The following is a 57,671-nucleotide window of genomic DNA, read 5'->3' on the forward strand; positions in this document are numbered from 1 at the left end:
TGTGATGCACCTTAAAAACGATGGTTTGTTTTTCAAGGGTTCATCACCTTTCCTCTTTTGGCAATACGTTCAGCGATTCGGCATTGAGCATCGTGCCTTTTATTTGGCCTAAATTTAGGTAATTAATGGTCCCAACAAAGAAATCAGTCCTCAACGGCAATTACCACCTTCAGAAAACAGTCCAATTGTCCCTACGCGTCAATCATCGCCAACTAGCAGAGCTTTAGGGACATCTGATTTCCCCACAAACCGTGGACAAACCAACCATATCTTCGGTAGTGCCCTGAAGGCAAGGATAGCTGAAACTCAATTTTAGAAACGGTTTCAAGGATTTACCGCTTCGTGGACAGAGCTAAGTACTTGAGTAAGGCAGAGGCTGAAACGCCTATTCCGTTTTTCATGCTTTGGTTGCATAGTGGAAAATCCCTGGAAATCGCCCAGATACTTGGAGGCTATTTCAGCGATCTATATCCTTGAAAGGTTTTTATCGTAAAGCTTTTGGCCATCTTTTCCTAAAATGGACTATCCGTAACGGTGTCATTAATGAAGGAGGGGGCAATGTAACACCCAGATCATTTAATTCTCAAACAGGGCTCAATCGAAGTACACGACCTCAAGGAGGCAAATAAGTATGGAAGTTTTGTTGAGTGAGAGAGAAGCTTATACAGCAATGTATGCTTTCTTAGTCAAGCTATATGATAGAACTCAGTCTGATAGAGATAGAAGAGGAAAAAACACAGTAGTGGATAATGTTCATATTATAGAGTGAACCATTGAACCTTTAGATTTTACATTTTCGGTGATTAATGATGACGAAAAAATTTGAGTTTGAATTTGAAGATTATTCGGCTAAAAACAGAATAAAATTTGATTTTAGCGAAGATATGAGTGAGGCGATGGAAATCGCTATTGAGAATGGAATTCCAGTTATTTATGCAAATAGGTTAGCTTATTTGATGCTTGCAAAAGCTTTCATCAGGATGGCTCTTTGTGATTACTCATCTGACTTTCACTTTCACATCCGACAAAATTTTGATGCTCAGAGAGAAGATGCTGCTCGCTTCCATTTTCTAGAATCTGAAGATGAGTGAATGCATTCCTCATTTCAGAGCCAGGTAGGGTAGGCAGTGGCCACTAACACTTTCACAAGACTCCAAATCATCTATTCATCGAGCATTTCTGCCCTATATCAACAACTTTCTCTATCTTTCTCGCAACCTAATGCGATGACCAGCGAGTGTATGTCATCTAACCCAGTTAGTCACCTTATGTCATGGGTGACCATAACCACATTCTAGATGACGGCACCTACACCTACGAAGAAGCCTGTCTCAATGGGCTCGGTGGATTAGCAGCAAGCTTAGGGTGTGTGAGTCACGCATCACTTCCAAGAGCTAAAGCAATACTCCAAAACCCTTGAATTTGTGCGTGACAACGGGTAAACGCGACAGTTTACCTACGACACTCTCGACCATCGCATTGGTGAGCAATGGCTAAGAAGGCTTGGGTCGATCAATTACCTAACAGTTGTCGCAACTGCTTGATGATGTTGCCAGAGGGGCAGGCAGTATCGGTGATGACATCGGCAGAGCCTTAGCGGGCTCCGGGAATGAACTTGTTCCGGCATTGCCCCGTGGAGGCAGACTTCCCACTGGGGCAGTCGATGACCTTAATCCTGCGACTCCGCTACGATCTCAAGGTAATCCAGGTCCCAATAGAGCAGTAGATGCAGATAGTATAGTTGGTAGTTCTCGTAAAGGCCAACAGTCTATATCAGAAGGTAGAAAAATTTCTGCTAATAGTAATAATACATCTGATGCACTAAATAGAAAATTTAGAATTGCTGAAAATGCCCAAGAACGATCTGTTAGAACGAGACAGCTTCCTGACGGTCGAGTTCGTTGCTATGAAGCCGAGGTACCAGCAAGTAAACCTGGACCATCACGAGGTAGATCTCATGTAACAGAATATAATCCACGAACAGGTAGAGTAAGAGAATGGGAAGAAGTTTATGATCATGCTGGCAATATGAATAGAGTGCACCCCAAGACAGAAAATGGACTTCCACTAAACTCACCCCATTTTCCACCAACTGGAAATGAATTAGGACTATGATTTATTCAAAAAAGAACTTTGCAGAAGATTTGAAGAGAAAACTTCAGGGTGATTATAGCGCTGAAGAGCTTTCACAGTGGGCTCACTTATTACGAATAGATAGATATCGTGAAATCGATTTTGAATTAAATTCAATAATTAGACAAATTGACGGCATGGATATGGGGCCAGAATTTGAGCTATCAGAAGAAGAATTGTGGAATCTCGTTGAGGAATTGGAGTCTAATTCATAGATTGATCTTTCAAAACTAAAGGTCCTGAAGTGCCTCCCTTCATTCGGACAGCCAGGAAGGACGCGTGACTAACGCCACTTTTCCAAGGGGACTTCATCCCCCTCTCCATCAACGGCGCAATCATTGATTCTGCTAATGCGTTGCAGGCCTACCCCTGACCCTTCCTGACCTCTCCCTAAAGTCCCTCTCCCAAACTTGGGAGAGGGACTTTGATGTCGGCTCATTATCGGTGATGACATAGGCAAGGCCTTGGCGGGCTCCAGGGATGAACTTATTCCAGCATTGCCCCGTGGAAGTAGACTTCCAACTGGGGCAGTCGATGACCTTAATCCTGCGGCTCCGCTACGATCCCAAGGTAATCCAGGAGTTGGAAGGGCAGGAGATTTACTGGAAGGAGCATCCTCTCCTAGTGTAGGTTCCGCTGGAAACAATATTCCAAATCACTCAAGTCCAGCAGCGAACACCCCTCCTTCTTTACCCAGTCAGAAAACCCAAGAAATATTCGATAGTATTCAGGAAGGCATCGAAAGTGGTGATTTTTCTGTCACAAGAAACCGTCTAAATCCTGATACTTTACAGGAAACGAACGTTACTATTGATTTTGGAGGTGGAAGATCGGTAAACCTAAGAACAGAAACTTATCCTCTTGTTAATGGAGGTGACCCTATACGCCATACTAATGTTGAGGCTCTGAGGAGAAATGCTAGAGGAAAAAATAGACGGATTTTCAATAAGCATATTACGGAGTAGCAAAGAAAGTCTCGAAAAGCCAAACACTCTTTTGACACAAAATAAAAAAGGTATCGCTCTAGAAGATGATGAAAAAATTTGAGTTTGAGTTTGAAGATCTTTCATCACAAAATACAATTGAATTTGATTATGATGAAGAGATAGATGAAGAGTTGAAGATTGTGATTGAAAATGGTATGCCAGTTCTATACGCTAATAAGCAGGCTTATATAGCTTTAGCCAAGACCTTTATAAGGATGGCTCTTGGTGAATACTCTAATGGATTTCATGTTCACCTTAATCAAGACCTTGACGCAGACGAACAGGAGATTATGCGCTGCCATATATGAGGGTAGGTACTGAACATCTCCAGCATCCGAAAGAGCTATCGCTTCTCGCCGTAGGATGGGTTGATGCCAAGAAACCCAGCACTACACATGTATGCTGACGGATGGTCAGGGTAGCGATCGCAGGCAGTGAAATGAGGGCAGCGATCAAGAACATTGTGACTCTCAGTGCGATCGCCCCTTGCCGTATGGGGGGTTAAGGCCAAGAAACCCACCATAATAGATTGAGCGAGTGTCCGCGAGCGGCAAAATTCTCAACCGCATCGTTGATAACAGCTTTATCTACGAACCAACAAGCAGCTGTAGGGTTTGCAGTTGACCCAGGAAGCTATGTGTATGAAATCACTCCACCACCACATGGAGTGAATGTCCAAGCAGCTCTAAATGTTCCTCCGGGACCTTATGGCAAAGATGAAATTACCTTTTATGATGGAATTGACCGTAATTATATTGAAGACTCCAGACAGATTGTTCGTGAAGTAACGACAAACAAAGGAACCGTTTTTGTACTGGGTCCTTACGTCCCATTTTTGTGATAGGGAGAGTAGAAGAAAATGCAGCAACATTCAAAAAGTTTTCAACCCCAAAAAATCGAAGTCACGGATCAAGTGAAGGAAACCGCAAAGCAAAATCCTAATGGATGGGTATATACAGTTGATGCCGAATATGACAAAAATGGTGATGTGCCTTTTGTTGGGATTATAGGCTGGTGGAAAGTTAATACATCAGGAAAGATTTGCAGTGAATTTATTCATAATTCCGAATATCAGCCGCTCAAAAAAAACGAGAAGTGAAACAAAGGCATGTTTAATTGTTCTTACGCCTGGACTGGTCTCGGCAGAATATATAATATTTGGCACGGGTCCGAGCATGAACCTTTTTTCTCTGTAGAGCAAGTCTTTTCTGAAAGTTCAGAAAAATATAAAATTACTGAATGCAATTTTCTTGAAAACGCTCCTCAGAAAATCACAATTAAAGGAGAATTTGAAGATTCTACATTTGTATCTCTTTCCCCAAAGGCAAATCTTATTATTTCCCATGATGGAAATATGATTAGGGTTTGGGATATATCTTCAAAAGATGAGTTGTCTAAGTTTAACAGGACAAGTAAAGTAGTCCATTCATCGTTTGTAAGTGATGATGGTTCAAGACTCTTTGCTAGCTTCAATGATGGATTAACCTATGTATGGAGTCTAGACGAATGTGAATTAGCGTATGCCTTTAAAGGGCTGCTCTCAATACATAAAAGATGCTTTATCCTTTCCCTTGAAAAAAGGGTCATAATATTCACAGATCAGGAATTCAGGAATGTCATAAAGATATTAGACTATGCCACAGGACAAGAGATAAATCGCATTGATTTGTCAGATTACTCACTAGATTACGTTATGTCTTTGTCCATTATTGAAAGGCATAATTTACTTGTAATCGGTAGTCCTAATGGGACTGTAGCTATTTTTGACATGGCAACCAATCAGAGAATTGAATCTATTCAAACAGGTGAAGCTATTGAAACAGTCAAACTAAGTGAAAATGGCAATCTCTTAATAATTGGAAACCGGTATGGAAATATTCGTGTCCTTAATCTTAGCAATGATGCAAACTTGTCTTTGATTAGTGCTCATGGGCGGTCAAGGGTCGAAGCGATTTCGATACTCGATGAGCAAAGGTTTGTCAGTGCTGGATGGGATGGCCGTTTGAAATTATGGACTAGGCAGTGACTGGAATTGATCTTCTTCGGTAGTGTGATACAGTGCGATCGCTCCTCATTAAGATCAGAAAAGCCAGCACAATAACGTGCTCTGAGCCAGCATCACGGCAATATCCTCAACCGCATCGTCTATGACAGTGAACCCCCTAAGACTTTGCTCAGTGGTGTCTAGAAACTGTCACTGGCGGCTACAATCCCGACTTCGACCCCAACCGCCCCATCTTGGACAATCTGCCTCTGCCAAAAGTCGATTGGGGTGAAATCTTACAGACACCACCCGTCAATCTCGAAGATCCGTACCCTGGTGGCTTTGGTGAAGGGCTGCAGCCGGAAGTTGATGACTTTGATGCTGATCCAAGATCTCCTAATCCAGAGCTTGAAAAACCGTTTTTTGAGCCTAATGACTTAGCTGCTCCAGGGATTGACCAACTTTTCGGAACTGGTAATCCCCCCAATGCTAGCGATATTAGAAATCTTGCGGAAAGCCAAAATTTTACGCGAGTTCAGAATCCAAATGGGCCAATAAAATATGTTGATGGCAATGGAGTCATAAGAATAACTATCAAACAGGGTAGTCAGAGAGCACAAGGTAGTGGATCTCCTCATGTTGAGTTGCGTAACGCATCTGGTCAAAGAGTAGATCCATTTGGCAACCCTGTCACTAGAAAAAGCCCTGGCAATCACACACCTATAAACTATGATCTATAAAAACTCTAAGGAGGAGAAATGAAGTTATCCCATTACTATGAATTGCCAGATCTTGAACATGTTTACTTGGAAGACAGCTATGTTCTCAACATAGAAACCCTTGAAACTTGTGTAAAGTTCTTGCTGGATGTTGTCTTAACAAAGGAACATCCAGCATATCGAACTCCACCACATGAAGAACAATATTGCTATAAAAAAGCCTATCTGGAGTTTAATCAAGTAGATAAGGTGAAGTGGATAAATAAGGTGATGATTCCATATTCGGATGCCAGTGGCGAGATCGATTATGGCAATATAGACACTCTAAGCTGTTCTCATGGAAATTACCACTTATCTGGAGATTGGGGAGAGATTGAAATAATCTCTTCTCCTCCAACTATTGAATTCTTGGCTAGTGACAAAAATGAGAGCAAGTAACGCACCGCCTACAATGGCTGTACTCTCCTAGATTGTTACCGCTTGCCCCCAGTTGCAGGAAGTTTTGTCTCCAATAGCAGTCTAGTTCTGAATCTTCCACTTTTCAACGAAGACTGATCAAACGGACGATAGTCAACTATGCTCGACTCAATTAGCTAAACAGGTGTGCTTATGGTAAATCTATATATAATCGTTGTGGACGTGATACTCTCAGGCCTGGGTGGGTTTGGAGCTGGAGCATTATGTATCCTTCTTTTCTTTGGTGATACAACCCCCGAGCACAGGTGGTATATCCTTAGCGTATCATCAGGAATATTCGCTGCAGGCGGTTTTATGAAGGCATTGGACGAAATCCAGTTCTTTCCCTCTCTACTGAGAGTTTTACTATCTCTTTTCAGGAGAAGGTAGCAAATTTCAAGCAGCAGGTAGTATAGGCATTACCTACCTACATTCTTCCGCTCCGGCTACACCGGCAGAGAGCGAGATGACGCGACTGGGTTGATATACTACCGGGCACGCTATTACGACCCGACGGTGGGACGGTTCCTCTCGGAAGATCCGCTGGGCTTTGATGCAGGCGATGCCAACCTTTATCGCTATGTCTTTCATAGTCCCACCAACTACACCGACCCCAGCGGGGAAGCCGCCCTTGTTACTCTAGCAGCCGTAGGCGGCGTCAATGCCATTAAAGCCGTAGGCGGCGCTGTACTCGCGCTAGGGGCAGTCCATCTGCAATAACCAACTGCAATCAGAAGAGACCCGCGAGACCCTTAAAGACTTTGGTCAGAGGTGTCTGGAAACTATCATCACCGGCGGCTATAACCCTGACTTCGACCCCAACCGACCCATCTGGGACAATCTTCCGCTGCCGCAAGTCGATTGGGATGAAATCTTATAGACGCCACCTGTCAATCTCGAAGATCTATACCCTGGTGGCTTTGGTAAAGGACCACAACCAGAGGTTGATGACTCTGGCCCAATGCTAGGTGTCGATTCTAGACCTAACTTTGAACAGCCTTATTTTGAAACTGCTTCAGAGCCTTAAATTCGTGGTGATATAACTTTGAGTGGAGGACGTAGTGGTAACAGAGTAAAAAATCTGACTGGGCCTCCAAATAGTGCAATCAGAGGCAGCGGGGAACGGATTTATGTAACCAATGAAAAGGGTGAGGTTGTTCTTGATATTACGAGAGATAGAGTTAAGCCTGTTATTCCAGGACAAGGGTTTGGGGACAAGCGAGCACCTACACTAAAGGAAATCTCGTTACTCGAAAAAGTCATAAGAGGTGGCTAATGACAAGTTTATTTATGGAAAGTTCTGAGCTTAAGAAATCTCTTCGTATTCTTCGATACTGTTTTACTGCATTGATCCCATTTATCGAGCGTATGAACATTACTTGGATGGAACATGATGCCTATGACGAATGGGAGGCAATAGCATCCACACTTTATGAGCAAATTGTTTTGAGCTACATTCGCTATTCTGTCAAGGAATGTAGTGAAAAAAAATTTCCTGTTTACGATCTTAAATATTCCTCCTATCGGGAAATGGCCTACATTGAAGTAACTTCAAAGGACTCTGATTTGCCTCCTGGTCCATTTGTTGGTTTTCTGGCAACAGAGCCAACTTTCGAGAAGCTAAAGTTTATTGGGCTTCAAGATAGAGAAAATCCACATAGCAATACTATTTTGACAGCAACCTTTGAAGAATGTGAGTTTCAATTGAAGGTACCTGTAGAAGATAATCAGTCTCGACCGTCGCACGAGTGAGCAATGGTTGAGTGCGACAGATGCCGTGCAGCGCACCGTTGGCTATGGCTTTGACGAGCTGGGGCGACTGACCCAGGTGCAAGATACCGATGCGATTACCAGCACGGTGTTGAGCCTTAACACCTATAGCTTTGACGCCCTCGACCGGCTCACCTCCGAAAGCATCACCACGGCACCGTCGGTGCCCCAGGTAGTGTTTGACTACACCTATGATGCGGTCGATAACCTGACCCAGACCACCGACACGATTGCCGGTACCCTCACCGGGACAACGGACTATACCTACGATGCCCTGGACCGCATGACCCAGGTGCAGCAGGGGGGCACAGCGGTGCAGCCCAAGCGGGTCGAGATGGGCTACAACGTCGCCAGTGAGTTGACTTCCCTGGCGCGGTTTGCGGGAGCCGATGGCAATACCCCCATTGCCAGCACTCGCTACAGCTATGACGATAGCGGGCGGCTGAGTCAGCTTACCCATGCCACAGATTAAGTTATTCAGGCATTGTAGTTTTTATCCCTTGAACGAATTCTCCCTGATAAGATACCCCACTAAGATTACTCAGTCATTGCTTGTTCTGTAAGAATATGGAAATAATTCTATCCACTGACATTTCTGATCTAGGGAAAATAACAACCAGCTCAAAATCAATTATTGTAAATATTTTAAATGAAACACTCGCATCAATCCACGAGTATGAATTTTCTTCCCGAATTGGATGTTCACTCGACGAGTTTAAGGAACTAATCAATGATTTTCGTAAGTGGGAAAAACCAAGGCCAAGTGGAGAAGAGTACCTTAAAAAGGGTATTAAAATAGTTTTACCACTCGAAAAGTGGATAATATTTTCGCAAGCAATGAATGCTATCTGCTATGGGGTTAATATACTAAACTTTGAGGAAAAGATTGGTATGAAAAAAAACGCATTAAGAGTTATTCTCGATGATCTCTTAGAGTGGATAGACCATTATGAAAGTTCTGAAAACAGTAGTGGCGATGCTCAGTGATAGCACTGTTCTTGAGGAAGCAGTGTGTACCTATAATGCCTATGGCCAGCGGATTGCTAAGGTAGTCGATGCGAATGGGGAGGGTAGCCATTACCGTGTTCCGCATACACAGCAGGCCCATCAAACACATCAACCACTTCACCATATTGGTCAGGGGCTCACTTCAAACTGATAGTGCCCATCCAGCTTTGCTCTGGTAGCTTCCTGCTCAAACTGGGCTCTCATCTCTGAAAATGACTGCGCTGAATATCGCTCGTCATGAATAAAATCAGCGGTCGATGGAGACGGGGTTGACGCGCCCACAGAAGAGAATTTTGTCTATAACGGTGACCACATTGCTCTGGTCTTTGATGGGGAGGGTAATCAGACTCATCGCTATCTCCATGGGCCGCAGGTTGATCAGGCGCTAGCGGAAGAAACGCAGTGGGTGAAACTCGCTGGACGCTCACGGACCATCAGGACAGTGTCTGCGATGTGATCGCCAACAGTGGCAACATCCTCAATCGCATCGTTTATGACAGCTTTGGCCAGGTGACAAGCGAAACGAATCCCAACTTCGACTTTCGCTTTGGCTACACCGGCAGGGAGCGGGATGATGCGGCGGGGTTGATGTACTATCGGGCGCACTATTACGACCCGGCGGTGGGACGGTTCCTCTCGGAAGACTCGCTGGGCTTTGACGCAGGCGATGCCAACCTTTATCGCTATGTTTTTAATAGTCCGACTAACTACACCGACCCCAGCGGGGAAGCCGCTTTTGCTCCTCTAATAGTCGTAGGCGGCGTCAAAGCCATTAAAGCCGCAGGCGCTGTACTCGCGCTAGGGGCAGGAGGTGTCCTTCTCAATAACCAACTGCAATCAGAAGAGACCCGCGAGGCCCTTGAAGATTTTGCTCAGCGGTGTCTGGAAACTCTCACCGGCGGCTATAACCCTGACTTCGAACCCAACCGACCCATCTGGGACAATCTGCCTCTACCATAAGTCGATTGGGGTGAAATTTTGCAGACGCCACCCGTCAATCTCGAAGATCTGTACCCTGGTGGCTTTGGGGAAGGATCACAGGAAGATTTATCAGACATATTGGGCGAAGCAACAAATCCATTCCCTATACCACAGATAGATCCTAGAGACTTTATTTTTGGTTCTTCTCTGCCACAACCCTCTCTTGAAGATATTACAGTGGGTCCACATGGACCAGATAGACCAATTAGCGACGTCATAGCAAGAGCAAGAGGAGATAGAAAGCCACAAGGAAGATGGTTATCAAGCGAGGCAGGTGAACGCGCTGTCAGTAGTCTTGATACATCTAAAATGAGAGTTGGCCAAGCTTTTTCCGTGCCGATTGCACCAGGAGATGGAATGGTTATTAGAGCTTATAATGATTACCCACCTAGTAATCTTCCAACAAGTGAAAAATATATATCTGATTCAGCTCATAAAGCTGTAGTCATTCTGAGAAGGGATGGATCAATTCATACATTTCCAATAGGATCAGAACATCCTGCATATAATAGACCTGCACCAATGAAATAATCTTATGACAAAAAAGATTAGTCTTCATGTAAGTTATGAAATAAATTCTCTTGGAACATTAGGAGAACTAAATCCACATGGGCTAATGAATGAGCTATTAAGGAAAAACTACAAACATATCGAAATATCTGGGAAGCCAATAGCCAAGATTGCAGATATAATTCCACTTGCTGTTGAATGTGATGCTGAGTTTTTGGTTGAAGGTTATCTTTCATTGAAAGATAACCTTATAAAGGGAACACACAGCTTCGAACATTTTTGTTATCTAAACGATGGAGTTTTAGAAATTCAAGCAAAGATAGATAACTCAAATGTAACGGTGACATATAGCTATTGCCCTAAATTAGATATCATTAATTTAGTTACTCATACCGAGAAGATAACCATAGAACAATATCAATATTTATGGAGGGGAATTGTTTGTGATTTATTATCTGTTCTTAAGAGTATTTAGCTTGCATTAGATTTAATTCGGAATAAATTCACCATTTGACCCAGAAATCGGCAGCCAGCAGGTAGATACTGTTCTAAATCCTACTTGTCAAGCAGGTAGGGTGGGCATTGCCCACCAACATTCCTCCACTTTAGCTACACCGGCAGAGAGCGGGATGAAGCGACGGGATTGATGTACTACCGGGCACGCTACTACGACCCGACGGTAGATCGCTTTATCTCAGAAAACCCGCTGGGCTTTGACGCAGGCGATGCCAACCTCTATCGTTACGTCTTCAATAGTCCCACCAACTACACCGACCCCAGCGGGGAAGCCACCTTTGTTCCTCTCATAGTCGTAGGCGCTGTACTCGCGCTAGTGACAGAAGGCGTCCTTCTCAATAACCAACTGCAATCAGAAGAGACCCGCGAGGCCCTTGAAGACTTTGCTCAGTGGTGTCTAGAAACTGCCACTGGCGGCTACAATCCCGACTTCGACCCCAACCGACCCATCTGGGACAATCTGCCTCTGCCAAAAGTCGATTGGGATGAAATCTTACAGACGCCACCCGTCAATCTCGAAGATCTGTACCCTGGTGGCTTTGGTGAAGAGATTCAAGATCTTGGGTCATTTTCATTACCTCCTTTTGGAAGTGGATTAGATTCAGTTGATCCAACAGATTTTGTGTTTAATGCAAGTGAATGGGCTGAGGGAGTGGCTCAGCATTCATGGGAAAGACATAATGGTGCAGATTTCAGAAATATAGGCATTAACTCTGAAAGTCAGCTAGCAGAGTCAGTAGATAGCACCATCAACTTTCCTGATTTAATAGCTAATGACCGAGTAAGAGATGATGCTACTGGATATTGGAGTGGAGTAGAACGTATAATTGTGATCGAGCATCCTAATAGTTCTAGTAGTCCTTCAACCGCTTTTCCTAAGACTTCTGAAGCTGAGGCCCAAAGTATTTTATTCGCGATGGCTTCCAAGATGTGGGGCCAGGGTATTAATTCATTTCACTTAAACTTGAATTAGAATAATTAAGGCAGGCAAGAAAATGAAATTATCAAGGCAAGAACTTGAGCTTTTAGAAGACATTCAAAGTGTAATGAAAGAGTCTTCTATAAATGAAGATTTTCTAGGGCGAACGGGATTTTCGCTCGACGAAATGAAGATTGAGGTTTCAACTGGAAATCAATTAGAATCTCAAAGTGAGATTCAGTTTATTCTATCCCTTCTGAATGTGTTTCTAAGTGACTATGAGTGGCTCCCAAAGGGAGAAGGAAAATATTTAGAAAAGTACTCTGCTGACAAACTCATGCAAAAAATTGAGCAAGTTTACAAAAGTACTCATCAGAAGACTAAGCAAACCTTACATAAATCTTGGCCATTCATGATTACGGAGGAAATTATAGTCTCCCTGAATTTAAGTTCATCAGCTTTAGACTCAGATGAGTTATATTTTTCGTTTAGAATCTCGCCTGTAGGAGATAAAAGGCTCTATTATGTAGACTCTCACAGAGTTCTTATAGGTAAAAGTTCAGACTTTAATCGTGAAGTAGAACACTTGATGGATTTCTTCAGTGCTATTTTAGAGCATGATATAAATGTAGAAATGATTCATACTATACATGGTTATAATGCTCTTTATTTTGTAAAAGTGCAATTTGCAGATGATTTTTTTTCACATTTGTTAGGTTCTCGTGAACTCCTAATGAACTTTATGTTTCTCCCGCATAAGCTTAAAAAGCTATCGAGAAAGTCCTATATGGGTTGTTTGATAGTAATAACTTTTGAGGATATCGCGAGAGCCATAAGAGCTTTGAAGAATATTTTAGAAGAACGTATAGAACAACCGTAGATAGCAAGTGTAGCTGGATAAGGTGTGCACGTTTAGCAGACAGTAGTAGATACTGTTCTGAATCCTAGTTATCAAGTAGCTGGCAAAAGTTGATTGGGGGCAAAGGGTTTTCCAGATTTGAGTACCCCATAAATGGCTCTGATAGGCTTATGCATCAGTGCTCCTAACATTTGCATTTGCGCTTGCCTGCTGCCAATAGACGCTCACGAAATGCCTGTGAGCTTGGAGACAGCGTTGCAACAAAACTAAAGCCGGAAAATACAGCCAGGTAGGGAGCGTGACTAACGCACTATTTCCAAGCAACAGCCAGGTAGTGCGATGAACCTTTTCCGGCACTGCCCCGTGGAGGCAGACTTCCAACTGGGACAGTCGATTACCTTAATCCTGCGGCTTCGCTACGATCTCAAGGTAATCCAGGGCTAAACAATACTCCCAATCTCCCCGTAGGAGGCACGGGAGGAATAAACACAAGATCCATAGATGAATTATCGAATGCAGGAAAAGTAACGGATCCTAGGCGTCCCAATTTTACTAAAGCAGGAGGGTCTTTAAATAAACATGGACAAGGTAAGAGGGCTGGCAATAGTAAGTTTCCTGCTCCAAAAGGGAATCCATCTAAAATCAACCCAACAGTACAAGATCAACTAAATGAAATTTTGACGGATCCTGGCACAATGTGGTTTTTAATGAGACAGGTGATTTTCTGTTCTTCAAAGAGTAGTTGAATTAAAATAAGGAAATTTAAAGTGGTGCTTAATGTTTCAATTTCAAGTCCTCCTGATTAGAGAATATTTGGTTGCGGACATAATGTTAGATGATTCACTTCAAATTGCAGAAGTCAATATTGGATCAGGAACTTTAGAAATTGAGATCTATGAACACCCTGAAAGAATTCCTTGGTCTCTCGACTTTGAGGAATTTTACACAGCCATGAAACAGGCAAAATTAAGCCTACAGGAAGTGTATGAGAAAAATGATTAAATCTCTCTGAATAGTGGATACTCTGGTAGGGTGGGCATCGCCCACCAACATTTCAGCCAGAGCGGCGACCCTGGGCTACAAACGGGCATCACGTAGCCAATACTCAGGCACAATAACTGGCTATGACGCTGATCAAGGGAGAGCGATGGTGGGCATTCCGACTGGTGGAACGGTGTATGCAAAAAGCATTACCACCAGTGCCCAGCAAAGTGTAGCGGTGTCCCTGCCCTTGCTCCTCCCGACTGATAGCACGGATGCTAAGCCAGTGCTATAGCCATCCCCCTAACCCTCGCCCCGGACAATACGCTGGGGGTGGGGCTGAAGGTCATATTTAAGCCACAATAATTAAAAAGATGCAGACTCCTTTCTGTGTATGCTTTTGCTTACCAAGGACTGCCAATCATCGTGAAGCCGGACCAATAGTAGGGGTGAGAAAAATCAATATGTTCTAACTGACTCAGTTCGGCAGGTAGAGGCACGACACTGCGAGATGCCTCACTGAGTAACTGGCCCGACTCGATCCGAATGTCAGCCTTAAGCATGGCTAACTGACTTGCGCGTAAGGCTTCTGACTTTATTGAGGTTTGCTGTAGCTGATGATAAAACTCATTCATTAATGCGAGGGTCCCCACATCACTCACTGTCCAAAGGCTGGCCAGGGCTGAATTTACCCCTGCTGCCACAGCTAAACCAGCAAATCCCATCTCAGCATTGGCATCCCCCAGGGCGGTACGACAGGCGGAGAGAACAAGTAAATCGACCGTTGGTTGATCCCAACCCAGGGTGTGGATGTCGCTTAAATGAAGCTGTTCATCCCAAAGCTGAATATACGATTGGTCAGCATTCCCAGCGTTGAACTCAGCATGGGTGGCTAAATGAATAATTTGGGCAGGCGTTTGCTGCTGCTGATCGATAAGATTTTTACGGGTGAACGTTTCATTGAGAAAGCCTCGACTTGGCCATAGCTGTTCAATATTTTCTAATTCCGCAGGGACAGCAGGGAGAGGCTGTAATTCTTGAAATAAGCTTGCTCCCATGGCTAATACCTGAGCTTTGCCCAAGGGTTGATAATTGGAGCGCATTAGCCCCAGGGATGGCACCATGCCTAAACTATATTTTTCAATCAAAAACTGCTGGCCATTGTGCAGAGCCGCAATGGGTAAACTCCGCAGGCCCGAGTCCATAGAAAATAGAATAGTATCGATTTGCTCGGAACCCAACTCATCTTCAATCGGTTGAATCAACCATTTATAAAGTTTTTGCGCCGATGGTAAATACCGTTTAGATCCCGTTCTTGCTGAAGCAATTAAAGCACGTCGAAACTGTTCAACTGTTGTGAAGAGTTCTTCTTGACTGACATTAGAAATCTCTAAATTAATCGGCTCCCCAACAGATTTAAAAATCAGGAGTTCTAGCTTTGTGGAGGTTTGCTTGGCAATATCTATCGCGAGTTTTGGCGTCTTAATATAGACAACCACTGATTGATGCCCCGTTTCCCCATGGATCTGGGTTAACAGATGTTGAATTTCCGGTAGTGTTAGTTGTTCAGCTTGTAGATCACGACCAAAATAGTTGGAGAAGTCTTGAGTACGCTGGTCTTCCACATCGGCTAGTGCTGCGCTGGCGTTGGCGGTATTTAATACAGTGCGATGAAAATGATGTGTAGCGATCCTCGATTGAGAGGGTGCCCGGTGATTCTCACCAGGTTTGGCGGTGGTAGTTGATTGATGGGATGGGGCTTCTCGATTATAAATGTCGCCATGGGGAGAAGAGTCACCTAGATTGGCAGATAAGGACGATGATTCTGAGGGGTGATGCGCGAATAAATTAGTAGGGTTTAAAGCGTGCCCTGGTAAGGCTGTGGGCAGAGATGAATCAGTTAAGAGAATCTGGCCATCAGTGTTGGTAATAATTTGACCCGCATGCTCCGCCCTACCACTTGTCAAAAGGTTTGGTAGCATTGTCAGGCTACCGTTAACCGAGTTGTCCTGAAATGCTTCTCCAGAAAGCTCCAGACTTAGGAGAGAACCTGCCTGGCTGACTTGAATTATCTGTCCTTCAGAGATTTCTTGGATTTGAATATTGTCGGCGGTGAGAGTGCCAGTTTTAATAACGGTGCCTGCCAACAGGGTAAGTGATTGTCCAGGTAATAGGGTTAAATCTCCCTGGTTGTGAATCGTGCCTGATGGACCAAAGGCAAATGCAGTAGGATTACCGATCAATGTACCGTAGCTATGAATGCCTGTGGCATTAAACCGGCCATGATTAAATTCGATATGGTTTGCAGTTGTTGCCGTCAGGCTTGCCGGTAAATTTAAGGTAGCATCAGGGCCAAAGATAATTCCAGCAGGGTTGAGCAAAAAGAGATCTGCTTGGCTTCCTGAAATTTTTAATTTGCCGTTAATAAAAGCTGTGTTACCTCCACTCACCCGCGCAAAAATTCTCTGAACTGACGGGTTGGTTAGAAAGTTAGCCGTATTTTCACTGGCCAGCTGAAACGTCTGAAAACTATGGAACAAATTACTGCCATCTACAGATAGACTACCTGATTCAATATCAAAAGATTGGCCATTGGGGGTGACAGTGGTGCCTGTGCCATCGGTTGCAGGGGTAATACCTTGTGCGCTTACAGCATTAGGCTGCACTATTCTCAGCAATAGGATGACCAGGCACGTAGTAGGTCCTATTGCTGTGTATCTGCCTAAATGTATCATGTCACCCTAGGATGGATTGCTGCGTACAGCGGCCTCCATGCTAAGGTGCCCAGCTCTCAAAAGGGGTCAACACTAACTAGGGTTTGCTATCTTGGTTATGGTCTGAAACCACATCCAATGTGATGCAATTTAATCGCATACAGATTAAACTAGCTCTGACGGTTAAGAGTGGCCAAAATCTGCTCTTTGATGAGCCCCCAACTTCTTCGCTGCTAGAGACTCATATAATCCGTAATAAAGAAAGCCAGATAATAGATGCTGTATAAAGATACCTCTAACCATAACACCAATTAAACTTAAGCCTACAAGAATAGATAAAGGCCGTAAAAAATTATAGTTTACTGTTTTTACATTGCGATCAGCATAAAATACCCCTAATCCAATGACAACAATTTGGACAAAATAAAGCAAATAAAACTGAGTACTAATGCCGAACCAATTAATAGGATCTATAATCAGCATTGAGCAAATCAGGAAGTATATAGACAGCATAAGCCATGGTAAATGCCTGTCAGATATTGGCTCTAGATAGCACCAAATTAAGGCGCAGAACAAAAGAAATGCAACCATTGATGGATAGTATATCGCTGGATTCCCTCTAAAAATAAAATCTGAAGCCGTTAAAGCAGAAACAACATATAGACTGATAACAAAATGAAAAGCTGTTCCAGCCAGCAAAATAAAAGATAAAAATTTCATTCGCCATGGATTAGGGACAACGACCATAAGTGATGAGGACGAAAGATAATTTTGACGTTGACGAACAAGGGCAAGAAGGCATAAAAACATACCGACAAGTTCAGAGCCTTCTTCCATAGCTACTCTGATACCTGATAGCCAGTAAGGCCATTCAAGGGCATGCTCAAAGTATTCCTGAACAGCAACTAACCCGAATATTGTAAAGCCCAGCAAAATGCAAGTTGCCGAAAAACGAGATTGCTTCTCTCGAAAAAGTAGTATTAAGGCATAGGTCAACAAAGCAACCGCGGCAATGGCATACGGCAGGAGATTAAACCAACCTCCCACCCTTTCATGAAAAGAGCCTAATTCATCTGCAGATAGAGCAATGAATAAAATTGCCAAAACCCACCAGGCACTACGGGTTTTTACCCTTAGATGGCAAGAAACTTCATAGGCCAGGCATCCTACAACAAATAAATTAATACTGCTCCACCAGACTGCTAGGTTGTTTTCTCCCCACAACAAGAAATGGCCTAAGTAGCCTCTTGCTGAGAAATCAGGCAAATACTTGTATATCCCTGTGTTTAAGATCAGGAGAAAATCAACACCTAATACCCATACCCACCAATTTATTGGTTTCTTTTGAATCGCTGATATTGTCATCTTAGTTATTTATGTTGAGGTGATTTCTATCGAGAATTAGCCTTGGCTCATAAAACATAAAGCAAGTAACTCTGGCAGGCTCAACATGCTCACTAACGTCAAAAGACTTGAGCCATTAACCCTTTTAAAAATTGTTCTTTTATGGAAAAGCTGTTAGTTCTCAGCTATGCACTTTTTTCTTGATTCTTGCCCATTGACTCGCAAAGCTTTAAACCTTGCAGAAAATATACCCTTTTGAACAGAGGTTAGCATTCATCTTTTAACCTCAATTTAATGTTTATATAAAGTTGCTTTAAACTTTTCTTAACCTTAGATATCCAGACCTACTACAGCTGTGTATTCACTTTGAACAACAGCTGCTGACATAGATGGCTCAAGGGTTATGTATGCTTCAAGTTTGTCAGTACTACAACATCTGTATGGCTCTACTCATTGACTGGGTTGAACACTTCAGTAATGTCCGCCTTCCTCCAACGGTGATACTCACTGATGTGCTCATTAAGGGCTTCAGAAACGGCGAACATATCCCTACTCCAGCGCAATGTTAGTTAACACTCCACTGGAGTATTGTTAAGAAATTAAACAACCAAGGTTTGCTACTTTAGCTGTGGTTTTAGTTTCTTCCTTATTCGTCATCATCCCCTAACTCAGTTGCCAGCTCAGCAGAAAATCGGGCAAACGAAATCAACGCTTCTAGCTCATTTTCATGGGGGCCATCCTGACATTCACCCCACTCCCATTCCCAAAACCAGCTACCCGGATTATCGTTGTCTTCAAATATCTCCAGCCCTGGAATCGCATCAGCCGTTTTAGCCGGAATTTGTTCATAGGCTGTACGTAGCAAGATATTGTTGATGGTAGTCGCATTATCATCTGGCTGATTTTCGTCGATATCTTGCTTGAGACTCATGGCCTGGCTCAAGATGCTATTGAGGGTATCGTTAATATCTGCCTGATTTGCGCCTGTATCTTGATTAGGATCCATTAGATATTTAGCGAAGGTACACTATCGAAAATTAGACAACACAAAGCTTAAAATCTGATTTAAACCCTCCGTTTACACCATCAGAGATTAACTTAAATCGAGGGATCTTGCCCCAGTGAGGAGTCAAGAGCTCAATGGGCAATTCTGTAGGGGAATCCTTTGTGAATGCCCTTCGATTCGGGACACTATCAACCAGGATTTCCTATGATGGCTATCCTCAGAAAATAGGCTGTTAAAACTGACGTGACCATTCTTTAGGCCAGCGTTCAACAACAACTTTTGTTTGGGTGAAGAACTCTACAGCATGTTGACTCTGGCCATGGAGATCTCCGTAGAAACTCTCTTTCCAGCCACTGAATGGAAAAAATGCCATGGGTGCAGCCACACCGATGTTGATGCCAACGTTGCCGGCCTCTGCCTCATAGCGAAACTTACGAGCCGCTGCCCCGGAGTTGGTAAACAGACAGGCCATGTTGCCCCAGCGGCTTTGGTTTACTAAGGCAATGGCATCATCCAGGGTATCGGCATGGAGCATGCCTAGCACTGGACCAAAAATCTCCGTGGTAGCAACTTCACCTTGCAGGGGAATATCTTGCAGCAGAGTGGGGCGAACAAAGCTGCCCTCCTCGTAGCCAGGAATTTTTGGATTACGACCATCAACTAGGAGTTTACCGCCTTCATCAATGCCTGTTTGGGTTAGGGATTGAATGCGATCGCAACTGCCCTGATTGATGACCGCCCCCATCTGCACGCCATCATCCAGGCCATTGCCTACTACACGCTGCTGGGCTGCCTCAACAATGGCATCCGTAAAATCAGCTTTTACCGAACCCACAGTAATCGCCAAGGATGCCGCCAAACACCGCTGTCCCGCACAGCCAAAGGCACTATCTGCCACAATCCGCGTCGTCATTTCTAAATCGGCATCGGGCAAAATCACCACCGGATTTTTTGCCCCACCCTGGCACTGTACCCGCTTGCCGTTCTCCGCTGCTCGGCGATAGATATACTTGGCTACGGGACTCGATCCCACAAAGCTAATGGCCTTGACTGTGGGGTGGTCTAACAGAGCATCCACCACCGTCTTACTACCATTGACCACATTCATCACCCCTGCTGGTAATCCTGTCTGGTCAACCAGGTCCATGATTTTTTCCATGGTCTGGGGCACCTTTTCAGAGGGTTTAATGATGCAGGTGTTACCGCAGGCAATGGCATAGGGAAAAAACCAAAATGGAATCATGGCTGGAAAATTAAACGGGGCGATGACACCCACCACACCCAGGGGCTGACGAATCATACTCTCGTCAATGCCACGGGCAATATCTTCTGAGTTGTAGCCCTGCATGAGGGTGGGGATACCACAGGCCACTTCAACATTTTCAATGGCTCGCTGTAGTTCTCCCTGGGATTCTTTGAGGGTTTTGCCACATTCTTCTGTGATAGTTTTGGCAAGATCTTCGCGGTGTTCTTCTAAAAGAGTTTTGAGTTTAAACAGATACTGAATTCGTGAGGTGGGTGGAATGCGTCGCCAGGAGGAAAAAGCTTCGCTGGCAGCTGTTGCAGCCTGGTCGAGTTCATTAGCCAGGGATAGAGGGACCTCTGCAAGGAGAACATTGGTGGCAGGGTTGATCACCTCAAGGTAGTCAGTGGTTTTAGATTGTTGCCAGGTACCGGCAATGTAATTTTTCAGTTGTTTCATGGAAGCTAAACCCTAGAACTTTAAATGTGAATCGTTCTCTGACACCGTTTACTGAGTCCCAAACATTCGATCTCCAGCATCTCCTAGGCCTGGCAGGATGTAACCATGCTCATCAAGTTTGTCGTCAATGGCGGCGGTGAAAATGGGCACGTCGGGATGTTCCTCATGGAAGCTTTTGATGCCCTCTGGTGCGGCGAGAAGACAGACAAACTTGATGGACTGAGGTTGGGTTTCTTTGAGGCGGTGGACGGCTGCGATCGCAGTATTACCCGTCGCAATCATGGGGTCAACAATCAGCATATCCCGCTCACTGACATCCCTGGGCACCTTAAAGTAATATTCCACTGGCATCAGCATTCTAGGGTCGCGATAGAGACCAATGTGGCCCACCCGTGCCGAGGGAATAAGCTTGAGCATCCCGTCTAAAATTCCCTGGCCAGCCCGCATGATGGAAATTAACACCAGTTTCTTACCCGTCAGCATGGGGGCTTTCATGGTGGCAAAGGGTGTTTCGATGGGCACCTGCTCCAGGGGCAGCCCACGGGTTACCTCGTAGGCCAACAACAGACTAATCTCTTCTAACAACTGTCGAAACTTAGCCGTACTCGTATCTTTCTGACGCATCAGAGTCAGTTTATGCTGAATCAGGGGATGTTCAATTTGCGTTACCAATTTTTCCATTAGGTAATCCCATAGAAGCCACAACGGAGGGTGGACAGGGACCACCCTGAGAAGAATTAAGAATACCCCTAAAAGACAGTGCCATCGCTTTGAATTGCAATGGGCGGCACACCTGTCGGTCGTAGTTGTTTGGCAATACGTCGTCCAGCGGCCCAGGTGCCACCCTCTAGCACTTTGATTAACGGCAATTCTTCAGAAGATTTGTTAAGCAACTGGCGAACACAGTCACCAATCTTGTCCAGCATCACCACCGTTAAAGCTCGCCATTCAACCACAACGGGTGAGCCCGGCAGGTGGGGTTGACCCATAACCTCAGAATGTTTAGGCACCAGTAGCCCTAAATCTACACACAGACCACCATTGCGATACTCGGCTAACCCCGTCAGTGCATCTAAGTTGCTGATGGTTATCCCTGCTGCGGTTAACGGCTCTACTAAAGAATAGGTCAACCACTGGGAGAGCTTATGAAACGGCACCAAGGTTGTTCCAGGACCTTGGTCAGTAAATGCGGGGTGAGACCACACATCCCCCAAGTTGGTATCTGCCAAAGCGACTCGACCGGGCCAAATTGAGCCAAAGCTTTCGATCACTTCAGTGAGCAAAATACCCGCGTCGAGAGTTTGACCATAGCGCTCAGTCAAATAGTTTAGTAAATTGCCAGGCCTAGCTGGGTTGGCCCCAAACCGCTCCGGTTGAGTTGCCAAAGCAGCGCCTAATTGTTGCAGCAACCTCAGTCGACCGGGCAGCCCCACCAAAGGGTTCTCTTCGCTCACCTGAAAAGCCTGGGCTAAATCTGCTTCCGTTAGATACTGCAACGCTGCTGCATCTACCTGATTTAGCAGCGTTGGCTCAGTGGAGAAAAATCCCTGCTCAAATGCACGCAGGCTGGCAACCGCTAACCCTTCTGAACGTCCTAAGGTTTGATTTGTCGCAAAATCCTGATACTGCCACTGACTGCCCGCACCGGCATCTAGAAGCACGCTAATAATGGCCAGGTCTAGCTGTGATCTAGCGGCCTCTATCTTGGCTGTTGGTGCCGTTTGAGGCGGCAGTTCCCCTGGGGCGGGGCGGGGAACTAGTAACGGGCTCAGCCGTGGACCAAAGTGACGCCAGCGGCTGTGAAACGGTACGTCAAAATCAGGGTATAGCTGCTGGGTCGTCTCGACAACATACTGCGCTACGACTCCTAACTTGGAGAGATCGCAAGCGAAATGGTCAAGCTGATCGGCCTGGCAAAGATCAAATAGTTGGTGGGTGCGATCGCGAATTGCCTGGGGCTTTCTCAAATAGGCAATTGCCGCCTGTTCTTCAGGGGTCATTAGGCATCCTCATACTGGCGACCAATGGTTTGAGTGAGAACGGTCTCATCAGGCACGTCACCCTCGGTGTAGTATCCAGCTGCTTTTTTCGCTTTCATTTCCACTTGGGCATCGGCTGGAATCAGGCCTTCCGGAATGGAAATGCGTTCGACAATTTCAATTCCAGATTGGGTAACCGCGTCGTATTTAAGGTTGCTCATGGAGACAAACTGATCAATCCGGGTAATACCCAGCCAATGCATCACATCGGGCATCAGTTCTTGAAAACGCATATCCTGCACCCCAGCCACACATTCGGTACGGGTGAAGTACGTATCCGCACGATCGCCGCCTTCCTGACGCTTGCGGGCGTTGTAAACCAGAAACTTGGTCACTTCACCCAGGGCCCGACCTTCTTTACGGGCATAGATAATCACACCAGCTCCCCCAGCTTGGGCTGTTTCGAGGGCTACCTCAATGCCATGCACCAGGTAGGGACGGCAGGTGCAAATATCTGAGCCAAAAACGTCTGAACCATTGCACTCGTCATGGATGCGCACAGCTAAGGGACGGTCTGGATCAGTAATGGCCTCAAGATCGCCCAGAATGTAAACCGTGTGTCCGCCAATGGGGGGTAAGAATACCTGCAGGTCCGGGCGGGTCACCAGCTCTGGAAACATACCACCGGTCTGCTCAAATAGGGTGCGACGCAGGTCACTTTCCTTCACGCTAAACCGCTTAGCAATGCCTGGTAGATGCCACGCCGGTTCGATGGCCGCCTTCGTAACCAGTAGCTCACCACCGTCTTTCAGAATTTTGCCATCAACGTGAATACGGCCCTGGTTAACGGCCTCTTGCAGTTCTGGAATATTGATGTGGGCCTTCGTAATGGCAATGGATGGGCGAATGTCGTAGCCTTCTGCTCTGAGGTCCGAAAACAGCTCCTGATCCAATGCACCAAACGGATCGAGGGAAATAATTTTGTCCGGCACGGTCCAACTGGCATGGGGACCAATGGACACTGTTGGGGCCGTATTGGTTAAATCAGCACGGTGATCCCGCTCTAAACTACCACTGGCAACGGCTAATGCTCGATATACGGCATAGCCACCGGAATGGGTGCCAATCACATTTCGATGGGCGCGGTTGCCCAGGGTGGCAATGATGGGACCGCGCTCATTTGGGTCTGCCTCACCCCATTTAATCTCGATGGAATCTTGGCCAAAATTGCCAGGATGAGACGTTAGAACAATATGCTTGTGCCGAGGAGGCTGTACTGTTGCCATGGTAGAACCCGTTTGTCAACGAATCCTAAAATTATCCTATTTTTCGGTAAATGGGACTGTAATTGAAGTATCAGTCTAACAATGGAGTAACGTTTGGTTTCAAGAATAGAGATTTATAAATAGTTGGCTCGGTTTATGCTTAAATCTCTTATTTAAATCGATATCGGTCTTCAAACCCACGAATCGCTGTTTTGAGCGTCGGGTAGATGCGTTCATTACCAATGAGATCTCGCAGTCCAGAACGTTTGAGCTGACTATACAAATCTTGTTTTACCCGCGCCAGGGCAAAGACAATCCCCTGGTTACATAACTCTTGGTGAAGCTCTACCAGCATATCGGCGGCAGTGATATCGATTTCGGCAATGGCTTCTGTATTCAGCACAAACCACTCCACCCGTTCTTGTTCAGCTTCAATCGCCGCCATCGCTCGTCGTTTAAAATTCTCAACATTGGCAAAACAAATGGGGGCATCATAACGATAGATGACCAATCCTGGAATCGTTGTCGCATCGTCCCAATCGTCAATGTCATGCCAGCCTGCCAGGCCCAGCACTTGACCCAAAACAGCATCATGGGGTCGGGCGACACGGGCAAAAAGATCAACGACAGAAAGACTGATTGCGATCGCAATTCCCACCAACAGATCCGTTGCCAGCACCCCCAGGGTGGTAATTACAGCCAGGGCAAATTCAGTGCTCCTAAAGCGCAGCAGTCTAACAAATTCTGACATCTCAATGAGTCGAGTAGCCGCATAAATCACCAAGGCCCCGAGGGCGGCCTGGGGAAATAGCGACAACACTGGTCGCATAAATAACAACACCCCAACCACGGTCACCATCGCCACCAGGGAAAAGAGCTGGGTTTTGTTACCAAGAGCATTGCCCAGCACGGTGCGACTGCCGCTGCTGCTAATGGGAAATCCCTGCATGAGACCGGCTCCAATATTGACAGCTCCTAAGGCAAGTAGTTCTTGGTTAGCGTCAATTTTATAGCCATTACGGGTGGCAAAGGCCCGGGCAGTGAGCACATTGTCGGAATAGCCGACCACAGCAATACCGATAGCTGCCGCCATTAGGGGTGTCACCTCATTCATCGACAGGTTGGGAATGTTTAGCTGGGGCAACCCCGCTGGAATATTGCCCACTACAGCCACCCCAAGCTGGTCAAGCCGCAATACATTCACAGCCACTGTTGCTAGCAACACCGCCAATAAGGGCCCTGGTGCATTGGGCCATCGCGCCTGCACAACAAATAAAAAGACTAAAACGGCAAGGGACAAAATCAATGTGGGACCATGGTACTGACTGAGATGGGTGACAAACGCCTGAATCTCTCCCAAAACAGTGTCTGCATCAGTGGGAACACCGCTCACTTTGCTCAGCTGCCCCGCCATCATAATCACGGCCACACCGGCCATATAGCCAATCAAAATAGGTTTAGACAGTAAATCAGCAAGAAACCCCAGTCGTGTCAGATAGCCCAGAATATATATCCCCCCCACTAGCAGGGCTAGTAAAGCGGCCAGGATAGCATAGTCGCTACCGCCGGGCGTTGCCAAAGGAGCAATGGCAACCGCTGTCATCACAGCGGTTGTGGATTCTGGGCCGACCGATAACTGTGGCGATGACCCCAACAAGGTGTAAATCACCATGGCAGGCAGAATCGCCCATAGCCCAGCCACAGGTTGAACTCCAGCCAATTCACCATAGGCCATACATTGGGGAATTAAATAGGCCGCCACCGTTAGCCCAGCCAATATATCTCCCCTTAACCAGGCTGACTGATAAGACAACAATTGCTTGAGGCCCAATGGCATCTCCATAGTTCATTTCACGTGTACTGGTAGATGTCTCTATCCTAGGAAATTTCCATAATTCCCATCATGGTGGCCATGGTGGCTGCTGGTGGTTAAAAATTTAACTTTTCAACACTCGTCCAGCATTTAAGATAGCGAGCAGGGCCACTCCAACATCGGCGAATACTGCTTCCCACAGGGTGGCCACCCCCATGGCTCCGAGGGCAATAAAGAAAAGTTTTATCACCATTGCTAACGTGATGTTTTGCCAAACAATCCGCAGGGTTTTTTGAGCAATTTGAATGGCCTCCGCCACCTTCGAGGGGGCGTCGGTCATGATCACGACATCGGCGGTTTCAATGGCAGCATCGGAACCTAGACCGCCCATGGCCATGCCCACATCAGCTCTAGCAATCACGGGGGCATCGTTAATGCCATCGCCCACAAAAGCCACTTTGCCTTTTGTCTGATTTGCACGATGTAAAAACTCTTCTAGGGCATCCACCTTATCTTCAGGCAACAGCTTTGCGTGATATTGATCCAGACCTAGCGTGTGAGCAATGCTATCGGCAACAGATTGACTGTCCCCTGTCAGCATGGCCGTTTCTAACCCTTGGCAATGGAGCAACCGAATTGCTTCAACGGCATCCTCCTTCAGCTCATCCGCAATTATGATGCGTCCACTGTACTCACCATCGACGGCCACATGGGCCACAGTCCCATCAACAACACAAACATCATGGGCAATCTGTTCTCGATGCAGCAGGCGATCGTTACCCGCTAATATCGTACTGCCTTTCACCTTGGCACGAATACCATGGCCCGAGATTTCTTCATAGTCTTGAATATCGGTAACATCAATCGATTGACCATAGGCCTGTCGAATGGATTGTGCCACCGGATGATTGGATTGAGATTCCGCCTGGGCAGCCAGTTCTAGTAACTGCTGCTTACTCCAACCATTATGGGTAACCACATCAGTCACCCGAAAATTTCCCTGGGTCAGGGTACCCGTTTTATCAAAAACAACTGTCTTTACCTGGGCCAGGGCATCCAGAAACTTTGAGCCCTTTACCAAAATGCCGCGTTTAGCAGCTCCACCCACACCTCCAAAGTACCCTAACGGAATACTGATCACTAGACCACAGGGACAAGAGATCACCAGCAACACCAGGGCGCGATAGGTCCAAACCGCCTGGGTTGCCCCTGCCATAAACAGAGGTGGCAGGATCGCCACGGCCAACGACAGAAACACTACCGCAGGGGTGTAATAGCGGGCAAAGCGGGTAATAAACTTTTCAGTATCCGCCTTTTTACTACTGGCATTTTCCACCAGGTCCAAAATTTTAGCGATCGATGACTCCCCAAAGCGTTTTGTCACCTTCACCGTCAAAACACCAGACTGGTTCATCATGCCCCCCAAAACTGGTTGACCAACCGTAATGGTTCGGGGCACGGACTCTCCAGTCAGGGCCGAGGTATCCACTAGAGATGTACCCCCTAAGACATCTCCATCCAACGGCACTTTCTCGCCAGGACGTACGACAATAATGTCGCCCACATTAACAATCTCAGGGGAAACGGCACGAATAACACCATCAACCTTGAGATTAGCGATGTCTGGCCGCACTTCTAGTAGAGCCTTGATTGAGCGGCGGGAGCGCCCCACAGAATAATCCTGAAACAGCTCCCCCACCTGGAAGAATAGCATCACCGCTACCGCTTCTGGCACCTCATGGATGGCGATCGCACCCAATGTCGCAATCGCCATTAAAAAGTTCTCATCAAAAACCCGCCCTTTGAGAATATTGCGCCCTGCCGTAGTCAGCACCTGCCTACCACTGATGAAATAAGCTGGCAGCAGCACCGCATATTCTGCGATCGCAAATGGCGTATTGTGAAGTGGCTGATAAAAAACAAAACCAATCAAAAAAAGAATGGCCGCAGCCACAATAGGCATCAATGCCTGACGCACATTGAACTCCTTTAAATCATGATCGTGGCCATGGCCACAACACCCATGGGAATGAGATCCCGCCATAGTAGTCACCCAAGAACCCTGAATATCTGAACGAATATTCATATATTACACAATAAAAATAAATCTGACGCCTGGCCTCTGGCCTCTAACGTCTATCTCCCCCCGTTACTCATCTAAATGGTCAGCAACTTCCTGATAAAGCGCGGTAACATGTCCATCCGCCAAACTATAAAAAACATTACGTCCCTGGCGACGATACTTAACCAACCGATGAGACTTTAACACTCGCAGCTGATGAGAGACTGCCGATTCCCCCATTTTCACCGTTGCCGCTAAATCACACACACATAGCTCCTGCTGAGCCAGAGCTGACAGCAGTTTTAAGCGATGGGGATCGGACAACACAGTAAAAAACTCTGCCATCCGCTGGGCCTTTTCCGTTGCCAGCACCTCCGGCTGCACCTGACGCACACTCTCTAAATGCACAAGAGACTGGTCACAGCCAGGAGCATCAGCTGTCGTTCCGTTATTTTTTCGACTTGAAGCAGGCATGTAAAGGGTAACCCTCAGCATCATACTGCTATGATACTGAGAATCATTACCACCTGAAAGCCTGTTCAACTATTCTTGGTTTACTTGGCTAAGGTTGGGCGTCCATCTGCCGCTGCACCTGATCCATGAAACCCAGAGTCCTCTGATAGCTTTCCTGGTCTCCCCGATTTTGAAATAGAGTCGCCGCCTGTTGTAGATCGGCCATGGCCTGTTGAGAGTTACCAAGGTGGTGGTTTAACAAACCACGGGTACCATAGGCTTCTGCCAGCTCAGGATCTAAACGGATGGCCGTATCAAAATCAGCCAGGGCTGTCTGTGCATCCCTGAGGCCAATGTAAACCTGGGCGCGATTGTAATAGGCATCAGCATTATCCGGCTCCAGGGCAACCGCTTGCTGGAAATCAGTCAGGGCGAGGGAAAACTGTCCAAGTTCAGCTAAAACCGTACCGCGATCCATATAGGCTTGGGTAAACTCTGGGTCTAGCTCAATGGCCTGGGTCAAGTCCGCAATGGCTGCATTCACATTGGACGTATGCAGATAGGCTTCACCTCGATGGTAGAAGGTTTCTGGGTGATTGCTACGGAGTCGCAGAGCTGCTGAAAAATCATCAATGGCCTGGTTAATGTCGCCGACATCATGGTAAGCAATGCCCCGTTGCAGATAGGCTTCAGCATTATCAGCGTCGGTTTCAATCAGTTGGGTATAGGTTGCGATCGCAGCCGCTAACTGTCCTTGCTCCGCCTGTTGCTGACCCCGTTCCAACAATTCGTCAGCATTAGTTGTTGCCAGCAGCGGCACTGCGTGAACAGGCTGCACTGCGTGAGCGGGCTGCATCGCCAGGCCTTGATAGACTGATGTTACCGCTAAGGTTGTCCCTAAAATAACTGCAAAACGTCTGTGATTTACCATGGCCAACGATCCCAACTGCGGTGTACTATCCTTAGCAAATAATTGCTCTTTTTCAGGGTAGGGTAGATTTTTCTATTTAGGAGATTTCCACAATGCCCATCATGCCCTGATCTTCATGATCCAGAATATGGCAGTGATAGACTGTGCGCCCCACAAAGTCTTCAAACCGAACACGGATAACAACTGTCTCATACCCTTGAAGACTCACGGTATCTTTCCACGCGAGCAGCGGTTCAGGCTGGCCATCGCGTTCAATCACCTGAAAACGGTTAGTGTGTAAATGAAACGGATGATCAATACTGGCCTGGTTAATAAGTTTCCAATCTTCTATCTGATTTAGACGAACCTGGGTATCCACCCGACTCATATCGAAGGATTTGTTATTGATAATAAAACCACTGGAGCTATCACCGATCCCATGGTTCAACACAAATTCTCGTGTGGTAACCGGTGTAGACAAGGCCTCAACGGGAATTAAGTTCTGAGGTAGCGGTAGCGGCTCAGCGTAGTCGCTGGGCTGATAACGCAGGGTGGCAAGAGTGGTTTGGGTAGGCTGAACCACACCTGGCATGTATTCAACAGAGTCCCCCAGTGCCTCCACCACAGCGCCAATACCGCGATCATCAGGGAGGCTAATGAGCTGATAGTCTCCGGGTTCTTGTTGACCCGGTATGAGGAGTTCGGCACGTTCACCGGGGGAGAGTCGTAGGATCTCAATTGCGGTGGGAGTTGCGATCGCGCCTCGATCCGTCGCGATCAAAAACCAGGGATGATTTTGCAGTTGCAGCTGATAAATCCGAGAGGCTGACGCATTGATCAACCGTAGTCGCAGCAATCCATTTTGAGGTATGGTCACCGTAGGATTATGCTGACCATTGGCTAACAACCATGAACCCTCACGCCCCCACTTTTTGCCCAGAGCATGGAGTTCCAATGGCTGCAGTGTAGGCTCAAAATCCTGTAGTACCAGCACAGTCTCATCCGCCTGCTGTAGCTCAGGAACCTCATCCAGGTCTCCGCGAACAATCAACGGACCTGCTAAGCCGCCAAATACTTGTCGCGCCACATCCAGATGGTAGTGAGGATGATACCAAGCTGTAACAGCCGGATGGTTAGATGGGATTTGAAATTCATAGGTGTAGCGCTCACCAGGGGCCACCTCTCGAAACACATTATCAATCTCAGGTGAGATGTGTAGGCCGTGATAATGGAGATTGGTGGGTCTATCTAGCTGGTTGACTAAGGTCAAACGCACCGTATCCCCAGCCCGTACTTCAATCATAGGGCCAGGCAGTTGACCATTGTAGGCCAATAAATGGGTACGCTCATCTGCGATGACCTGTGTTTGAGCTTGGGCTGTTAACGATAGCTCTAACACCCCATCCTGACTCGTGACACGACGTGGAGCACGGGCACATTGCGAAAACAATGGCGCGCTAGCGGCAATGGCCATACAGCTAAGAAATTGACGGCGATACATACAACTCAGTCCAATAGACACAAATTGCCATTTAGATATCGAAGCCAAATGGTAGCATCTATTCACAATACCGTTGCGTTTGAAATATAAGTGCACTGTGCAGTGGCCTGAAGTCTCATAGCTTCAGGCCACTGTGTGAACTTTAATCAGCTCTCTTTGAAACAGAAAGATTCTCCAAAAGCTGATAGAGACTAAATTTCTAGCCTACAGTCGTGAAATCTTCAGCTGTCAAACTTCCTGTGAAAGAGGTTAGGCTAGCCAAGGTATCATTACCTGCCGACAGCCAGGTTTTACCATTTCTAGTCGACTGGTTCAGATCATCAAAGCTCAGGCTACCGATTTCGATCTTATCGATACCTTGTTCAAAGTCTCGGATGATCAAATAACCGCGACCTTCGTTCAACACAAATGTGTCGCTGCCGCCTCGACCAAAGGCAATATCGTATTTTTTAGCCGTACCCAAGTTCAGGCGGTCGTCACCGGACCCTGCTTTCACCCGGTCATCGCCTGAACCCGTGAGAATGTCTTTAGACCCATCGGACCTCCCATTATGCTTGGTCATGTAAATAAAGTTATTGCCATCACCCGCATCAACAGTATCGATCCCTGTGCCTAGACCAATTTTGTCATGGCCTGCCCCAGCGAGAATGGTATGGTTGCCACGTCTGAGCTTAATTTTGTTGTTGCCATTACCCAGATCAAGAAGGGTACTGTTACCACCACCGGGGTTACCAGGATCAGGTGTATCAGGATTTGAGGGTGTATCCGCGATATCAGATACGGTCACGCTGAGATTTTGAGTTGCAGTTAAGGCATCAGAGTCAGTGACGGTAACCTTAACCTTATAGATGTTGTCACCGTTAGCATCACCAGGCTTTTCAAAATCAGGTGCTGCCTTAAAATTCAACACACCGTTCTTATCAATGGAGAACAAAGCAGCATCTGCTCCACCGCTCAGACGGTAGGTGAGCCCATCTCCCTCACTGTCTACATCATCAGTACTATTGATATTGAGTACCGCAGTTTTATTCTCAGCAATGGTTACTGAAGAAGATGTTTTGATGGTTGGAGCCACTTTGCTGGGTTCGCTCGGATTGTCCGGTTCATTGGGTTCGCTGGATTCGTTAACATCTTTAATTGTGACGCTGAGATTTTGAGTTGCAGTTAAAGAATCAGAGTCAGTGACGGCAACCTTAACCTTATAGATGTTGTCACCGTTAGCATCACCAGGCTTTTCAAAATCAGGTGCTGCCTTAAAGTTCAACACACCGTTCTTATCGATGGAGAACAAAGCAGCATCTGCTCCACCGCTCAGACGGTAGGTGAGCCCATCCTCTTCACTGTCTACATCATCAGTACTATTGATATTGAGTACCGCAGTCCCATTTTCAGAGATTGTCACTGCCGAAGGAGTTTGAATGGTTGGAGCCACTTTAGCGGGTGGTTGATTGGGGGATGAGTCACTCTGAAACCCATCTAAAAGACCCTCATAAGCAAGTTTAGGCTTGTAATTTTCATCGAAAATATGGGCATCTCCAAAGCCCTTGAAGAAACCAGGTATCCATGAATAGCGATCCGTGAATCCCCAGAGAGTCACTGAACTACAATTGTCTGCTTCTAAACAAGTTTCAACAATCTGTTCATAGATCGCCGCTTGATTGCGTACTTCTGCCTGAGAAGCTGGTTTTCTAATGCGCACGTCAGCTTCTGTGACCTGAACTTCCAGGCCAAGGGCACCAAGGCGGCGCATGTTGTCGGCAACACTCTTAAAATTACGAGGATCTTCCTCTGGCATATGCATCTGGAAGCCAACACCATCAATGGGTACACCGTCTGCCTTCAGGTCTGATACCAACCGATAAATACCGTTAGATTTTCTGTTGACTTCAGAATTTCTATAATCGTTGTAGATAAGTGTGGCATTGGGGTCAGCCTCATGGGCCCATTTAAAGGCAAGTTCAATGTACTCAGGGCCAATCTCCTTGAGCCAGAATGAATTTCGAAGTGTTCCGTCTTCGTTAACAGCCTCATTAACAACATCCCATACAGGTATCTCCCCTTTATACCGTCCCACAACTGTTTTGATGTGGTTTTCGAGGATACCCAGCAGCTCTCGGCGGCTCCAGTTCCCATTCTCTATCCATTTTGGAATTTCTTTGTGCCAAACGAGGGTATGCCCCCTTAAATCCATATTATTTTTGCTAGCAAAGTTCACTAGTGCATCAGACTGACTAAAGTCAAAGCGACCTCGCTCAGGTTGTAGGAACCTGAACTTCATTTCATACTCAGCCGTGATGCTGTTAAACTCCTTCGCAATAGTTTCTCGGTAGCGGCTATCACTTTTCAGGCGACGAGCTTGAACAGCAGTTCCGATCACCATATTTTGTTTTTTGGCTGCGGAACGTAACGTACGATCGTTGTTGTTCATAATGAAGTGAATTAGATCTCATGATTTTCTGAAGCCAGCAAAAACGTTTACTACGACATCACCAATCTCTGCGACCGTGAGGTTTCTCACGATCACAAGATTTTGATCGTTAAAATTGTTACCTACAACAGGGGTATGTTTAGTGAAACTACGAACTTTGAGAGTTCCTGTTTAGGTGCTCTAAGTTACTTCAAACTAAAGGGAAGCGCATTGCAAAACTTCCCTTACCTCGGGTTAGAGGTAACACGTTGTTGGAAGATGAAGATCGATATGTTGCCAATGATTTAGGTTTGTATTCAAGTTTTCAAAGCACCTTTAATGCTTTGTTGTATGACTATCAGAACACACTTCACATAAGGTATCTCGGATAGGGGCAATATGGCAGCCACCTCTAATGAAAAGATTGTGAGTATTTGATGAAGAAGATCGTTTACAGGGCAGAAAACTGCTTCTGGAATCAAAAAAAGTAAAATTTAGCGGATATTAGAGTTTATGTTTGAATTACTTGGATGGACTTGAGTTAAAAGCACTTCTCTTGAAAATAATAAATAGCTCAAGGTATATGTTTTGAACTATTAAGGGGAGAGAGGTTTATAAAGTGAAACTATATATAGTGTTTGCCCCACGCATTGAAAATGCCTTTGATCATCACTCATTTACACCACCAGACTGTATGCATCTCAACGATGAGCTGTTATTGCAACATACGCTAGACAAAGATGTTTCAGACTATCCATCAACATCTTTGTCCGCTTTAGAAAATCAATGCTCCAGCCACTTATGATTTAGGGAAATCAATCGATCTAGATCAGATGGCTCTACATCAATATTTCCAGATTAGATCCTCCGGAATATCGACAACATCTGAACAGTTTACTACTGGCTGTATTAGAGGCTGTATTAGAGCTGAGGCGCTAGCTGATGGGTTACTGGGACCGTGTACTCCTTGATGTAGCCAGACCTCAGTACCTCTGCTAAGCTCGCTTTGGCTTGCCATTGCTCCACCATAGCTTGGGCAGGTGTTTGCTTTGCATGAACAAAATTCCATAGAGGCTGTAATAATTTTCTCTCATGGCTTTCCCCCAGAGATTGTTCAGCAGCTGTTAAAAGTGCGATCGCATGTTCATAGATCTCAACATCTTGGAAACCATAGATCGCAGCCCGTTGATGCTTCTCTGCATCGGGTACTAAGGCTGAACCAGATAATGTTGTATCTAAGACAATCCCTTTCATTAAAGCCAGGAGACTACCATAAAGCTCAAAGTCACCACAGCTATCGCAGGCTTTAAACTCAATGCGTCCTATTTCTGCTGGCAGACGAGCAATTTTTGTTAGGGAGGGTGAACTGGCGATCAAGTCTGTAGGTTTTTCGACAAACACCATCGCAGCCGGTCGTAGCCCTGTGCGTCTATGGGTCCGCACCGATAGGCCCGACCATAGTTGTTGCCCATAGAATGGTGAACTAAAACTAAACGGCACCATAGCAGGACTATAGTAAGTTAGTTTTTTACCGGCTTGGATCAAGCTAGCAGTAGAAAGACCACGAATCGAAAAATTAAGATCTGGACCATAGGTCAACATGGGAATATGCGCCGTCTGTTTTTCTGGTGACGCCTCCCGTCGGCTAGTCTCATAGTTGTTAAGGGGTGGCTTTGGCGTAAATGTTGTTTGCACCGGGTTAAAGCTGGTTAAAACAGGAATTAACCCCGTGGGACGAGCTACGTCCCACAGCTGGATAAAACTCTCTTTTAGTTCTTGAACTGCTCCAGCGATTGTTGGCTGAAGTGTGGTACGAATTTCAATTCCTTTTGGCATACAATCAACAAGTTCACCTGTTTCAGAAAATCTCTCATAGCCTTCGATGTACCAACGTTTACGCTTTATTCCTGCATCCCCAATTCGCAGTTGAGGATAGTCGGACTCATAGGTGGGCAACTGTTCTACCAACTGCTCAAATCGCTGAAATGAAGTATTGGAAAAATCAGCAAATTGATGTGTTCGCTGATCCCAAAAAGCAACTTCATGTTCTAGACCAAATTGATAGGGACTTATCGGTTGATTAATAGATGAATGACTCATGCTAATGCACCCTAAGGTTCAAAGATTTCTTGCCAATACTGGCAATATAGAGATCACTTATGATGCGACAAAATGTCAATAGCACTAGGTTTTGTCAATAACCTGGTGTGAATAAAAGTAGATCATGGAAAAATATTCATTAATATTTAGGCCTTAAATACAAAGAAATCATTCAAAGGCCATATGAAGGATAATTTCATTATTGATGAGTGTTGATAGTAATCAATATCATTAAAAACCAAATAGAATTGGATGATGCATACAGCTGCTGCCTTGTCTTGTAAGACATCCCTATTGCCTAAAAGTCCCTTGGTGTGATAGCAAGAGGGCAATGGGTTATTCTGTATCGAATCCTGGCAGAGGCAGAGATAAACGCCCATCACGATATGCCCATTAAGTTATATAAGTAAATAAAGCCCCCCCTAGACTCTCTAGTTAACTAGAGGGTTTAGACTAAGGCTAATCCATCAGAATCAAGATCATGGCACTTCAGTTAACGGTTCCCAACATGGCCTGTGATGTCTGCGCAAAAAACATCACAAATGCTGTACAAGCATTAGATAGCAATGCCGCTGTCACTGCCGATCCTAAAACCAAGCAGGTAGATATCGAAACAGAAGCGGCGGAAACCTCTGTACGAGAAGCCCTCGAAAAAGCAGGTTATCCTCCAGCTGCTTAGAAATAAGGGGGCTAAATCTTCATCACCGAGTCCTACTAAGACCGAGTCCTACTAAGTCGGGGTTTCTTCCCTCCTGGGAGGCTGCCGTGTATACACATCTAGAAGATAATGTCCCAAAAGGTAGGCCAGGCCTTGAATTGGCCCTCATCCTAAATCCTTCTCCCTGGGGGCGAAAGACTTTGAGGCCAGGCCCCCTTCTCCCTTAGGGAGCAAGGGGTTGGGGGATGAGGGCTCGAAACTGTAAGCAACTCTCCGACTTATGTATACACGGTAGTCCTGGGAGGGCATGGGATGTCGGTTTGTTAAGTACTGCATTGCCCCCAGTGTTCGCTTCCCCACCCGCTGCCAGCCTATTCCATGGGTAGACCCCAGGAGACCATCATGACTACCGCAACCTTAGTGCTCAAAGGTATGAGCTGTGCGGCCTGTGCCAACAGTATCGAAACGGCTATTCAACAAGTACCAGGGGTGAACAAGGCCCTGGTCAATTTCGCTAGCCAACAGGCTAGCGTTGACTATGACGAGCGTAGTACTAGCCTGGATGCTATTCAGGCAGCTGTTGCTGATGCAGGTTATGGGGCGGCGGCTGTTAGGGAGATGAGTCTGAAGGCTGATCGTATCGAACAGCAAGCAGAACAACGGGCGCGTTTGTTGCGAGTGGTGGTCAGCGGCATGATTGGTATTGTGCTGATGTTTGGCACCATGCCTGCCATGTTGGGCATTCACATTCCTGGATGGCCGATGTTTTTGCACAATGCCTGGCTGCAGTTGGTGTTATCAACACCGGTTTTGTTCTGGTGCGGTCAGCCATTTTTTGTGGGTGCATGGAAAGCGTTGACCCATCGAGCGGCCAACATGAACACCTTGGTAGCGCTAGGGACGGGCACTGCCTATGTTTATTCCCTATTTGTCACCCTGTTTCCCCATGTGCTCACTGCTCAAGGGCTAAAGCCTGCGGTATATTATGAAGCCGCTGTGGTGATTATTGCGCTGCTACTGTTGGGGCGATATTTAGAAAATCGGGCCAGGGGACAAACGTCGGACGCGATTCGTCAGCTGATGGGGCTGCAGCCCAATATAGCTAGGGTTGTCCGTCAGGACCAAGAAATGGATATCCCCGTTGAGGATGTTGTTGTGGGCGATATCGTGGCGGTGCGCCCCGGTGAGAAAATACCCGTGGATGGGGATGTGGTGTCAGGCCTATCCACCGTGGACGAGTCTATGGTGACGGGTGAACCGATGCCTGTGCAAAAACGGGTTGGAGACGAAGTCATTGGCGCAACCATTAATAAAACGGGCAGTTTTCGCTTTCGTGCGGCACGGGTCGGCAAAGATACAGTCCTCGCCCAAATTGTGCAGCTAGTGCAGACAGCCCAGGGGTCAAAAGCTCCAATTCAAAAGCTGGCAGACCAGGTGACTGGATTATTTGTACCGATTGTTATTGCGATCGCACTCCTCACCTTCACCCTGTGGTTCAATCTCACGGGCAACACCACCCTATCCCTACTCACCACCGTCGGCGTCTTAATCATCGCCTGCCCCTGTGCCTTAGGATTGGCCACGCCCACATCGATCATGGTAGGTACCGGTAAAGGGGCTGAAAACGGCATTTTGATTAAGGACGCCGAGAGTTTGGAACAGGCCCACAGGCTACAGACGATTATTATGGATAAAACCGGCACCCTCACCCAGGGCAAACCCATGGTGACGGACTACCTGACGGTCAGGGGAACGGCCAATCGCAATGAAATTAGGCTACTCCAGCTAGCTGCCGCCGTTGAGCATCAGTCGGAGCATCCTTTAGCGGCAGCCATCGTTAACTATGGGCAGGCACAGGGTGTCGATAACCTACCAGAGGTCCAGGAGTTTGAGGCCATTGTGGGCAGCGGTGTCCAGGGGACTGTCCATGGTCAGCGGGTGCAAATTGGTACCGAACGCTGGATGCAGGACCTGGGGATTAATACCGAGCACCTACAGTCTCGACGACAGGCTTGGGAGTCGGCTGCTAAAACCACCGTATGGGTTGCAGTGGATGGTAAAGCAGAAGCGCTACTGGGCATTGCCGATGCCTTGAAACCATCGTCTGCAGAAGTCGTGCGGCATTTACAGCGCCTGGGTTTAGAAGTGATGATGCTGACGGGGGATAACCCGGCAACGGCTGCCGCCATTGCGCAGGATGTGGGCATTCGCCGATATATTGCCAGCGTGCGGCCCGACCAAAAAGCCGCCCATGTGCAACAGCTGCAGGCTACCGGGAAACGGGTCGCCATGGTGGGCGATGGTATTAATGATGCCCCTGCCCTGGCCCAGGCAGATGTGGGAATTTCCATTGGGACAGGGACGGATATTGCGATCGCAGCCAGCGATATTACCCTAATTTCAGGGGACCTCAGCGGCATTGTCACGGCCATCCGTCTCAGTAAAGCCACCATGGCCAATATTCGCCAAAATTTGTTCTTTGCCTTTATCTACAACGTGGTAGGCATTCCGGTGGCCGCTGGGATTCTCTATCCCATTTTTGGCTGGCTGTTGAACCCCATGATTGCTGGGGCTGCCATGGCCTTTAGTTCGGTCTCTGTGGTGACCAATGCGCTACGGCTGAGAAAGTTTAGACCGCAAGGGGTACGACTATGACACTCAAATCTTTTTTGCTTAGTGGTTTATTTTGTCTGGGTTTGATTGCCAGTACAGCATCCCTGGCCAGTGCAAACGTTGGCAGTATTCAGGCGATTGAACAGCCGTTGGTGGTCAAATTTGGGGTGACTGTCATGGGGTTAGGATTGCTTGCGTTAGAACTGTGGTGGTTTCTTGGCAAGAAGAAATGAGAGACAAATAGATTGTTTTCCTTTGTAGAGGCGCTCCTACTATTCGCCCCTACTATTCGCCCCTACGGGATTACGTGGGTTCTGTGGGATTCGAGGTGTCTGTAACCTGGGACATTTCTACCATGATAATAAAGATAGTCTCTAGACCATTATCAAAGCGCAGCGTATTCACGAGATCATGCTCAATGGAAATCGCTGAATCGACAATGATCATGTCAGGCTGAAGTGCCAGAGCCTTTGCAATGCCTTCTTTACCCGTAGTCGCTTCGGTAACGGTATACCCCCTAGATAGCAACACATCCGTCAGATTTTTAGTGGTGGAAACATCCATGTCAACCACCAGCACCTTACGGTTTGACGTGCCCTGGTCTAACAGAATTTTAATATCGCGAAGCAGCGCCTCTGTATCGATCGGTTTAGTGAGATAGCGATCGATGCCAAGACGATAGCCCCGCTGTTGATCTTGAATAATAGAAAGAATAATGGTGGGAATGCCCATGGTAGCTGGGTTGTTCTTGAGCACAGCGGCCAAGTCAAAGCCGTTGATGGTGGGCATCATCACATCAAGGATGATTAAATCCGGTGGCTCTGCCTTAACTTGATTGAGGCCATCCATACCATCGTTAGCCGTTTTAACCCGATAACCAACTGCTTCTAACTCCTGGCGCAACAGTTGACGAATATGGGGTTCATCATCCACCACGAGAATTGTTTTCTGAGACTTTTCCGTTGGAGTAACGGCTCGATCTACGTTTTCTTTAAGCCGCTGTACCAGGGACTGTAAATTGACGCTAGTTGCTTCACTCTCCTGCGATGCATTCACAGGCAAGGTAAAGGAGAAAGTACTACCTTGCCCCTGCTGGCTTTCAACCCAAATTCGCCCTTCGTGATGTTCGACAATTTGTTTGCAAATCGGTAGCCCCAGACCGGTACCCTTAGGCTTGTCAGTCATGACTTCACCCACCTGGGTGAACTTCTCAAACACTTTTTCGAGATCGTCTTCGGAAAGACCAATACCTGTATCAATAATACTGACAACAATTTCAGCATCTTGTTGATAAATACGACATGTGACGGAACCACTGCCCGTAAATTTGATAGCGTTAGAAAGTAGGTTAATGAGCACCTGAACCAAACGATTGCGATCGCATATCACCTCTGGCAACCCTGGTTCAACCTCGCGAATCAGATCCAAACCACTGGCTTGAAAGAGAACAGACGTGGCCGAAATTGCCTGATCTAGAATCTCAGCCACAGATGTCAGCTGCATATTCCATTCAATTTTGCCTGCTTCAATTTTAGAAATATCCAATACATCATTAATCAAAGAGGTTAAGCGCTCACCCTCAGATACGATGATGCCGAGATTTTCCCGCACCTGGCGTACCGCTCGATTCGTTTTCTTGGTCTCAGCGCTCACCGCAGGCAATACGGTGTCTTCTAGCTTTTTTTGAATCAATTTAGCAAAGCCTAGGACCGAGGTCAGGGGTGTCCTTAGCTCATGGGAAACCGTCGAAAGAAAGTCGGTTTTCATTTGATCCACTTCTTTCTCGGTTGTAATGTCACGAATTAAAATAACAGAACCATGAGCTTTTCCAGGCTCAGAAATTGCCGTTGTCTCTCGGTTGGACGTGATCGCTGTCACCAGAGCTTGTCCTACTCGCTTTTCTAACAAATTCACTTCAACACTGAGATTTATGTCTGGAGCTGCTTGGTTCTGAACAATCAGGTCCGTAATCGACCGATCAAACACGTCTTGCATCGGTCGACCACGCAAGGGGGTTCCATTTAACCGAAACATCTTTCTCAGGGCAGGGTTAGCTCGGGTAATCTGACCTGCGGCATCAATAACCAATAGCCCGTCCCCCAGGGTATCAATAATGGCATTTAGCTCTTGGGCTCTGGTTTCTAAATCCTGTTGAGTCGTTCTTAGGGCATGGGTATAGGCACCCACCCACTCAATGAGCTGATTTAGAGACTGGGCTAAACTGCCAATTTCATCCTGATTGACCACCCCCGCCCGTAGGTTAAAATTCTCATCCCGTGTGACTTGTAAGGCAGTTTCTTCAACCGCGCGCAATGGTTGACTGATGGTACGACTGATGAGATAGGCCAATAGGCTAGCAAATATAAGCGATAGAATAACACTGATGGTAATCACCTGAGCTTGCAGCCGCGCAGATTCTTGAACAATTTCCCTGGATTCCCTCAGTTCATCTTCTTCAATGAAGTCAGCCAGAGCTGCTAAATTTCGTGCAAATTCTTCCAGCTCTAGTGCAGCAGGACGACGATTTAAATCCACAAATTCCTGACGAGCTACCAGGAGTTCTCGATCCTGTAGATCGCTCAGATCCATCCCTTTTACAAATTGATCAAGCTCTTCTAAATTAGTTTCAACAACACCATCGTAGTTCTCAACTAATTCATCCAACAGTTCCAGCTCATCTTCGGTTTCTTCTACACCGCCTTCAATATCATCGTCATATTTTTGTTGTAAATTTAACCAATCTTTTTGAAAATCTCTACCACTCGAGCGATAAAGATCATAATTGATTAGAAACTGGTCTGGATTTTCAAGCCAGGTAATCAGCTGACGCTCATAGGCAATAAATCGATTCAGAGATTTCTCTAGATTCCGTAGACTTAAAATCTCCTCAATAGCATCTTCATTGCCCTGGTAAGCCTTAAACTCATAGCGCCGAGCAATACTAATGCCCGTGCCTGTACCAGCAACAACAATACCGACCACCAAGGCGTATCCCAAACCAATTTTCTGAATTACCTTCAGGTTGCGCAACCAGCTTCTGACCTGGGCTGGTAAGATGCCATGGGAAGAATTAGCAGATGACGATGGTTGGATACTCATATAAGGTTCTATAGGGCGTTCTATAGGGCAATAGCTAAGACTTCCGCAGCTTTTTCTAGGATTTCGTCAGGGTCAAACGGCTTGGTCATATACAAGTTAGCCCCCACTTCACGCCCCTGTTGCTGATCAAATTCCTGCCCTTTAGCCGTCAACATGATGATGTAGGTATCGCGCACCGCAGCATCTTCCTTCACCGCCTGACAAACCTCAAAACCATTCAGTTTCGGCATCATCACATCTAAAAAAACCAAATTGGGCTTTTTGGTACGAATTAGGGTTAAGGCGTCCATGCCGTTAGTTGCCGTCAACAGCTCCACGCCTTCGTCTTCAAGATCCTCCAGGGTTTGTTCCATCAGCACCCGGATATGCACTTCGTCATCAACAATTAAAACAGCTTTATTCATGGAATTACTCCAATGGATTAGTGGGAAAAAAGGTCGACCATCAAACAGCTGACATCATGCAGAATTAGCTGAATCCGGTGGTGATATAACTTGAGAATTTTCTACCATAATGAGAAAAATATTCTCTAAGCCATTGTCAAATTGTAAGGTGTTGACCACCTCATGTTCCATGGAAATGGCCGAATCGACAATGATCATCTCGGGCTTCAGGGAAAGGGCTTTTTCAATACCGTCCTTACCAGTGGTCGATTCAGTAACGGTATAGCCCTTCGACAGTAAAACATCCGTCAGGGTCTTGGCCATCGATGTATCTATATCCACCACGAGTACCTGACGATTGGATGTGCCCTGGTCCAATAAAGTTTTAATGTCCTTGAGCAGCACCTCTGTGTCGATGGGCTTACTGAGATAGCGATCCACACCCAGACGGTAGCCCCGTTCTTGATCTTGAACAATAGACACCACAATGATGGGAATACCCATGGTCGCTGGATTATGCTTGAGGATAGCCACCAGATCAAAGCCGTTAATGTTCGGCATCATCATGTCCAACACCATCAGATCTGGGGGGGATGCCTTAACCTGATTGAGGGCATCCATGCCATCTTTAGCCATCTGGACTTTATAGCCCACAGCTTCTAGTTCCTGGCGCAAAAGCTGCCGAATATGGGGTTCATCATCAACCACCAAAATTGTTTTCTGGGGAGTGTCTGTGACCGGTGCGGCGGCCACGGTCTGTCGCACATTTTCTTTTAGCTGCTGGACCAGGGTCTCCAGATTCATGTTTGTTGGCTTGGCTTCTAGATCTGCGGTCAAAGGCAGGGTAAAGGTAAAGGTACTCCCCTGACCGAGGGCGCTTTCGGCCCAAATGCGACCGCCATGGTATTCAATAATTTGTCGACAGATCGGTAGCCCTAACCCCGTTCCCTTAGGTTTATCGGTCATGACTTTACCCACCTGGGTAAACTTCTCAAATACTTTCTCTAGGTCATCTGTGGACAGGCCAATGCCCGTATCAATGATACTGATCGATAATTCAATATCTTGATGCCGCACAAAACAGGTGACAACTCCCTCATTGCTAAATTTGATGGCATTGGAGATCAGATTGATCAATACTTGGATGATGCGGTTGCGATCGCACACCACCTTTGGCAATTCGGGTTCAACATCAAGAACAATTTCTAAGCCATTGTTTTGGGCCAACACCGATGTCGCTGAAATGGCTCGCTCAATCAGATCCGAGATAGATGACGGCTGCATGTTCCACTCAATTTTGCCCGCCTCAATTTTAGAAATATCGAGCACATCGTTGATCAGGGAGGTCAGACGCTCCCCTTCAGAGATAATAATGCCCAGGTTGTCACGGACCTGTCGCACTGCCCGGTCCGTTTTTTTAGTCTCAATCTTTACAGCGGGCAATACAGTATCTTCCAGTTTCTTTTGGATCAGTTTGGCAAACCCTAAAATCGACGTCAGGGGTGTCCTTAGCTCATGGGAAACCGTCGAAATAAAGTCGGTTTTCATTTGATCCACTTCTTTCTCAGCCGTAATATCACGAATGAGAACAATGGAATCAAAATCTCCCCCCGGAACGACGTTACTATTATTGCTCACAACAGCAGTGACCAAGGCCTGACCAATGCCATTATTAGGCAGCTCGACATCGGTAATCAGCAACTGGGTCGGATCAGCCTGGTTTTTAGCAATGAGTTGAGACAAATCCGTCTGAAAAACTTCATGACAGGGCGATCCCGTAACGGTTTTGGCATATAGATTGAACATGTGAACCAGCACAGGATTGCAGCGAATAATAGTGCCAGTTGAATCAATCACCAACAGCCCATCACCAAGATTATCGATGATGGCATCAAGTTGTTCTGTACGTTCTTTAACCCGCTGTTCCAGGCCCTCCTGACTTCGCTCTAACTCTTCCGTATACTGCCCTATCCAGGTGATTAACTGATTGAGAGAGTTGGCTAACAATCCTATTTCATCTTGATTGTTAACCTTGGCCCTCAGTGCAAAGTTACCCCCATGGGTGACCTGCTGAGCCACCTGGGTCAGATGCTGAATTGGACGAATGACACGGTTAGCCACATAGGTCGTAATTGCCCCAACAATAACAGCCGTCAGCCCCGTCCCTAGGGCAAAAATGCGCAGCAGCTGATATTGGGGGGCAAACGCAATTGCCGTATCAGCAGTAATCAGAGCACCAATAGACTCAGAGTTTACACTGTTGCTAAGATTCACGGGAGCATAGGCAACCAGTTGTTTTCTGTTATCTTCTTGACTATTGGCAAAGACTTTAGCCTGAGACCGTCTACTCTCAAAGATCTCCATTAAACTTGGATAGTAGCTCTCAACAGTCTGGGCCAGGTAATTTTGTCGAGCACTGGCAAAAATCATGCCATCGGAATTAAAGAGATGCCAAACTCGTTTATGCTCTTCAAAAATCTCGAAGAGTTCACTCATATAATGCCCTGGCACACGGGCTCTAATAATATAGATTGAGTTACCGGTTTCTAGGTCTTTGACGGGAACAGCGTATTCCACCCGGAGGAGGCCTGAACTAGACGACAACCCGGGGCCATTCATTGTGGACTGCCCAGTTTTTACAGCCGCTTGAAAATACTCACGATCCCCATAGTTACCAACAAAAGGTTTGCCTGTAGTCGCCTGTGCTACTGGATTTCCATCCAGATCAAACAAAATAATGCTGTCAAAATAGTCAAGGCTATTGGCAAATTCAGTGAGTAGTAATTGTTGCTGATTGGGAGACGAGTCATTGCGCAGCGTTGCTTGGGTCAACACTGGGTTAACGGCTAAGGATTCCACCTCACGCAGCCGACTGACCAGAAACTGATCTAACTTATCGCCCATGACTTCCGTACGCTGGCGCTTTTCTTGAATAACTTGTTGAGTTATGGAGCGACTGGCAAACAGATAAGCGGCACTACCGATGAGCACAACAGGCAAGGTACTAAGGGCAATGGCAAATACCGTGACCTTATGTTGTAATTTATGCCGTTTACCTGATGCTGCCGTTGGTTGTCCCAACCATAGCTGTGATGACTGTGAGCCATTATCCATGACTATTACCCAAGGAATGGAGCATGCCTAAAATTGCGTTAGCGTCAGCCGGATGAACCTGAAACAAAAAAGGACTAAAAACCTTGTTTAATAAGGTCTTGATTGACGGCGCTTATCTATGTTGTCTCTAGCATTGTTCATTTCAAGATCATCCTGTTTAACTGGAATTTCAAGCAAAAACGTCGTCCCCCGACCTAACTCAGACTGACAAACTAAGCGACCTTTGTGGCGTTCAGTAATAATCTGATAGCTAATTGAAAGACCTAGCCCCGTACCTTTACCCACATCCTTGGTGGTGAAGAAGGGATCGAATAGCTTATTTCGAATTTTGGCAACAATTCCCGGGCCATTATCATGAATCCGAACTTGAATCCGGTTTGGATGAAGTTGCAGCGTAGTAATCGTAATTCTCGGTGTGTGGTAATACGGTGGGACTTCCAGGACATCAATGGCATTGGCCAAAAGATTCATGAAAACCTGATTGAGCTGGCTGGGGTAGCAGTGAACCAAGGGTAAATCGCTGTAGTGTTTAATTACTTCGATACCTGGAAAATCAGCCTGGGCTTTGAGGCGATGACGCAAAATCAGTAAGGTACTGTCAAGGCCCTCGTGGATATCAACGGATTTAAACTCAGATTGATCGGAACGGGCAAAGTTCTTGAGCGACAGTACAATATCGCGGATCCGTTCGGTACCGACGGCCATGCTATTAAGGGTTTCCGGCAGGTCCTTTAGCAAAAAGGGCAGCTCTACATTCTCAATGGCCTGCTGTAATCCCTCAGAGGGAGAATGATACTCTTGCTGGTAAAGTTTTACCAATTCCACCAAGTCTCGAGTATATTCCTGCACAAACTCCAGATTTCCATAGATAAATGTGACCGGATTGTTAATTTCGTGGGCCACCCCTGCCATCATTTGACCAATACCCGACATTTTTTCACTCTGGATCAGCTGTAGCTGGGTTTGTTGTAGCGTTTTTAGTGTGGCAGCCAGTTGTTGAGCCTTTTCCTGGGCCAATTGGGCAGCACGACAGCTGTGCTCATAGAGTTCTGCTTGATCAAGGGCAATGGCCAATTGGTTGGTTACCGCCTGTAGTAGAGCCACCTCACTGTCGCTCCAGGTTCTAGCCTCCTGACTGGTGCCACAGCAAATTGCCCCAATGTCACCCGAACGAGTCTTGATAGGAACGGCCAATAACGACGCAAAGTCGTGAGCTTGCAAAAACGTTCGGGTGGGGACATCCTCTAGGGCACTGACATTATTGATCTTGACTAAGGACTGCTGACCCAACCATTGGGCTAGACTGCCCACTGCATCAGCGGCATATTCACCCACCAAGGGCAGCATTTGACTGCGTCTAGATTCGGTGACCACTTCTAAGCCACCAATGCTGGGTGAAACCGGACAGGACCCATGGAGCGGGCCTGCCAATTTAGCTGGCGTTTGCACCCAAAGGAAGCAACAGCGATCTGCATTGAGCGTGCGGTAAATTTCGCTCACCGCTGTGGTCAAAATGATGTTGAGTTCCAGGGATTCTCGAATCTGACTGGAGAGGCGAAAGATTAAATCATTCTGACGGCTTTCTTTGAGCTGACGCTCATGTAACAGCGCGTTGATCACACCAGCTACTTGAAATGTCATGGTGGTCAACAGCTTTAGATCTTCGGCGCTGTAAGGATTGGTAACCGATCTGCTAAGTGCGATCGCGCCAATTACAGACTCCTTACTTTTGAGCGGCACACACATCAGCGCAATCGTTTGCTGCGATGGGCATCGCAGGTCTGAAGCCACATTATTAACAATCTCACCGCGCCCAACCTGGGCAATCGTGCCAATAATGCCACAGCCCACAGCGATGGTTTCTTGAAATAAGTTCCCCTTACCAAACCGAGCAATGCACTCCAGCGATTCCGCATCCTGCATTAGCATCAGGGTGCCCTGGTCCGATTTCAGCAGTTGGCATGCCTGCTCTAGCGCCAGAGAAGCCACCTCCTGAATATCTGAACTATCGATAATTTTTTCTGACAGATTGAAGAGCAGGGAGATTTCCTTATACTTCCCCAGCAACTCGTCAGCTAACGATCGTTTTTCTGATTCTCGATAGGCCAATTTAGAGATCAGGTGGGCAATGGCCTGGGCCTTTTCATCACCCTTGACCCACCCTAACGTGTATCCATCTAAATCAATGGGATAGCGCTTGTGCCCATTGGCACTATTGCCTAGTAGCTGCTGTCCATCAGCCGTTTCAATAATGACGCTAGAGGCCGTAGCCTGTAGCACATCCTGAATTAGGGAGTATTCCTTTTTAAGAACTATTTTCTTTAAATCAATACTCACCATCAAAGGGGACATCCCTGAAGTTATTAGCTTCTAGCCTTTAGCTACGGTTTTTTGAACCTGGTCTAGCAGCATATCCTACCAACCAGCATAAAACCTGCATACGTTCTGAGAATTCCCGTTATACAGGACATCAATAGCAAATTACTTAAACATATGCCGAGATTTTTAATTTTCTATACCAATTTATTTATGCCAGACAGCAAACATTGAGCACCAGGTTCACAAATCTTTCCGTATTAGTCATGTAATAATCCGGACCCAATCCAGAGATTTGTAAATCCACCCCAAAGTTGTCCTTGGCAACGAATTTTTCTCGTATGACTCATCTCAGATTTAGTAGTCTTTGACTTATTTTCATATCAATCAAAGATGAAATGTGCATGGCAACCCACTTGGTTTAGGCCAAGGTGGATTGGGCTATAACGGTAACGAGCTCAATACATCCTGTAAGTTATGGGAAGCCCCCTCACTGTTGATCATCCTAAGTCGCAACGTCTTTTAAGATATCTGCAAAAACCGCTTTGGCGTTCTCTATTTGCCCCAGTGGATATTGCCGTACTGGTTTACTTTCGCATGGCCTTTGGCGGCATCATGCTCTGGGAAGTGTGGCGGTATTTTGACAAGGGTTGGATCGCCCGCTACTGGATCGATCCTATTCTCAATTTTCCTTACTTTGGCTTTGAGTGGTTCCACCCCTGGCCAGGTCAGGGCATGTATATCCACTTTGTAGGTCTCGGTATTCTGGCAGCTTTTATTGCCCTGGGCATCTGGTATCGCGTCAGTGCAGTGCTATTTTTTCTAGGGTTTACCTATATTTTTTTATTAGAGAAAGCGCGCTACCTCAACCACTTTTATTTAATCTGCTTAATCAGCTTCATCCTGATTTTTATCCCCGCCCACCGCGCCTTTTCCTTTGATGCCTGGCGACGACCCGGCATCCGTACTCAAACGGTTCCGGCTTGGACGCTGTGGCTCTTACGCATCCATGTGGGGATTCCTTATTTTTATGGAGGCTTGGCCAAGATTAACGGTGACTGGTTGCAAGGGGAGCCGATGCGCATGTGGATGGCGGCTCGCACAGATTTTCCGCTCATTGGCTCTTTTTTTACTCAGGAATGGATGGTTTACTTTCTGAGCTATGGGGGACTGTTGTTGGATTTGTTGGTGGTGCCCTTTTTAATATGGCGACGCACGCGGCCCTATGCGTTTGTCCTGGCACTAACCTTTCACTTGATGAATGTCCAACTGTTTAACATTGGCATTTTCCCCTGGTTCATGATTGCGGCAACGGCTATCTTTTTCTATCCTGACTGGCCCCGGCGTTTGGTAAGACAAAGATTTAGCGATCGCAACCAGTCTGCTCCAGCCCGCTTGACACCCAGGCACATAGCGATCCTGACTTTGTTGGGCATTTACCTGGCCCTACAGTTACTCTTGCCATTTCGCCATTATCTCTATCCAGGTGATGCGAACTGGACCGAAGAAGGTCATCGGTTTGCCTGGCATATGAAACTACGCTCAAAAGATGCCGATGTGAAATTTATTATTACCAACACGCGGGACAATTCGGTGAGCGCCTTAGACCCATACGATATTATGCCTCGCTGGCAAGTGCGTAAGATGGCGGCCCGACCGGATATGATTTTGCAGTTAAGCCATATGATTGCTGAGGATATTGGTGGGGACGATAAAGACTCAATTGAAGTGAGAGCTGAAGCCTTTGCTTCTCTTAATGGACGAGAAAAACAACAACTGATTGATCCAACCGTAGATTTGTCGAAAAAACGGCAATCGTTGATACCAGCAGATTGGATCTTGCCGTTAGAAATACCATTATCTGAGCAGTTAACAGAATAAACCCCTACGAGGACCTCAACATTGTCTTGGAGAAAATAATCTCATCCACCATTTCCATTACATCTTCAATCACATCTTCTGCGGTTTCAGCATCATTAATGTACTGATTCAGCGACTTAAACTTTTCAGGCGCTATCCCCCCCATCAGCGACCGATCCCAATTTCTCAGCATTTCATCAAATACCCGCTTAGCATCCCCATGGGTACACACAATGGGAAGTACCGGAATGCGTTCCTGTCTGGCATACTCATAGGTCTCATAGGTGCCACCAATACCCCCTAACAGAATGACTAAATCTGACCGTTGTAAACAATCCAGCCATTCATTCACACCAGATTCCGTATACTGCACTGCGCCCCCCTTAAACACAGGCTGCTTTCCTCGGGGAACAATTTGTGTGAGCTTGCCCGTTAAACGTACATTATCCTGAGATAGCTGTTGAGCAAATGCATCGGCAACAACATAGTCCACGCCTTCCCAACCGCCTGTAATTAAATGGTAGGTGTGTTCTGCGATTTTCTTACCTAGCTTTTGGGCACACCAGTTAATCTCAGCAGGAAGATGAAATTTACCTGTGCCTGCCACCAAGATAGATTTTGTGCTTCTCAGCTGTTGAGAATCTTCTTTAATATTGCCAATGAGGTGATCAATAAACTGATCAAAGTTCTTAGCAGGGTCGATGCTCAGTTTATCTCTAACAAACTGGATAAAGTCATCTACATGAGTGGCAATCTCGGCAATTTTATTCGCCACATCAACCATGGCAGAATATTCATCGGACGGATTAGGACCCATCAGGGCCGATAGCTGCTCTTTTTTCGTTTGCCAATGTTGAATATAGTCCACCTGTCCTTCACGGCTATAGATATTAGCATCCGATAAAACAACGGGGAAAACCCTCTGCTGGTCGTTCTTACGTTTCATTATCTCCAGCGCTTCAAACATACAATACTCAGAGCGCAGGTATTTATCGCTAATGACCAGGATCACATAGTTACCACGACCAATTTCCCGCATAAACTTTTCAATGCTTTGGCCCAGGGTGAGGTGGTTGCGATCTCGAATCAAGTTATACCGTCTGGCCAGTAGTACGGCGCAAATCCGATCGACTAACGCCTCTCGCTGACGTCCCTGCTCGGTTTTATTATCTTTCCACGCATAGGAAATATATATCTGGTTCATTTTTCCTAGGTATCATCGCCTAGTAAGCCATTCAAACATTTATGCCCAAAATCCGGCTCAGTTTAATGACGCATCTAGGGTGATTTTTCATACTAAAGTATTGAGTTATCCCATTGATTTAGCCCTTTATGGGGAGTCTAAAAGGGCCACCAATGAGCCACCGCTATGGAGTCGACGAATGGTTTCAGCAAACAGCGGTGTTGTATCTAAAACCGTAAGCTTGGCCGTCACCTCACTGGCCGTCAACCGGAACGATGGAACAGTATCGGTGATAATGATGTTCTCAAGGTCGGGAATCGCCAAAATATGGTTGGATTCCTTGGCAAAGACACCATGGGTAGCAGCGGCATAAACGGCTACAGCACCTTGACTACGACAAGCTTTTGCCGTGCGAGCCAGGGTGGTACCGCTGCTGATGAGGTCGTCAATGATGATGGCCGTACGGCCTTGAATCTCGCCAACCAACATACTGCCAGACACAACACCCGAGCTGCGATGTTTTTCGGCAAAGGCAATGGAGATATCACGCTGAAGCTTCTGGCTAAGTTGTTTACGAAATGCTTCGGCCCGTTTAGCGCCACCAAAATCTGGAGACACAACCACTATGTCACGCTCGTCAAGTAGGGACGCAAAGTGATGTACAAATGTGTTTTTTGCCTCTAAATGCTCGGCAGGACAGCGAAAAGCATTTTGAAAGGCTGCCAGGTTATGGACATCAAGGGTAACGATGCGATCGCAACCAATTGACTCTAACAATTGAGCAATATATCGGGTCGTTACCGGGTCCCGAGACTTTGTCCGGCGGTCTTTACGGGCATAGCAAAGATAAGGAACAATTGCAGTCACACGTTCAGCTGAGGCATCCCTCAAGGCACCCATAAAAAACAGCAGTCGACAGAGTTTATCATTGACGCTGATTCCAGGTTCACCATAGAGAGACTGGATCACATACACATCCTGACCTCGCACATTAACTAATGAACGCGTCTTATGTTCACCGTCTTCAAAGTCTCTCTCTTCATGATGACTCAGGACAAGGCCCAGATGAGCTGCAACCCTCTTCCCAAATTCCCGACTGGTATTTAGGCTGAAAATTTTGATAGCCCGATCATCCATAGCAGCACCTCTTAACCACCCCTAGCATAGGCTAAAAAAACGTATCCTCCCATAAAACCCTGGTGCAGCATTCCCTACAAAAGATCAATAGTTTAATTTTGGTGGGTAGAAGACAGGTTGCTTTCATCAGACTGATTGTGCCGATTGAGTTCATCAATCAGGGCATCAGCCAGGTGCACAGACCATCGAGCAATCTCCTGCCCTCTGGCAAAATGACTTTCTCCATAGCCATGGTGGGCAATTAATCCCTGCATAATCATAATGGCGAAATGCTCGCGCTTGGTCATGCCGTTAGTCACCTGCCATTCTTCAGGCGCTTCACGCTTGTAGAGTGGATAAATATTATCGTTGGCCTTTACAGTCATCGTTCATCCACCTTCACCCGAACAGCTTTTTCTATAGCCCCTGAGACCTTCCCATCTTCAAGGTACACAGACAAGTTGAGGATCCTGTGAGGCTAGACTAGTACTCTGTGGTGTAAGTTGCCACGATCAAATGTGGATGGGTGGATGGGGGGATGCAATTACTGTCAAATTTCTGCCATCGGGTACTAGTGCTGCATTCCCCCATAAAATCTTCACATCATTTACATACAATCGGTTGTAATACATACAATCAGTTGTAACCACAGAAGGAAACGACAGTTAAAGTAGACCACGTTTAGGGAAGGAGTGACCATGACGACCCAGGAAAAAGAGCTCAAAACCATTGCTAGCCATCTATTGGCAGGTATGCTGGCTAATCCTCACATTTACACCATGGTTAGTGAGGAAGAAGCCAGGGGACAGCAAGAGCAAATTCTTCTCTCGAATGCCATCATGATGGCTGAAAAATTAATTAGCAGAGTTGAACACTCCTATAAAAATCAACCAAAATGAAGCTACCCCGTTAAGATAGCCTTTTGACACCTCAGTGTGAAACGGATGACACTTAGGTTGCCAATGGTTGACTACTGGGAATTTCGATTAAGAACTCTGTGCCCTGCCCAGGGATAGACTCGCATGTGAGCTGCCCTCCATGTAACTCTGTGATGATTTGATAGCTAATGGCTAACCCTAAGCCGGTGCCTTTGCCAACGGGTTTAGTCGTGTAAAACGGATCAAAAATGCGTGACTGTACCTCTACAGACATGCCCCCAGCATTATCTCGAATTTGAATTAGAACATGATCGTTATCGGTCATCGAAGTGCAGATATAAATCTGTCGCTGACTTGTTTTCTCAGAGTTCAATTCTAACGCTGGGTCAGGTTCTTCAAACGCATCAATGGCATTGGCAATGAGATTCATAAATACCTGGTTGAGCTGTCCTGCAAAGCATTCAATTGCAGACAACGTGCCATAGTCCTTTATGACCTCAACTGTAGGGCGGTGACCTTGACCCTTAAGGCGATGATCTAAGATAACTAATGTGCTATCAAGGCACACATGTAAATCAACCGCTTTACAAAGAGCTTCATCCAACCGTGAGAACGTTTTGAGAGAATTAACAATTGCAGTAATGCGCTCAGACCCCATGCTCATCGAGAAGAGTAATTTTGAGATATCTTCTTTTAGGAAAGGTAGATCAATGGCGTCTTCTTCAGCTAAGATCTCTGCATGGGGATTGGGATAATGTTTCTGATAAAGCTCAATTAAGTTTAACAGATCTGCTACATACTCTTGCGCAGGCTCTACATTACCCTGAATAAAGGTGACTGGATTATTGATTTCATGAGCCACACCCGCCACCATCTGACCCAAACTAGACATTTTCTCCTGTTGAATAAGTTTCTCTTGAGTCTTACGAAGTTCTCCTAGGGTTTGCTCTAATTCATTAGCTCTGGTTTGAGCCATCTGTCTACTGTTTTCTAATTCATTGGTTTGCAATTTCAGTGATTCAACCACATTATGGAGTTGGCCACTCATGTGATTAAACGCATTCGACAGTGTCGTTAGCTCATCATTGGTTTGGAGGTTAATGGTTCGTCCCCATTCCCCTGTAGATATCTGTTTCGTAGCTGTAGTCAGCTGTTGGAGAGGCTTGGTAATCGAACGACTCAGTAAACGGGCTAATAGGATGCTGATAATAGCAATGATGACAGCTGCCATCAGTCCTTCTAATAAAGTCTGACGCAGTTCTGTTTGTAGTGGTTTAGTCGAAAAACCAATGCTGACTGCACCAACAACGTCTTCCCCAACCAAAATGGGTTTACCAGCAATTAATTTCTCATCCTGCCAATCTAAAACCAGTTGTTGACTAGCAAGAATCTTCTGTCCTAAGGGATCTGGCTGGAGACTCAGGACTTTATAGTCTTCGGTAAAGGTATCTGAGATGACACGTCCATCCTTTTGGTAGAGTCGAGCAGAAATTATTAATCGCTTACTTTGAGAGTTCTTGTCAAGGTTATTGATGATCTCTCCAGCTTCATCAAATTTATTAAAATAAAGAGCATCACTGTTAGCTGCTGATAATGTATCCAGAAGCAGTTCAGCCTGTTGTTCTAGATCTTTGCGAAAGCTGATACGTTCACGTAACAATGCAGAGCTCCCCACAGTCAGCACTCCCCCCACAGCCAAACAACTCATAGTGAGTGTAAGTTTGTTGGTAAGCGAACCATTTTGGTTGTGCAACCCGATGAATCTCCACATGTATTGAAACGCTTGTACTGAAGCAGTCTTTGTTAGAATGTTAGATCATAGAGCTCCTTTAAGCGTTCTATGGATTGTTCCACGGGAAAATCATCAAATTTGACAGTATCTTCAAAGCTTTCTAATGTTGTTTCACCTTCTGGCGATTTATCCATATCCAGTAAAAGTGCCTCTATGGCATTTATTTGCTCAGTTGGTAGTCTGGGGCTTGCTAGTACAATATGTCGAGCAACAAACTCAGTCTCTAAAATGACTTTCATAGAGGATTTGACATCGTCTGGCAGTTCAGCAAACGTACCACTATCAACTGCCCCAGCATCGACTTTATCCGTGAGGATCAGTTCAACGGTATTGTCCTCATCTCCACTAAAAATGAATCCAACTTCATTAACTTGAAGGCTTTTATTGTCTAGCGATTCTTCAATATCTAGCGACTGCTCAACTAGGATCAGACCTGCTTCTTTGAGATATGCCAGCGGCAACATATAACCTGATGTGGAGATATTGCTTTCTAATGCGATTTGCTTCCCTTGCAAATCTGCTATGGTGTCGATATCGCTGTCATTACGGGTGAAAATAATGCTGTTATATTCAGCAACACCCTTTTTCCAACGCCGCAGGATGGGAGTAGCGCCTGTCTTGGTGCTAACGACTATAACAGGGTAAGGACTATCGAAGTAAAGGTCCACCTCACCAGATTCTATCCAGGTTTCCATCGTTTCCAGGTCAGGGGCAATTTTGACAGTTGCTTTTTTAATACCGACGTCTTCTAAACGATTTGCTAAATAATTAGCCAGGGGCTGGTATCGTTCTATTTTTTGGGTGGGTTTTTTAGAGATATCACCCAGAATAAGGACTTCATTAGCCGTTAACTCAGAAGTACTTGAAGTACTTACTGATGCACTTTCGGTTGAATCAGTCGTTGATTTGACCGAACCACAGCCCACCAATAATAGTCCTAACATTACGCTAAGTAAAGAGAAGGATCTTATACGTACAGGCAGCATACTTAACAAGTTAACTCTATGGTTCTGAATATTCTTTATCACTTCCCCCTTGGACAAATTCTAACAGGAAGAATTTTCTAAATTCATAGAAAAAAGTTACATTGCAAGATAAAGCGCGTACTGCTCTGACATCAGAACAGTACGCTACGGCCCTCCTAAGGCGGAGATTTCCTAGAATCTAATGGCAAAGTTTTGTCGCACTTCAGTCTGGCTTAGGGCTCGGTTATAGATGGCTACCAGATGAATTTTGCCTAACCAGGCGCGTGCTCCTGAGAGTTCATCACCTAGGGCAAAGCGGAAGCTATTATCCCAGCTGGCAGCAAAGTTTTCGGGAATCTGTTGGCGACTGACTTCACTGCCATTGAGATAGAGAATGGCCTCCCCTGTGGTACTCGTGGTATAAACCACATGGATGGTTTGGCCTGGGGTGATGGTGCCCCCTGCCAGAGGTTGATCTGTACCGTTCTCGTCAGAGGTGTTTGTCCGCAGCCTGACTACATACCCATTATCATTTTGTCCTAGGGTGAAATTACGGTTGGATGCATCTTCTGAGACAGTGACAATACGAGCCGGTATTCCCTCACCAGGCGTCACTTGGGTAGGTTCGAGCCAGGCTTCAATGGTGAGTTCGTTGGTGGACCTAGTGGCGGTCACCAACTTTGTTGCCGGAGTTTCTGTGGTGAGAAGAGTGGGTTGTGCGATCGCAATTCCTGGCCCATTCTCCAACCACTGAATTGGCTGGTCCGCTGCAACAAGATTCAACGGCTCTCCCACCGTGGAGATATCTTGAACAACATTGCCCGTACCCTCCTCAAAGGTATACAAAGACTGCAAGCCTGCGGTGATCCTTGGCGTCACCAAAAGATTGATTTCATCGCTAACAGCAACAGCACCGTCATTGGCTGTTAATTGCAACATATAGCGGCCTGAGGCTGTTACGGTTGCCGTGGTGCGGCTAACATTCTCATCAGCAAATGTCACAGGCTGGGGGCCACTCAGCTGACGCCACACTGTAGTTGGTGTCAATAGCGGCTGACCATCATCGGCAACAACACCATTCAGTTCGACCGTGGCCGGAATACCATTTTGTACCGTGCCATCGGGCTGAACCGTAATGGGCAGCGTAATCAGCTGGTCTGGGCCTGCATCCACCAAAGGTGCCTGGTTAACAATGATGGTCACGTCATCACTCACCGCAACAGCGCCGTCATCTGCGGTGAGCCGGAGCACATAGGTGCCAGTCTTAGAGAATCGAGCCGTGGTAAAGTCAGCCGCAGCATCGGCAAATGTGACCTCTCCTGGACCGCTCACTGTGGTCCATTGAAGAGCAACACGGCCAGGAATAACAGGAAGACCATCGTCGCTAATGGTGCCATCTAATTCCACAGTGGCTGACCCCGTAACTGTTTGATCGGGACCTGCATCCACTAAAGGTGCTTCGTTGGCCACAATTATGACATCAACATTACGAGAGAAATGGCCGTTATCCACCGTGAGCCGTGCCCCATAGTTGCCGCCAACGGAGAATGTGGCAGTGGTTTCCAGGGCATTGACATTGGCAAAGGTCATGGTGCCAGGGCCACTCAGCTGACTCCAGGTCGCGATAACAGTTTCTTCGGGGTTACCCAGCCCGGTGGAGGGAACTGTGCCCGTCAGGATAGCTGCTGCTGGTAGAGTCACCAGCGGCTCCGTGGTGGCCGTCATGTTGGGCGCTTGGTTTGCATAAAACGTGGTCTCTGCCTGGGTGATGAAATGACCGTTATTAACCGATAGCCGCAGCACATACTCTCCCAGCTGAGTCACGGTAATTGTGGGTGTCAGGCTCGTAGGACTGCTAAAGCTCACGGGGGCTGGCCCACTCACCTGCTCCCAATCAATGGAGACTTGCCCTTGTTGGGGCTCACCGAGACCGTCGTTGAGGATTTGTCCAGCCAATTCAACGGTGGCAGACCCCTGATCAGAGAGATTAACCGGTGGCAAACTACCGGCATTAATCTCGGGGGCCTGGTTCACAATTACGGTAATTTCATCACTGGCAGCTAGAACAAATTCATTGGAGATAGTGTCTCCATCGGTGACCGGTTCCGTTGCTGTTATTTGCAACTCATAGCGGCCATTGCGTTCAAAGGTAACCGCAGTGTTGAGGACGTTGGGGTTGGCAAAAATCACCCCCGTTGGCCCTGATAGCTGCGACCATTGCACCGTCAGTTCTTCCGGTAGCAGTCGCTCATCAAATACGGTCCCCTGAAGCTGCGCATCCTCTGGGATATTGATCACCTGGTCTCGCCCTGCAAACACAATCGGTGTGAGATTGGTATCTGCACCAAATTGGTAGTTTTGTTGTACGTCTATCGCACTGAGGGCACGGCTGTAGAGTGCTACTAAGTGGAAGCGACCCAGCCAGCTGCGATTATCCTGCAGTTCTCCCTGTTCACTTCCCAAGCTCAGGGCAAAGTCGGAGGCCCAGGTGGAAAAGTCTCCATCAATTTGTCGGCTGGCAACTTGTTCACCATTGATATACAGCTGGGTGAGACCCGATAGCTCACGGGTGCAGACCACATGCATGGGGGCATCCGTAGTGACCACACCGCCTGC

50 protein-coding genes and 2 pseudogenes (1 of these 52 running past the window's edge) are annotated in these 57,671 nt (G+C 46.5%); 27 read left to right on the forward strand and 25 right to left on the reverse strand.

All coding sequences use genetic code 11. The features are described from left to right. The first annotated feature begins 806 nt into the window (after positions 1-806). The 4 genes from QGP82_RS00005 to QGP82_RS00020 all read left to right on the forward strand — a co-directional run bounded on the left by QGP82_RS00005 (position 807) and on the right by QGP82_RS00020 (position 3,427). Complete coding sequence (locus QGP82_RS00005; protein ID WP_250565021.1) at positions 807-1,091, forward strand: hypothetical protein; 285 nt, start codon at positions 807-809, stop codon at positions 1,089-1,091. 1,020 nt (positions 1,092-2,111) lie between these two features. Further along, positions 2,112-2,348 (forward strand): hypothetical protein, encoded by a 237-nt coding sequence (locus QGP82_RS00010; protein ID WP_163666199.1) that lies wholly within the window; start codon positions 2,112-2,114, stop codon positions 2,346-2,348. 265 nt (positions 2,349-2,613) lie between these two features. Beyond that, entirely contained in the window at positions 2,614-2,763 is a 150-nt protein-coding gene (locus QGP82_RS00015) for a hypothetical protein (RefSeq protein ID WP_499056540.1), read from the forward strand. A 400-nt stretch (positions 2,764-3,163) separates the two neighbouring features. After that, a complete protein-coding gene (locus tag QGP82_RS00020; protein WP_163698487.1) occupies positions 3,164-3,427 on the forward strand; it encodes a hypothetical protein in 264 nt (87 codons plus the stop codon). Between the two features lie 35 nt (positions 3,428-3,462). Here the strand turns inward: QGP82_RS00020 and QGP82_RS00025 are convergent, their stop codons facing one another. Next, a complete protein-coding gene (locus QGP82_RS00025; RefSeq protein WP_499056542.1) occupies positions 3,463-3,642 on the reverse strand; it encodes a hypothetical protein in 180 nt (59 codons plus the stop codon). A 48-nt stretch (positions 3,643-3,690) separates the two neighbouring features. Between QGP82_RS00025 and QGP82_RS00030 the strand changes: the two genes are divergently transcribed. The 17 genes and pseudogenes from QGP82_RS00030 to QGP82_RS00110 all read left to right on the forward strand — a co-directional run bounded on the left by QGP82_RS00030 (position 3,691) and on the right by QGP82_RS00110 (position 14,117). Beyond that, positions 3,691-3,960, forward strand: a complete 270-nt coding sequence (locus QGP82_RS00030; RefSeq protein ID WP_499056543.1) for a hypothetical protein — start codon at positions 3,691-3,693, stop codon at positions 3,958-3,960. 18 nt (positions 3,961-3,978) lie between these two features. Continuing rightward, positions 3,979-4,218, forward strand: coding sequence for a hypothetical protein (locus tag QGP82_RS00035; RefSeq protein ID WP_499056544.1), 240 nt, complete (start codon positions 3,979-3,981; stop codon positions 4,216-4,218). Positions 4,219-4,227: 9 nt separating this feature from the next. Then, positions 4,228-5,145: a WD40 repeat domain-containing protein gene (locus QGP82_RS00040; RefSeq protein ID WP_499056546.1), complete on the forward strand. Its 918-nt coding sequence runs from the start codon at positions 4,228-4,230 to the stop codon at positions 5,143-5,145. A 212-nt stretch (positions 5,146-5,357) separates the two neighbouring features. After that, a complete protein-coding gene (locus QGP82_RS00045) occupies positions 5,358-5,843 on the forward strand; it encodes a hypothetical protein (RefSeq protein WP_499056547.1) in 486 nt (161 codons plus the stop codon). An 18-nt stretch (positions 5,844-5,861) separates the two neighbouring features. Beyond that, the gene (locus tag QGP82_RS00050; protein WP_163698476.1) at positions 5,862-6,260 is read left to right on the forward strand and encodes a hypothetical protein; all 399 of its coding nucleotides are present in this window, start codon (positions 5,862-5,864) and stop codon (positions 6,258-6,260) included. 471 nt (positions 6,261-6,731) lie between these two features. Further along, positions 6,732-6,998 (forward strand): annotated as a pseudogene (locus QGP82_RS00055) (RHS repeat-associated core domain-containing protein); the annotation flags it as partial. A gap of 555 nt (positions 6,999-7,553) precedes the next feature. After that, on the forward strand, positions 7,554-8,030 hold the full coding sequence (locus QGP82_RS00060) for a hypothetical protein (protein WP_163698470.1): 477 nt from the start codon (positions 7,554-7,556) through the stop codon (positions 8,028-8,030). 7 nt (positions 8,031-8,037) lie between these two features. Continuing rightward, on the forward strand, positions 8,038-8,520 hold the full coding sequence (locus QGP82_RS00065) for a hypothetical protein (protein WP_499056549.1): 483 nt from the start codon (positions 8,038-8,040) through the stop codon (positions 8,518-8,520). Between the two features lie 95 nt (positions 8,521-8,615). Continuing rightward, the gene (locus QGP82_RS00070; protein ID WP_499056550.1) at positions 8,616-9,035 is read left to right on the forward strand and encodes a hypothetical protein; all 420 of its coding nucleotides are present in this window, start codon (positions 8,616-8,618) and stop codon (positions 9,033-9,035) included. Continuing rightward, positions 8,998-9,207: a hypothetical protein gene (locus tag QGP82_RS00075; protein WP_499056551.1), complete on the forward strand. Its 210-nt coding sequence runs from the start codon at positions 8,998-9,000 to the stop codon at positions 9,205-9,207. Before QGP82_RS00070 ends, QGP82_RS00075 begins: the two co-directional genes overlap by 38 nt. A 251-nt stretch (positions 9,208-9,458) precedes the next feature. Then, a complete protein-coding gene (locus tag QGP82_RS00080) occupies positions 9,459-10,016 on the forward strand; it encodes an RHS repeat-associated core domain-containing protein (RefSeq protein WP_499056552.1) in 558 nt (185 codons plus the stop codon). Positions 10,017-10,034: 18 nt separating this feature from the next. Continuing rightward, positions 10,035-10,568, forward strand: coding sequence for a hypothetical protein (locus tag QGP82_RS00085; protein ID WP_499056554.1), 534 nt, complete (start codon positions 10,035-10,037; stop codon positions 10,566-10,568). Between the two features lie 4 nt (positions 10,569-10,572). Next, positions 10,573-11,022: a hypothetical protein gene (locus QGP82_RS00090; RefSeq protein ID WP_499056556.1), complete on the forward strand. Its 450-nt coding sequence runs from the start codon at positions 10,573-10,575 to the stop codon at positions 11,020-11,022. A gap of 138 nt (positions 11,023-11,160) precedes the next feature. Then, a pseudogene (locus QGP82_RS00095) lies at positions 11,161-12,036 on the forward strand (RHS repeat-associated core domain-containing protein); the annotation flags it as partial. Positions 12,037-12,058: 22 nt separating this feature from the next. Then, entirely contained in the window at positions 12,059-12,862 is an 804-nt protein-coding gene (locus QGP82_RS00100) for a hypothetical protein (protein WP_499056557.1), read from the forward strand. A gap of 756 nt (positions 12,863-13,618) precedes the next feature. Beyond that, positions 13,619-13,843: a hypothetical protein gene (locus QGP82_RS00105; RefSeq protein WP_499056559.1), complete on the forward strand. Its 225-nt coding sequence runs from the start codon at positions 13,619-13,621 to the stop codon at positions 13,841-13,843. Positions 13,844-13,856: 13 nt separating this feature from the next. Then, complete coding sequence (locus QGP82_RS00110) at positions 13,857-14,117, forward strand: hypothetical protein (protein ID WP_163697325.1); 261 nt, start codon at positions 13,857-13,859, stop codon at positions 14,115-14,117. Positions 14,118-14,226: 109 nt separating this feature from the next. On the opposite strand, the gene QGP82_RS00115 is transcribed toward QGP82_RS00110, so the two are convergent. The 13 genes from QGP82_RS00115 to QGP82_RS00175 all read right to left on the reverse strand — a co-directional run bounded on the left by QGP82_RS00115 (position 14,227) and on the right by QGP82_RS00175 (position 32,999). Then, positions 14,227-16,488 (reverse strand): CHAT domain-containing protein, encoded by a 2,262-nt coding sequence (locus QGP82_RS00115; RefSeq protein ID WP_499056560.1) that lies wholly within the window; start codon positions 16,486-16,488, stop codon positions 14,227-14,229. Positions 16,489-16,719: 231 nt separating this feature from the next. Beyond that, positions 16,720-17,901 (reverse strand): DUF8692 domain-containing protein, encoded by a 1,182-nt coding sequence (locus QGP82_RS00120; protein WP_499056562.1) that lies wholly within the window; start codon positions 17,899-17,901, stop codon positions 16,720-16,722. 625 nt (positions 17,902-18,526) lie between these two features. Then, a complete protein-coding gene (locus QGP82_RS00125) occupies positions 18,527-18,886 on the reverse strand; it encodes a hypothetical protein (RefSeq protein WP_163663175.1) in 360 nt (119 codons plus the stop codon). Positions 18,887-19,118: 232 nt separating this feature from the next. Then, complete coding sequence (locus QGP82_RS00130) at positions 19,119-20,588, reverse strand: CoA-acylating methylmalonate-semialdehyde dehydrogenase (RefSeq protein WP_499056564.1); 1,470 nt, start codon at positions 20,586-20,588, stop codon at positions 19,119-19,121. Between the two features lie 48 nt (positions 20,589-20,636). Continuing rightward, entirely contained in the window at positions 20,637-21,269 is a 633-nt protein-coding gene (gene upp / locus QGP82_RS00135; protein WP_163663179.1) for a uracil phosphoribosyltransferase, read from the reverse strand. A 68-nt stretch (positions 21,270-21,337) separates the two neighbouring features. Further along, a complete protein-coding gene (locus QGP82_RS00140; RefSeq protein WP_499056565.1) occupies positions 21,338-22,588 on the reverse strand; it encodes a URC4/urg3 family protein in 1,251 nt (416 codons plus the stop codon). Then, positions 22,588-23,853, reverse strand: a complete 1,266-nt coding sequence (locus tag QGP82_RS00145) for a GTP cyclohydrolase II (protein ID WP_163663185.1) — start codon at positions 23,851-23,853, stop codon at positions 22,588-22,590. The genes QGP82_RS00140 and QGP82_RS00145 overlap by 1 nt, the downstream gene beginning before the upstream one ends. Before the next feature lie 148 nt (positions 23,854-24,001). Beyond that, positions 24,002-25,675, reverse strand: coding sequence for an SLC26/SulP family anion transporter (locus tag QGP82_RS00150; RefSeq protein ID WP_163663188.1), 1,674 nt, complete (start codon positions 25,673-25,675; stop codon positions 24,002-24,004). A 94-nt stretch (positions 25,676-25,769) separates the two neighbouring features. Further along, complete coding sequence (locus tag QGP82_RS00155) at positions 25,770-27,689, reverse strand: heavy metal translocating P-type ATPase (RefSeq protein ID WP_499056718.1); 1,920 nt, start codon at positions 27,687-27,689, stop codon at positions 25,770-25,772. Between the two features lie 105 nt (positions 27,690-27,794). Then, on the reverse strand, positions 27,795-28,181 hold the full coding sequence (locus QGP82_RS00160; RefSeq protein WP_163663194.1) for an ArsR/SmtB family transcription factor: 387 nt from the start codon (positions 28,179-28,181) through the stop codon (positions 27,795-27,797). An 88-nt stretch (positions 28,182-28,269) separates the two neighbouring features. Beyond that, on the reverse strand, positions 28,270-29,091 hold the full coding sequence (locus QGP82_RS00165) for a tetratricopeptide repeat protein (protein WP_499056567.1): 822 nt from the start codon (positions 29,089-29,091) through the stop codon (positions 28,270-28,272). A 76-nt stretch (positions 29,092-29,167) separates the two neighbouring features. Continuing rightward, positions 29,168-30,571, reverse strand: coding sequence for a multicopper oxidase family protein (locus QGP82_RS00170; RefSeq protein ID WP_499056568.1), 1,404 nt, complete (start codon positions 30,569-30,571; stop codon positions 29,168-29,170). A gap of 199 nt (positions 30,572-30,770) precedes the next feature. Further along, positions 30,771-32,999, reverse strand: a complete 2,229-nt coding sequence (locus QGP82_RS00175; protein ID WP_499056570.1) for an endo-1,4-beta-xylanase — start codon at positions 32,997-32,999, stop codon at positions 30,771-30,773. Positions 33,000-33,597: 598 nt separating this feature from the next. Between QGP82_RS00175 and QGP82_RS00180 the strand changes: the two genes are divergently transcribed. Continuing rightward, a complete protein-coding gene (locus QGP82_RS00180) occupies positions 33,598-33,783 on the forward strand; it encodes a hypothetical protein (RefSeq protein WP_163663208.1) in 186 nt (61 codons plus the stop codon). A gap of 116 nt (positions 33,784-33,899) precedes the next feature. Here QGP82_RS00180 and QGP82_RS00185 read toward each other — a convergent pair whose 3' ends face one another. Then, positions 33,900-35,078, reverse strand: coding sequence for a glutamate--cysteine ligase (locus QGP82_RS00185; protein WP_499056571.1), 1,179 nt, complete (start codon positions 35,076-35,078; stop codon positions 33,900-33,902). A gap of 481 nt (positions 35,079-35,559) precedes the next feature. Between QGP82_RS00185 and QGP82_RS00190 the strand changes: the two genes are divergently transcribed. The 3 genes from QGP82_RS00190 (at position 35,560) to QGP82_RS00200 (ending at position 38,582) form a co-directional block, all read left to right on the forward strand. Beyond that, on the forward strand, positions 35,560-35,757 hold the full coding sequence (locus tag QGP82_RS00190) for a heavy-metal-associated domain-containing protein (protein WP_499056572.1): 198 nt from the start codon (positions 35,560-35,562) through the stop codon (positions 35,755-35,757). A gap of 381 nt (positions 35,758-36,138) precedes the next feature. Then, positions 36,139-38,391 (forward strand): heavy metal translocating P-type ATPase, encoded by a 2,253-nt coding sequence (locus QGP82_RS00195; RefSeq protein WP_499056573.1) that lies wholly within the window; start codon positions 36,139-36,141, stop codon positions 38,389-38,391. Further along, positions 38,388-38,582 (forward strand): hypothetical protein, encoded by a 195-nt coding sequence (locus QGP82_RS00200; RefSeq protein WP_163702466.1) that lies wholly within the window; start codon positions 38,388-38,390, stop codon positions 38,580-38,582. Before QGP82_RS00195 ends, QGP82_RS00200 begins: the two co-directional genes overlap by 4 nt. 70 nt (positions 38,583-38,652) lie before the next feature. On the opposite strand, the gene QGP82_RS00205 is transcribed toward QGP82_RS00200, so the two are convergent. The 4 genes from QGP82_RS00205 to QGP82_RS00220 form a co-directional block, all read right to left on the reverse strand. Continuing rightward, positions 38,653-41,448, reverse strand: a complete 2,796-nt coding sequence (locus QGP82_RS00205) for an ATP-binding protein (RefSeq protein ID WP_499056574.1) — start codon at positions 41,446-41,448, stop codon at positions 38,653-38,655. Between the two features lie 20 nt (positions 41,449-41,468). Beyond that, positions 41,469-41,852 carry a response regulator transcription factor gene (locus QGP82_RS00210; protein ID WP_163662974.1) on the reverse strand — a complete coding sequence of 128 codons (384 nt, stop codon included), beginning with the start codon at positions 41,850-41,852 and terminating at the stop codon, positions 41,469-41,471. Positions 41,853-41,906: 54 nt separating this feature from the next. Continuing rightward, positions 41,907-44,945, reverse strand: a complete 3,039-nt coding sequence (locus QGP82_RS00215; RefSeq protein ID WP_499056576.1) for a response regulator — start codon at positions 44,943-44,945, stop codon at positions 41,907-41,909. 87 nt (positions 44,946-45,032) lie between these two features. After that, positions 45,033-47,285 (reverse strand): GAF domain-containing sensor histidine kinase, encoded by a 2,253-nt coding sequence (locus QGP82_RS00220; protein WP_499056577.1) that lies wholly within the window; start codon positions 47,283-47,285, stop codon positions 45,033-45,035. Positions 47,286-47,738: 453 nt separating this feature from the next. Here QGP82_RS00220 and QGP82_RS00225 point away from each other — a divergent pair, with 453 nt between their 5' ends. After that, on the forward strand, positions 47,739-49,142 hold the full coding sequence (locus QGP82_RS00225) for an HTTM domain-containing protein (protein ID WP_499056578.1): 1,404 nt from the start codon (positions 47,739-47,741) through the stop codon (positions 49,140-49,142). A gap of 4 nt (positions 49,143-49,146) precedes the next feature. On the opposite strand, the gene QGP82_RS00230 is transcribed toward QGP82_RS00225, so the two are convergent. The 3 genes from QGP82_RS00230 to QGP82_RS00240 form a co-directional block, all read right to left on the reverse strand. Beyond that, complete coding sequence (locus QGP82_RS00230; protein WP_499056580.1) at positions 49,147-50,325, reverse strand: TIR domain-containing protein; 1,179 nt, start codon at positions 50,323-50,325, stop codon at positions 49,147-49,149. A gap of 126 nt (positions 50,326-50,451) precedes the next feature. Next, a complete protein-coding gene (locus tag QGP82_RS00235; protein ID WP_499056581.1) occupies positions 50,452-51,441 on the reverse strand; it encodes a ribose-phosphate diphosphokinase in 990 nt (329 codons plus the stop codon). 92 nt (positions 51,442-51,533) lie between these two features. Further along, positions 51,534-51,806, reverse strand: a complete 273-nt coding sequence (locus QGP82_RS00240) for a hypothetical protein (protein ID WP_163702459.1) — start codon at positions 51,804-51,806, stop codon at positions 51,534-51,536. Between the two features lie 312 nt (positions 51,807-52,118). Between QGP82_RS00240 and QGP82_RS00245 the strand changes: the two genes are divergently transcribed. Beyond that, positions 52,119-52,319 carry a hypothetical protein gene (locus QGP82_RS00245; RefSeq protein ID WP_163662953.1) on the forward strand — a complete coding sequence of 67 codons (201 nt, stop codon included), beginning with the start codon at positions 52,119-52,121 and terminating at the stop codon, positions 52,317-52,319. A 52-nt stretch (positions 52,320-52,371) separates the two neighbouring features. Here QGP82_RS00245 and QGP82_RS00250 read toward each other — a convergent pair whose 3' ends face one another. The 3 genes from QGP82_RS00250 to QGP82_RS00260 form a co-directional block, all read right to left on the reverse strand. Beyond that, a complete protein-coding gene (locus tag QGP82_RS00250) occupies positions 52,372-54,006 on the reverse strand; it encodes an ATP-binding protein (RefSeq protein WP_499056583.1) in 1,635 nt (544 codons plus the stop codon). Between the two features lie 95 nt (positions 54,007-54,101). Then, positions 54,102-55,034 carry a phosphate/phosphite/phosphonate ABC transporter substrate-binding protein gene (locus tag QGP82_RS00255; RefSeq protein WP_499056585.1) on the reverse strand — a complete coding sequence of 311 codons (933 nt, stop codon included), beginning with the start codon at positions 55,032-55,034 and terminating at the stop codon, positions 54,102-54,104. A gap of 213 nt (positions 55,035-55,247) precedes the next feature. After that, a protein-coding gene (locus QGP82_RS00260; RefSeq protein ID WP_499056586.1) for a LamG-like jellyroll fold domain-containing protein crosses the window boundary here: on the reverse strand, positions 55,248-57,671 show its final stretch. 8,637 nt of this gene lie beyond the right edge of the window; only the last 2,424 of its 11,061 coding nucleotides appear in the window; its start codon lies beyond the right edge, outside the window; the stop codon is at positions 55,248-55,250.

Source organism: Leptothoe sp. LEGE 181152 (assembly GCF_032906605.1).
In the GTDB taxonomy this organism is placed as follows: domain Bacteria; phylum Cyanobacteriota; class Cyanobacteriia; order Phormidesmidales; family Phormidesmidaceae; genus Leptothoe; species Leptothoe turfae.

Coding starts and splice junctions, on each gene's coding strand:
- QGP82_RS00210 (WP_163662974.1), bottom strand. CDS start 41,852: ATGAATAAAGCTGTTTTAATTGTTGATGACGAAGTGCATATCCGGGTG.
- QGP82_RS00155 (WP_499056718.1), bottom strand. CDS start 27,689: ATGGCGGGATCTCATTCCCATGGGTGTTGTGGCCATGGCCACGATCAT.
- QGP82_RS00035 (WP_499056544.1), top strand. CDS start 3,979: ATGCAGCAACATTCAAAAAGTTTTCAACCCCAAAAAATCGAAGTCACG.
- QGP82_RS00070 (WP_499056550.1), top strand. CDS start 8,616: ATGGAAATAATTCTATCCACTGACATTTCTGATCTAGGGAAAATAACA.
- QGP82_RS00140 (WP_499056565.1), bottom strand. CDS start 22,588: ATGACCCCTGAAGAACAGGCGGCAATTGCCTATTTGAGAAAGCCCCAG.
- QGP82_RS00160 (WP_163663194.1), bottom strand. CDS start 28,181: ATGCCTGCTTCAAGTCGAAAAAATAACGGAACGACAGCTGATGCTCCT.
- QGP82_RS00225 (WP_499056578.1), top strand. CDS start 47,739: ATGGGAAGCCCCCTCACTGTTGATCATCCTAAGTCGCAACGTCTTTTA.
- QGP82_RS00200 (WP_163702466.1), top strand. CDS start 38,388: ATGACACTCAAATCTTTTTTGCTTAGTGGTTTATTTTGTCTGGGTTTG.
- QGP82_RS00130 (WP_499056564.1), bottom strand. CDS start 20,588: ATGAAACAACTGAAAAATTACATTGCCGGTACCTGGCAACAATCTAAA.
- QGP82_RS00185 (WP_499056571.1), bottom strand. CDS start 35,078: ATGAGTCATTCATCTATTAATCAACCGATAAGTCCCTATCAATTTGGT.
- QGP82_RS00230 (WP_499056580.1), bottom strand. CDS start 50,325: ATGAACCAGATATATATTTCCTATGCGTGGAAAGATAATAAAACCGAG.
- QGP82_RS00125 (WP_163663175.1), bottom strand. CDS start 18,886: ATGGATCCTAATCAAGATACAGGCGCAAATCAGGCAGATATTAACGAT.
- QGP82_RS00235 (WP_499056581.1), bottom strand. CDS start 51,441: ATGGATGATCGGGCTATCAAAATTTTCAGCCTAAATACCAGTCGGGAA.
- QGP82_RS00220 (WP_499056577.1), bottom strand. CDS start 47,285: ATGGTGAGTATTGATTTAAAGAAAATAGTTCTTAAAAAGGAATACTCC.
- QGP82_RS00015 (WP_499056540.1), top strand. CDS start 2,614: ATGAACTTATTCCAGCATTGCCCCGTGGAAGTAGACTTCCAACTGGGG.
- QGP82_RS00050 (WP_163698476.1), top strand. CDS start 5,862: ATGAAGTTATCCCATTACTATGAATTGCCAGATCTTGAACATGTTTAC.
- QGP82_RS00020 (WP_163698487.1), top strand. CDS start 3,164: ATGATGAAAAAATTTGAGTTTGAGTTTGAAGATCTTTCATCACAAAAT.
- QGP82_RS00150 (WP_163663188.1), bottom strand. CDS start 25,675: ATGGAGATGCCATTGGGCCTCAAGCAATTGTTGTCTTATCAGTCAGCC.
- QGP82_RS00090 (WP_499056556.1), top strand. CDS start 10,573: ATGACAAAAAAGATTAGTCTTCATGTAAGTTATGAAATAAATTCTCTT.
- QGP82_RS00165 (WP_499056567.1), bottom strand. CDS start 29,091: ATGGTAAATCACAGACGTTTTGCAGTTATTTTAGGGACAACCTTAGCG.
- QGP82_RS00120 (WP_499056562.1), bottom strand. CDS start 17,901: ATGACAATATCAGCGATTCAAAAGAAACCAATAAATTGGTGGGTATGG.
- QGP82_RS00170 (WP_499056568.1), bottom strand. CDS start 30,571: ATGTATCGCCGTCAATTTCTTAGCTGTATGGCCATTGCCGCTAGCGCG.
- QGP82_RS00205 (WP_499056574.1), bottom strand. CDS start 41,448: ATGAGTATCCAACCATCGTCATCTGCTAATTCTTCCCATGGCATCTTA.
- upp (WP_163663179.1), bottom strand. CDS start 21,269: ATGGAAAAATTGGTAACGCAAATTGAACATCCCCTGATTCAGCATAAA.
- QGP82_RS00025 (WP_499056542.1), bottom strand. CDS start 3,642: ATGGTGGGTTTCTTGGCCTTAACCCCCCATACGGCAAGGGGCGATCGC.
- QGP82_RS00215 (WP_499056576.1), bottom strand. CDS start 44,945: ATGGATAATGGCTCACAGTCATCACAGCTATGGTTGGGACAACCAACG.
- QGP82_RS00005 (WP_250565021.1), top strand. CDS start 807: ATGATGACGAAAAAATTTGAGTTTGAATTTGAAGATTATTCGGCTAAA.
- QGP82_RS00255 (WP_499056585.1), bottom strand. CDS start 55,034: ATGTTAGGACTATTATTGGTGGGCTGTGGTTCGGTCAAATCAACGACT.
- QGP82_RS00195 (WP_499056573.1), top strand. CDS start 36,139: ATGACTACCGCAACCTTAGTGCTCAAAGGTATGAGCTGTGCGGCCTGT.
- QGP82_RS00240 (WP_163702459.1), bottom strand. CDS start 51,806: ATGACTGTAAAGGCCAACGATAATATTTATCCACTCTACAAGCGTGAA.
- QGP82_RS00175 (WP_499056570.1), bottom strand. CDS start 32,999: ATGAACAACAACGATCGTACGTTACGTTCCGCAGCCAAAAAACAAAAT.
- QGP82_RS00075 (WP_499056551.1), top strand. CDS start 8,998: ATGAAAGTTCTGAAAACAGTAGTGGCGATGCTCAGTGATAGCACTGTT.
- QGP82_RS00145 (WP_163663185.1), bottom strand. CDS start 23,853: ATGGCAACAGTACAGCCTCCTCGGCACAAGCATATTGTTCTAACGTCT.
- QGP82_RS00250 (WP_499056583.1), bottom strand. CDS start 54,006: ATGAGTTGTTTGGCTGTGGGGGGAGTGCTGACTGTGGGGAGCTCTGCA.
- QGP82_RS00190 (WP_499056572.1), top strand. CDS start 35,560: ATGGCACTTCAGTTAACGGTTCCCAACATGGCCTGTGATGTCTGCGCA.
- QGP82_RS00040 (WP_499056546.1), top strand. CDS start 4,228: ATGTTTAATTGTTCTTACGCCTGGACTGGTCTCGGCAGAATATATAAT.
- QGP82_RS00105 (WP_499056559.1), top strand. CDS start 13,619: ATGTTTCAATTTCAAGTCCTCCTGATTAGAGAATATTTGGTTGCGGAC.
- QGP82_RS00100 (WP_499056557.1), top strand. CDS start 12,059: ATGAAATTATCAAGGCAAGAACTTGAGCTTTTAGAAGACATTCAAAGT.
- QGP82_RS00245 (WP_163662953.1), top strand. CDS start 52,119: ATGACGACCCAGGAAAAAGAGCTCAAAACCATTGCTAGCCATCTATTG.
- QGP82_RS00060 (WP_163698470.1), top strand. CDS start 7,554: ATGACAAGTTTATTTATGGAAAGTTCTGAGCTTAAGAAATCTCTTCGT.
- QGP82_RS00010 (WP_163666199.1), top strand. CDS start 2,112: ATGATTTATTCAAAAAAGAACTTTGCAGAAGATTTGAAGAGAAAACTT.